Origin of the sequence: Buttiauxella gaviniae (assembly GCF_040786275.1) — a bacterium.
GTDB classification, from domain to species: Bacteria; Pseudomonadota; Gammaproteobacteria; order Enterobacterales; family Enterobacteriaceae; genus Buttiauxella; species Buttiauxella gaviniae_A.
Genome location: NZ_JBFMVT010000002.1, coordinates 2,762,429 through 2,820,099 on the forward strand (window position 1 = coordinate 2,762,429; position 57,671 = coordinate 2,820,099).

General features: G+C 49.8%; 51 protein-coding genes, 3 tRNA genes, 3 rRNA genes and 1 pseudogene (2 of these 58 running past the window's edge). 39 read left to right on the forward strand and 19 right to left on the reverse strand.

Translation table 11 applies throughout. From position 1 onward, the window contains the following. From AB1E22_RS13415 to map, 4 genes are all read right to left on the reverse strand, one after another. Positions 1 to 22, reverse strand: the 5' end (the start) of a protein-coding gene (locus AB1E22_RS13415) for a DUF3461 family protein (protein ID WP_120063826.1). It extends 368 nt beyond the left edge of the window; the window shows 22 of its 390 coding nt (coding positions 1–22); it begins with the start codon at positions 20 to 22; the stop codon falls past the left edge of the window. 109 nt (positions 23 to 131) lie between these two features. Continuing rightward, complete coding sequence (gene dapD, locus AB1E22_RS13420) at positions 132 to 956, reverse strand: 2,3,4,5-tetrahydropyridine-2,6-dicarboxylate N-succinyltransferase (RefSeq protein ID WP_367595751.1); 825 nt, start codon at positions 954 to 956, stop codon at positions 132 to 134. A gap of 37 nt (positions 957 to 993) precedes the next feature. Beyond that, entirely contained in the window at positions 994 to 3,666 is a 2,673-nt protein-coding gene (glnD, locus tag AB1E22_RS13425; RefSeq protein WP_367595752.1) for a bifunctional uridylyltransferase/uridylyl-removing protein GlnD, read from the reverse strand. A gap of 64 nt (positions 3,667 to 3,730) precedes the next feature. Next, positions 3,731 to 4,525, reverse strand: a complete 795-nt coding sequence (map, locus tag AB1E22_RS13430) for a type I methionyl aminopeptidase (RefSeq protein WP_367595753.1) — start codon at positions 4,523 to 4,525, stop codon at positions 3,731 to 3,733. A 310-nt stretch (positions 4,526 to 4,835) separates the two neighbouring features. Between map and rpsB the strand changes: the two genes are divergently transcribed. The 21 genes from rpsB (at position 4,836) to AB1E22_RS13535 (ending at position 28,985) form a co-directional block, all read left to right on the forward strand. Then, on the forward strand, positions 4,836 to 5,561 hold the full coding sequence (gene rpsB / locus AB1E22_RS13435) for a 30S ribosomal protein S2 (protein WP_367595754.1): 726 nt from the start codon (positions 4,836 to 4,838) through the stop codon (positions 5,559 to 5,561). Between the two features lie 158 nt (positions 5,562 to 5,719). Then, complete coding sequence (gene tsf, locus AB1E22_RS13440; RefSeq protein WP_367595755.1) at positions 5,720 to 6,571, forward strand: translation elongation factor Ts; 852 nt, start codon at positions 5,720 to 5,722, stop codon at positions 6,569 to 6,571. Positions 6,572 to 6,720: 149 nt separating this feature from the next. Next, the gene (gene pyrH / locus AB1E22_RS13445) at positions 6,721 to 7,446 is read left to right on the forward strand and encodes a UMP kinase (RefSeq protein ID WP_367595756.1); all 726 of its coding nucleotides are present in this window, start codon (positions 6,721 to 6,723) and stop codon (positions 7,444 to 7,446) included. Between the two features lie 172 nt (positions 7,447 to 7,618). Then, entirely contained in the window at positions 7,619 to 8,176 is a 558-nt protein-coding gene (gene frr, locus AB1E22_RS13450; protein ID WP_367595757.1) for a ribosome recycling factor, read from the forward strand. A gap of 186 nt (positions 8,177 to 8,362) precedes the next feature. Then, a complete protein-coding gene (gene ispC, locus AB1E22_RS13455; protein WP_367595758.1) occupies positions 8,363 to 9,562 on the forward strand; it encodes a 1-deoxy-D-xylulose-5-phosphate reductoisomerase in 1,200 nt (399 codons plus the stop codon). 186 nt (positions 9,563 to 9,748) lie between these two features. Beyond that, positions 9,749 to 10,501 carry a (2E,6E)-farnesyl-diphosphate-specific ditrans,polycis-undecaprenyl-diphosphate synthase gene (gene ispU, locus AB1E22_RS13460; RefSeq protein ID WP_367595759.1) on the forward strand — a complete coding sequence of 251 codons (753 nt, stop codon included), beginning with the start codon at positions 9,749 to 9,751 and terminating at the stop codon, positions 10,499 to 10,501. An 18-nt stretch (positions 10,502 to 10,519) separates the two neighbouring features. Further along, the gene (gene cdsA, locus AB1E22_RS13465) at positions 10,520 to 11,377 is read left to right on the forward strand and encodes a phosphatidate cytidylyltransferase (protein WP_367595760.1); all 858 of its coding nucleotides are present in this window, start codon (positions 10,520 to 10,522) and stop codon (positions 11,375 to 11,377) included. 11 nt (positions 11,378 to 11,388) lie between these two features. Continuing rightward, positions 11,389 to 12,741, forward strand: a complete 1,353-nt coding sequence (rseP, locus tag AB1E22_RS13470; protein WP_367595761.1) for a sigma E protease regulator RseP — start codon at positions 11,389 to 11,391, stop codon at positions 12,739 to 12,741. Positions 12,742 to 12,774: 33 nt separating this feature from the next. Next, complete coding sequence (bamA, locus tag AB1E22_RS13475; protein WP_367595762.1) at positions 12,775 to 15,186, forward strand: outer membrane protein assembly factor BamA; 2,412 nt, start codon at positions 12,775 to 12,777, stop codon at positions 15,184 to 15,186. Between the two features lie 119 nt (positions 15,187 to 15,305). Beyond that, on the forward strand, positions 15,306 to 15,806 hold the full coding sequence (gene skp, locus AB1E22_RS13480) for a molecular chaperone Skp (protein ID WP_367595763.1): 501 nt from the start codon (positions 15,306 to 15,308) through the stop codon (positions 15,804 to 15,806). A 3-nt stretch (positions 15,807 to 15,809) separates the two neighbouring features. Further along, complete coding sequence (gene lpxD, locus AB1E22_RS13485) at positions 15,810 to 16,835, forward strand: UDP-3-O-(3-hydroxymyristoyl)glucosamine N-acyltransferase (RefSeq protein WP_367595764.1); 1,026 nt, start codon at positions 15,810 to 15,812, stop codon at positions 16,833 to 16,835. A 116-nt stretch (positions 16,836 to 16,951) separates the two neighbouring features. Next, positions 16,952 to 17,407 carry a 3-hydroxyacyl-ACP dehydratase FabZ gene (gene fabZ, locus AB1E22_RS13490; protein ID WP_121264562.1) on the forward strand — a complete coding sequence of 152 codons (456 nt, stop codon included), beginning with the start codon at positions 16,952 to 16,954 and terminating at the stop codon, positions 17,405 to 17,407. A gap of 3 nt (positions 17,408 to 17,410) precedes the next feature. Further along, complete coding sequence (gene lpxA, locus AB1E22_RS13495; protein WP_367595765.1) at positions 17,411 to 18,199, forward strand: acyl-ACP--UDP-N-acetylglucosamine O-acyltransferase; 789 nt, start codon at positions 17,411 to 17,413, stop codon at positions 18,197 to 18,199. Further along, entirely contained in the window at positions 18,200 to 19,348 is a 1,149-nt protein-coding gene (lpxB, locus tag AB1E22_RS13500; protein WP_367595766.1) for a lipid-A-disaccharide synthase, read from the forward strand. Next, positions 19,345 to 19,941 carry a ribonuclease HII gene (gene rnhB, locus AB1E22_RS13505; protein ID WP_367595767.1) on the forward strand — a complete coding sequence of 199 codons (597 nt, stop codon included), beginning with the start codon at positions 19,345 to 19,347 and terminating at the stop codon, positions 19,939 to 19,941. The genes lpxB and rnhB overlap by 4 nt, the downstream gene beginning before the upstream one ends. 38 nt (positions 19,942 to 19,979) lie before the next feature. Beyond that, positions 19,980 to 23,462: a DNA polymerase III subunit alpha gene (gene dnaE, locus AB1E22_RS13510; protein WP_367595768.1), complete on the forward strand. Its 3,483-nt coding sequence runs from the start codon at positions 19,980 to 19,982 to the stop codon at positions 23,460 to 23,462. 12 nt (positions 23,463 to 23,474) lie between these two features. After that, a complete protein-coding gene (gene accA / locus AB1E22_RS13515; protein WP_367595769.1) occupies positions 23,475 to 24,434 on the forward strand; it encodes an acetyl-CoA carboxylase carboxyl transferase subunit alpha in 960 nt (319 codons plus the stop codon). Between the two features lie 266 nt (positions 24,435 to 24,700). Then, on the forward strand, positions 24,701 to 26,842 hold the full coding sequence (locus AB1E22_RS13520; RefSeq protein WP_367595770.1) for a lysine decarboxylase LdcC: 2,142 nt from the start codon (positions 24,701 to 24,703) through the stop codon (positions 26,840 to 26,842). A 56-nt stretch (positions 26,843 to 26,898) separates the two neighbouring features. Beyond that, the gene (locus AB1E22_RS13525; RefSeq protein ID WP_367595771.1) at positions 26,899 to 27,288 is read left to right on the forward strand and encodes a VOC family protein; all 390 of its coding nucleotides are present in this window, start codon (positions 26,899 to 26,901) and stop codon (positions 27,286 to 27,288) included. Between the two features lie 78 nt (positions 27,289 to 27,366). Then, on the forward strand, positions 27,367 to 28,677 hold the full coding sequence (gene tilS, locus AB1E22_RS13530) for a tRNA lysidine(34) synthetase TilS (RefSeq protein ID WP_367595772.1): 1,311 nt from the start codon (positions 27,367 to 27,369) through the stop codon (positions 28,675 to 28,677). Further along, the gene (locus tag AB1E22_RS13535; protein ID WP_367595773.1) at positions 28,674 to 28,985 is read left to right on the forward strand and encodes a c-type cytochrome; all 312 of its coding nucleotides are present in this window, start codon (positions 28,674 to 28,676) and stop codon (positions 28,983 to 28,985) included. Before tilS ends, AB1E22_RS13535 begins: the two co-directional genes overlap by 4 nt. 49 nt (positions 28,986 to 29,034) lie before the next feature. On the opposite strand, the gene rof is transcribed toward AB1E22_RS13535, so the two are convergent. Further along, positions 29,035 to 29,295, reverse strand: coding sequence for a Rho-binding antiterminator (gene rof, locus AB1E22_RS13540; RefSeq protein WP_121815684.1), 261 nt, complete (start codon positions 29,293 to 29,295; stop codon positions 29,035 to 29,037). After that, positions 29,282 to 29,482, reverse strand: coding sequence for a YaeP family protein (locus AB1E22_RS13545; protein WP_367595774.1), 201 nt, complete (start codon positions 29,480 to 29,482; stop codon positions 29,282 to 29,284). Before AB1E22_RS13545 ends, rof begins: the two co-directional genes overlap by 14 nt. Positions 29,483 to 29,687: 205 nt before the next feature. Here AB1E22_RS13545 and AB1E22_RS13550 point away from each other — a divergent pair, with 205 nt between their 5' ends. Genes AB1E22_RS13550 through nlpE form a run of 3 tightly spaced genes read left to right on the forward strand, consistent with a single transcriptional unit; the run spans position 29,688 to position 31,382 of the window. Then, positions 29,688 to 30,230 (forward strand): YaeQ family protein, encoded by a 543-nt coding sequence (locus tag AB1E22_RS13550; RefSeq protein ID WP_367595775.1) that lies wholly within the window; start codon positions 29,688 to 29,690, stop codon positions 30,228 to 30,230. Continuing rightward, positions 30,230 to 30,649 carry an alternative ribosome rescue aminoacyl-tRNA hydrolase ArfB gene (gene arfB, locus AB1E22_RS13555; protein ID WP_367595776.1) on the forward strand — a complete coding sequence of 140 codons (420 nt, stop codon included), beginning with the start codon at positions 30,230 to 30,232 and terminating at the stop codon, positions 30,647 to 30,649. The genes AB1E22_RS13550 and arfB overlap by 1 nt, the downstream gene beginning before the upstream one ends. A gap of 37 nt (positions 30,650 to 30,686) precedes the next feature. Then, complete coding sequence (gene nlpE / locus AB1E22_RS13560) at positions 30,687 to 31,382, forward strand: envelope stress response activation lipoprotein NlpE (RefSeq protein ID WP_367595777.1); 696 nt, start codon at positions 30,687 to 30,689, stop codon at positions 31,380 to 31,382. 64 nt (positions 31,383 to 31,446) lie between these two features. Here nlpE and proS read toward each other — a convergent pair whose 3' ends face one another. The 6 genes from proS to metN form a co-directional block, all read right to left on the reverse strand. Further along, a complete protein-coding gene (gene proS / locus AB1E22_RS13565; protein ID WP_367595778.1) occupies positions 31,447 to 33,165 on the reverse strand; it encodes a proline--tRNA ligase in 1,719 nt (572 codons plus the stop codon). A 113-nt stretch (positions 33,166 to 33,278) separates the two neighbouring features. Beyond that, the gene (gene tsaA, locus AB1E22_RS13570) at positions 33,279 to 33,986 is read right to left on the reverse strand and encodes a tRNA (N6-threonylcarbamoyladenosine(37)-N6)-methyltransferase TrmO (RefSeq protein ID WP_367595779.1); all 708 of its coding nucleotides are present in this window, start codon (positions 33,984 to 33,986) and stop codon (positions 33,279 to 33,281) included. Next, positions 33,983 to 34,387, reverse strand: coding sequence for an Rcs stress response system protein RcsF (rcsF, locus tag AB1E22_RS13575; protein WP_367595780.1), 405 nt, complete (start codon positions 34,385 to 34,387; stop codon positions 33,983 to 33,985). The genes tsaA and rcsF overlap by 4 nt, the downstream gene beginning before the upstream one ends. A 114-nt stretch (positions 34,388 to 34,501) precedes the next feature. Next, positions 34,502 to 35,317, reverse strand: coding sequence for a methionine ABC transporter substrate-binding lipoprotein MetQ (metQ, locus tag AB1E22_RS13580; protein ID WP_367595781.1), 816 nt, complete (start codon positions 35,315 to 35,317; stop codon positions 34,502 to 34,504). 44 nt (positions 35,318 to 35,361) lie between these two features. Further along, entirely contained in the window at positions 35,362 to 36,015 is a 654-nt protein-coding gene (locus AB1E22_RS13585) for a methionine ABC transporter permease MetI (RefSeq protein ID WP_367595782.1), read from the reverse strand. Next, positions 36,008 to 37,039 (reverse strand): methionine ABC transporter ATP-binding protein MetN, encoded by a 1,032-nt coding sequence (gene metN / locus AB1E22_RS13590; RefSeq protein ID WP_367595783.1) that lies wholly within the window; start codon positions 37,037 to 37,039, stop codon positions 36,008 to 36,010. Before metN ends, AB1E22_RS13585 begins: the two co-directional genes overlap by 8 nt. A 188-nt stretch (positions 37,040 to 37,227) precedes the next feature. Here metN and gmhB point away from each other — a divergent pair, with 188 nt between their 5' ends. The 7 genes from gmhB to dkgB all read left to right on the forward strand — a co-directional run bounded on the left by gmhB (position 37,228) and on the right by dkgB (position 44,360). After that, complete coding sequence (gene gmhB / locus AB1E22_RS13595) at positions 37,228 to 37,794, forward strand: D-glycero-beta-D-manno-heptose 1,7-bisphosphate 7-phosphatase (RefSeq protein ID WP_367595784.1); 567 nt, start codon at positions 37,228 to 37,230, stop codon at positions 37,792 to 37,794. Positions 37,795 to 38,191: 397 nt separating this feature from the next. Further along, positions 38,192 to 39,733: ribosomal RNA gene (locus AB1E22_RS13600) — 16S ribosomal RNA — on the forward strand. Between the two features lie 86 nt (positions 39,734 to 39,819). After that, positions 39,820 to 39,895: transfer RNA gene (locus AB1E22_RS13605), tRNA-Glu, on the forward strand. Positions 39,896 to 40,113: 218 nt separating this feature from the next. Then, a 23S ribosomal RNA gene (locus AB1E22_RS13610) occupies positions 40,114 to 43,021 on the forward strand. Between the two features lie 109 nt (positions 43,022 to 43,130). Next, positions 43,131 to 43,246, forward strand: a 5S ribosomal RNA gene (gene rrf, locus AB1E22_RS13615). The 16S, 23S and 5S rRNA genes sit together here with 2 tRNA genes alongside, the layout of an rRNA operon. Before the next feature lie 57 nt (positions 43,247 to 43,303). Beyond that, positions 43,304 to 43,380 (forward strand) — tRNA-Asp (locus AB1E22_RS13620). Positions 43,381 to 43,556: 176 nt separating this feature from the next. Continuing rightward, positions 43,557 to 44,360 carry a 2,5-didehydrogluconate reductase DkgB gene (dkgB, locus tag AB1E22_RS13625; RefSeq protein ID WP_367595785.1) on the forward strand — a complete coding sequence of 268 codons (804 nt, stop codon included), beginning with the start codon at positions 43,557 to 43,559 and terminating at the stop codon, positions 44,358 to 44,360. On the opposite strand, the pseudogene yafC reads toward dkgB, so the two are convergent. Further along, a pseudogene (gene yafC, locus AB1E22_RS13630) lies at positions 44,357 to 45,270 on the reverse strand (DNA-binding transcriptional regulator YafC). The gene dkgB and the pseudogene yafC overlap by 4 nt on opposite strands. 104 nt (positions 45,271 to 45,374) lie before the next feature. On the opposite strand from yafC, the gene AB1E22_RS13635 reads away from it, so the two are divergent. From AB1E22_RS13635 to AB1E22_RS13645, 3 genes are all read left to right on the forward strand, one after another. Continuing rightward, the gene (locus AB1E22_RS13635; protein WP_367595787.1) at positions 45,375 to 46,550 is read left to right on the forward strand and encodes an MFS transporter; all 1,176 of its coding nucleotides are present in this window, start codon (positions 45,375 to 45,377) and stop codon (positions 46,548 to 46,550) included. A gap of 150 nt (positions 46,551 to 46,700) precedes the next feature. Beyond that, positions 46,701 to 47,504, forward strand: a complete 804-nt coding sequence (locus tag AB1E22_RS13640; RefSeq protein ID WP_367597375.1) for an endonuclease/exonuclease/phosphatase family protein — start codon at positions 46,701 to 46,703, stop codon at positions 47,502 to 47,504. A gap of 71 nt (positions 47,505 to 47,575) precedes the next feature. Continuing rightward, positions 47,576 to 48,343, forward strand: coding sequence for a class I SAM-dependent methyltransferase (locus tag AB1E22_RS13645; protein WP_367595788.1), 768 nt, complete (start codon positions 47,576 to 47,578; stop codon positions 48,341 to 48,343). Positions 48,344 to 48,387: 44 nt separating this feature from the next. Here the strand turns inward: AB1E22_RS13645 and mltD are convergent, their stop codons facing one another. Both mltD and gloB read right to left on the reverse strand, forming a co-directional pair. After that, positions 48,388 to 49,746 carry a murein transglycosylase D gene (mltD, locus tag AB1E22_RS13650; protein WP_367595789.1) on the reverse strand — a complete coding sequence of 453 codons (1,359 nt, stop codon included), beginning with the start codon at positions 49,744 to 49,746 and terminating at the stop codon, positions 48,388 to 48,390. A 70-nt stretch (positions 49,747 to 49,816) separates the two neighbouring features. Continuing rightward, entirely contained in the window at positions 49,817 to 50,572 is a 756-nt protein-coding gene (gene gloB, locus AB1E22_RS13655; protein WP_367595790.1) for a hydroxyacylglutathione hydrolase, read from the reverse strand. Between the two features lie 36 nt (positions 50,573 to 50,608). Between gloB and AB1E22_RS13660 the strand changes: the two genes are divergently transcribed. Beyond that, on the forward strand, positions 50,609 to 51,373 hold the full coding sequence (locus AB1E22_RS13660; RefSeq protein WP_367595791.1) for a class I SAM-dependent methyltransferase: 765 nt from the start codon (positions 50,609 to 50,611) through the stop codon (positions 51,371 to 51,373). Here the strand turns inward: AB1E22_RS13660 and rnhA are convergent. Beyond that, complete coding sequence (rnhA, locus tag AB1E22_RS13665; RefSeq protein WP_367595793.1) at positions 51,324 to 51,851, reverse strand: ribonuclease HI; 528 nt, start codon at positions 51,849 to 51,851, stop codon at positions 51,324 to 51,326. The two genes, AB1E22_RS13660 and rnhA, sit on opposite strands and share 50 nt — an antisense overlap. Here rnhA and dnaQ point away from each other — a divergent pair. Continuing rightward, on the forward strand, positions 51,850 to 52,581 hold the full coding sequence (dnaQ, locus tag AB1E22_RS13670) for a DNA polymerase III subunit epsilon (protein ID WP_367595794.1): 732 nt from the start codon (positions 51,850 to 51,852) through the stop codon (positions 52,579 to 52,581). The two genes, rnhA and dnaQ, sit on opposite strands and share 2 nt — an antisense overlap. A 133-nt stretch (positions 52,582 to 52,714) precedes the next feature. Next, positions 52,715 to 52,791 (forward strand) — tRNA-Asp (locus tag AB1E22_RS13675). A 44-nt stretch (positions 52,792 to 52,835) separates the two neighbouring features. Here AB1E22_RS13675 and AB1E22_RS13680 read toward each other — a convergent pair. Beyond that, a complete protein-coding gene (locus AB1E22_RS13680) occupies positions 52,836 to 54,332 on the reverse strand; it encodes an NCS1 family nucleobase:cation symporter-1 (protein ID WP_367595795.1) in 1,497 nt (498 codons plus the stop codon). A 224-nt stretch (positions 54,333 to 54,556) separates the two neighbouring features. Between AB1E22_RS13680 and AB1E22_RS13685 the strand changes: the two genes are divergently transcribed. Both AB1E22_RS13685 and puuE read left to right on the forward strand, forming a co-directional pair. Next, on the forward strand, positions 54,557 to 55,294 hold the full coding sequence (locus AB1E22_RS13685) for an aspartate/glutamate racemase family protein (protein WP_367595796.1): 738 nt from the start codon (positions 54,557 to 54,559) through the stop codon (positions 55,292 to 55,294). 32 nt (positions 55,295 to 55,326) lie between these two features. Next, positions 55,327 to 56,298 (forward strand): allantoinase PuuE, encoded by a 972-nt coding sequence (gene puuE, locus AB1E22_RS13690; RefSeq protein ID WP_367595797.1) that lies wholly within the window; start codon positions 55,327 to 55,329, stop codon positions 56,296 to 56,298. Positions 56,299 to 56,306: 8 nt separating this feature from the next. On the opposite strand, the gene hpxZ is transcribed toward puuE, so the two are convergent. Further along, positions 56,307 to 56,690 (reverse strand): oxalurate catabolism protein HpxZ, encoded by a 384-nt coding sequence (gene hpxZ, locus AB1E22_RS13695; RefSeq protein ID WP_367595798.1) that lies wholly within the window; start codon positions 56,688 to 56,690, stop codon positions 56,307 to 56,309. Between the two features lie 5 nt (positions 56,691 to 56,695). After that, positions 56,696 to 57,671: the 3' portion of an AtzE family amidohydrolase gene (locus tag AB1E22_RS13700; RefSeq protein ID WP_367595799.1), read on the reverse strand. Its footprint extends 410 nt past the window's final position; the window shows 976 of its 1,386 coding nt (coding positions 411–1,386); its start codon lies beyond the right edge, outside the window — the gene reads right to left on this strand; its stop codon occupies positions 56,696 to 56,698.

Here is a 57,671-nt window from a genome sequence, read left to right on the forward strand (position 1 = left end):
GACTTTTCAAGTTATCGTACATAGTGTTACCTTTTGCGATATCATTAACCTATAGATAATTAACGGAAAAATCCTTTTCCGCTAGCCCTAAATGCTAAAAAGGCGGGTTAACCCGCCTTTTACACATTTTATTAGTCGATAGTGCGAAGCAGCTCGTTGATGCCCACTTTGCCACGCGTTTTCGCGTCGACTTTTTTAACGATAACGGCGCAGTACAGGCTGTATTTACCGTCTTTCGATGGCAGGTTGCCGGAAACGACAACGGAGCCTGCTGGAACGCGGCCATAGTGAACTTCGCCGGTTTCACGGTCATAAATACGTGTGCTTTGGCCGATGTAAACGCCCATGGAAATCACAGAGCCTTCTTCAACAATAACGCCTTCCACAACTTCTGAACGCGCACCGATGAAGCAATTATCTTCGATGATAGTTGGGTTAGCCTGTAATGGCTCCAGAACACCACCGATACCTACGCCGCCGGACAGGTGAACGTTTTTACCAATCTGCGCGCATGAACCCACGGTCGCCCAGGTATCAACCATGGTACCTTCATCAACGTAGGCACCGATGTTGACATAAGAAGGCATCAGAACGGTGTTACGTGCGATGAATGCACCCTGGCGTACTGCCGCCGGTGGTACCACGCGGAAACCTTCTTTCTGGAAACGCGCTTCATCGTAGTTAGCGAATTTCATCGGTACTTTATCGAAGTAGCGGCTTTCTGCGCCATCAATAACTTGGTTGTCATTGATACGGAAAGAGAGCAGAACGGCTTTTTTCAGCCACTGGTGAGTAACCCACTGACCATCAATTTTTTCAGCAACGCGCAGCGCACCGCTGTCGAGCAGGGCGATAACCTGATTTACCGCTTCACGGGTCACGGTATCTGCATTTGCCGGAGTGATTTCGGCGCGGCGCTCGAAAGCGGTTTCAATGACGTTTTGTAGCTGCTGCATTATAAAGCTTCCTGATTGTGACGAATTTAACAGACTGTTATTTATCGTTTGGATTAAGGGCCGCTGTCAACCGTTGCTGTACTTCCTGTTGCAACTCATCATTAAGAGCACGCCGGTCGGCGGTGGCGATTATAAATAAATCTTCTACTCGCTCACCAATTGTCGTAATTCTTGCGCCATAAAGCGAGATCCCAAGGTCAGCAAACACTTCACCTACGCGCGCCAGTAAGCCCGGCTGATCTAACGCAATCAGCTCCAGGAAGGTGCGCCTGTCGGTATGCGTCGGCAGGAAATTCACTTCGGTATCGACGGTAAAGTGGCGCAGCTTGGCTGACTGACGGCGCGGCTGAGGCGGCTGCCAGCTAGCCTGAGTGATAGCTTGCTCGAGGCTGTGGCGAATTAATTCATGGCGGTCGGCAGAAAGCGGGCTGCCGTCCGGCTCAAGCACAATAAAGGTGTCCATGGCCATGCCGTCACGCGTGGTAAAGATTTGCGCGTCGTGTACGCTCAGATTACGCCGATCCAATTCGGCGCAAACGGCGGCGAACAGATGTGGGCGGTCCGGGCTCCAGATGAAGATTTCTGTTCCCCCACGCGTTGCCTGTGGGCTGAGCAAAATCATCGGTTTGCTGAGATCGTGTTTGAGCAGATGACGCGCATGCCAGGCGATTTGGTTCGGCGTATGGCGAACAAAATAATTTGCCCGGCAACGACGCCAAATATTGTGCAACGCTTCTTCATTAATGTTATCCATGCGCAGTAGCGCCAGCGCCTGGAGTTGATGGTGACGCACACGTTCACGCATATCCGGGCTGTTTTGCATCCCGCGGCGTAACTGCTTTTCAGTGGCGAAGTAAAGTTCGCGCAGCAGGCTCTGTTTCCAGCTATTCCACAAGGTTTCATTGGTTGCGCAAATATCAGCTACCGTCAGGCAAACCAGATAGCGCAGACGGTTTTCAGTCTGCACTTCTTCGGCAAACTGCTTAATGACTTCTGGGTCCTGAATATCGCGGCGCTGCGCGGTAACGGACATCAGTAAATGCTGGCGCACCAGCCAGGCGACAAGCTGCGCTTCGCGTGAATTTAGCCCATGCAGTTCGGCAAACTTTAAAACGTCCTGCTCGCCGAGCACGGAGTGGTCGCCACCGCGCCCTTTGGCGATGTCATGGAATAAGGCGGCAATCAGAATCAGTTCCGGGTGAGATAAACGCGGCCAAAGATCGACACATAAAGGGTGTTTCGGACGAGTCTCTTCTTTCGAGAAGCTTTCCAGTTTTTGCAGCACACGAATGGTGTGCTCATCGACGGTATAGGCATGGAAAAGGTCAAACTGCATCTGGCCGACGATGTGCGACCACTGCGGCATATATGCCCATAACACGCTATGGCGGTGCATGGGAACTAATGCACGGCTCACCGCACCTGGGTGGCGCAAGATAACCAGAAACAGTTCGCGTGCTTCGGGAATGTAGCAGAGCGGTTGTGCAAGGTGGCGACGTGCATGGCGCAAATGGCGCAGAGTGGTGGAGTAAATCCCGGTAATATCCCGGTTACGCACCATCATATAAAACATACGCAAAATAGCCTGCGGCTCGCGCATGAACAGCGTCTCGTCGCGCAGATCAATTAGCGTACCGCGCAGTTGGAAATCATCGTCCAGTGGGCGGGGTTTTTCACTGGCATCCAGTGCCAGAATCGCTTCGTCAAAAAGCTGCAAGAGCATCTGGTTAAGCTCACCGACGCGGCGTGTCACACGATAGAAATCTTTCATCATGTGCTCAACCGGCTGATTGCCTTCACCGCTGTAATTCAGGCGCTGGGCGACGCTAAGCTGTCTGTCGAATAATAAACGGTTGTCGTAGCGATTCACTTCCAGGTGCAGCGCGAAGCGAATGCGCCACAGCAGGTGCTGGCACTCATCGAGTTCATTTCTTTCAGCTTCGGTTAAAAAGCCAAAGCCGACCATTTCGCTCATTGACGTCGCGCCAAAGTGGCGGCGCGCGACCCACTGCAAAGTATGGATATCACGTAAGCCGCCGGGGCTGCTTTTAATATCCGGTTCGAGATTATAACTGGTACCGTGGTAGCGTTGATGACGCTCATTTTGCTCATCAATTTTCGCGGCAAAGAATTTGGCCGAAGGCCAGAATCCCTCGCTAAAAATGTGTTTTTGCAGCTCAAGGAACAGGGCGACATCACCGATCAGTAAGCGCGATTCAATCAGGTTGGTGGCGACCGTTAAATCTGACAGGCCTTCAAGCAGGCACTCTTCAAGCGTACGCACGCTGTGACCGACTTCCAGTTTCACGTCCCACAGCAGCGTGAGCAGTTCACCGATCTTCTGCGCCTGCGGCTCGGTCAGACGTTTACGGCTCAGAACCAGTAAATCGATATCGGAAAGAGGGTGAAGTTCACCGCGGCCATAGCCGCCTACCGCAACCAGCGCAGTTTCGGCGACATCACCAAAGCCGTAGTTAAGCCACAGCCGATGGAGCAATTGGTCGATGAATTCGGTACGCGCGTCAATTAACTGTTCGGCAGATACACCGTTATCGAAAGCGGTACCGAGCCATTGTTGGAAGAGATCGATACGGGTTTTTATCTGGCTGCAATTCAGCTCTGAATCTGACCAACTGACGGGGTATTCAGGTTGCCCGGAAATCTCAGGAAGCACCGTGTTTGCGTACTGCTCGGGTAAACTCTGGGTCATGTTCCGCCATCCATAAAAAAAGCCGGCATTTGCCGGCTTTGATTTCTGACTTTCGCCAGGGGAATCACTCGTTATGCGAAATCACATTCGGGATGGTGTCATCTTTACGCAATGTGAGAATTTCGCAGCCGTTTTCTGTCACCACAATAGTATGCTCGTATTGAGCAGACAAGCTGCGATCTTTGGTTTTCACCGTCCAGCCGTCTTTCATGGTACGAATGCGGTAATCGCCGGAGTTTACCATTGGCTCAATGGTGAACGTCATGCCTGGTTGTAACACCACGCCGCCGTCGTCTGCGTCATAGTGCAGAACTTGTGGTTCTTCGTGGAAGACACGGCCAATACCGTGGCCGCAGTATTCGCGCACTACAGAAAAACCTTCTGCTTCAACGAACTTCTGAATGGCCGCACCCAGAGTACGCAGGCGGATGCCCGGTTTGACCATGCGCAGGGACAAATAGAGGCTTTCTTGAGTCACGCGGCACAGGCGCTCACCCAGAATCGTCGGTTTGCCCACGATAAACATTTTTGAGGTGTCGCCGTGATATTCGTCTTTGATGACGGTAACGTCGATGTTGACGATGTCGCCATCTTTCAGAATTTTAGTGTCGTCCGGAATACCATGACAGACCACTTCGTTAATAGAGATACACACGGATTTTGGGAAGCCGTGGTAGCCCAGGCATGCGGAAATGGCCTGCTGCTGGTTAACGATGTAATCGTTACAAATACGATCCAGTTCGCCAGTGCTGACGCCTGGTTGTACGTGTGGTTCAATCATTTCCAGCACTTCAGCGGCAAGTTTGCCCGCGACGCGCATTTTTTCGATTTCTTCGGGTGTTTTAATTGATATAGCCATTAATTCTGTCCGCAGGTGTCGTCATTTTCGACAATAATTGAGCAGGTGTAAGGCAATGTTATCAGGCTCTCCTGGCGGTGCCAAATTGAGAACCCTTATGCGTACTCTCTGCTAACAACTATTGGAGTCCGGGTCTGTTTTATGGTATAAAGCGCGCCGGACTTGTATTCCGATTTTTCGGATACAGCCAACACTCTCACTTTGTGTAAATAACACACACGTATCGGCACATATTCCGGGGTGCTCTTCGGAGTCGGTAATATGGGATACGTGGAGGCTTAACCCCAATCACTTTATAGAGGTTTTAAACATGGCAACTGTTTCCATGCGCGACATGCTCAAGGCTGGTGTTCACTTCGGTCACCAAACCCGTTACTGGAACCCGAAAATGAAGCCTTTCATCTTCGGCGCACGTAACAAAGTTCACATCATCAACCTTGAAAAAACTGTACCTATGTTCAACGAAGCTCTGGCTGAACTGAACAAGATCTCTTCTCGTAAAGGCAAAATCCTTTTCGTTGGTACTAAGCGTGCTGCAAGCGAACCAGTAAAAGAAGCTGCTCTGAGCTGCGATCAGTTCTTCGTGAACCATCGCTGGTTGGGCGGTATGCTGACTAACTGGAAAACTGTTCGTCAGTCCATCAAACGTCTGAAAGATCTGGAAATCCAGTCCCAAGACGGTACCTTCGACAAACTGACCAAGAAAGAAGCACTGATGCGTACCCGTGAGCTGGAGAAGTTAGAAAACAGCCTGGGCGGTATCAAGGATATGGGCGGTCTGCCGGATGCTCTGTTTGTAATCGACGCCGATCACGAACACATTGCAATCAAAGAAGCGAACAACCTGGGTATCCCAGTATTCTCTATCGTTGATACTAACTCCGATCCAGATGGCGTTGATTTCGTTATCCCTGGTAACGACGATGCAATCCGTGCTGTAACCCTGTACCTGGGTGCTGTAGCTGCTACCGTTCGCGAAGGCCGTTCTCAGGATCTGGCTTCTCAGGCAGAAGAAAGCTTCGTAGAAGCTGAATAATAAGGTTCGCTCTTATTTGAGCCCTTATTAACCAGGTATTGAACAAAATAGTTTGGTTAGGGGGCCTGTCTCAGGCCCCCTTTTTATTTTGAGCCAGGGTTCGTCTGTTCCGTGGACCAGGGCTTATCTCTCTCTACGAGATAACCGAGGATTTTAGAATGGCTGATATTACTGCTGCTCTGGTAAAAGAACTGCGTGAACGTACTGGCGCAGGCATGATGGATTGCAAAAAAGCACTGACTGAAGCTAATGGCGACATCGAGCTGGCAATCGAAAACATGCGTAAGTCTGGTGCGATCAAAGCAGCTAAGAAAGCAGGCAACGTAGCTGCTGACGGCGTGATCAAAACTAAGATTGCAGACGGCTATGCTGTCATTCTGGAAGTTAACTGCCAGACTGACTTCGTTGCTAAAGATGGTGGTTTCCAGGCATTTGCTGACAAAGTGCTGGAAGCTGCAACTGCAGGCAAAGTTACTGACATCGAAGTGCTGAAAGCACAGTTCGAAGAAGAGCGTGTTGCGCTGGTTGCTAAAATCGGTGAGAACATCAACATCCGTCGTGTTTCTATCCTGGAAGGTGATGTTCTGGGTAGCTACCTGCACGGTGCACGTATCGGTGTTGTTGTTGCAGCTAAAGGCGCTGATGAAGAGCTGGTTAAGCAAATCGCTATGCACATTGCTGCAAGCAAACCAGAGTTCGTTAAGCCAGAAGACGTGTCTGCTGAAGTTGTTGAGAAAGAGTACCAGGTTCAACTGGACATCGCGATGCAATCTGGCAAGCCGAAAGAAATCGCAGAGAAAATGGTTGAAGGCCGCATGAAGAAATTCACCGGCGAAGTTTCTCTGACTGGTCAGCCTTTCGTAATCGACCCAAGCAAAACCGTTGGTCAACTGCTGAAAGAGCACAATGCTGACGTAACTGGCTTCATCCGCTTTGAAGTGGGCGAAGGCATCCAGAAAGTTGAGACTGACTTCGCAGCAGAAGTTGCTGCAATGTCCAAGCAGTCTTAATTTTCTTATCAGAGCCGCCAATTAGGCGGCTCTGATATATCTGGCTTTAAAAATCAGCCTGCTCTGATACAGATCTTGCTGATATGCGACACTATGTCGCCTGAATTAACCATCCCCATTCGTTGACTGCTCCCAGGAAAGAATCAATCATGGCTACCAATGCAAAACCTGTCTACAAACGCATTCTGCTCAAGCTAAGCGGCGAAGCGCTGCAAGGTACCGAAGGCTTCGGTATTGATGCAAGCATCCTTGATCGTATGGCTCAGGAAATTAAAGAGCTGGTTGAATTGGGTATTCAGGTCGGGGTGGTGATTGGTGGTGGCAACTTATTCCGCGGTGCTGGCCTTGCGAAAGCAGGCATGAATCGTGTAGTGGGCGACCACATGGGCATGCTGGCAACCGTAATGAATGGCCTGGCCATGCGTGATGCTCTTCACCGCGCCTATGTGAACGCTCGTCTGATGTCCGCTATTCCATTGAATGGCGTATGCGATAACTACAGCTGGGCAGAAGCTATCAGCTTGCTGCGAAATAACCGCGTTGTTATCCTGGCTGCCGGTACAGGTAACCCATTCTTTACAACCGATTCTGCTGCGTGTTTGCGTGGTATTGAAATCGAAGCCGACGTAGTATTAAAAGCCACGAAAGTAGATGGCGTGTTTACTGCCGATCCGGTGAAAGATCCTACTGCAACTCTGTACGAACAGCTGACTTATACCGAAGTATTAGATAAAGAACTGAAAGTGATGGATCTGGCGGCATTTACCCTTGCCCGCGATCACAAATTACCTATTCGTGTTTTCAACATGAATAAACCAGGTGCGCTTCGCCGTGTAGTTATGGGCGAAAACGAAGGCACTTTGATCACTGAATAATTTCAGTCGATGCTGAATCAGGGTAAGATTCGGTTTCACCTACTCTGATTAATTTGAGTAACAGGCGACCCGGCCGGGCGCCATGAATAAACAGGGCTATACTTAGCTCGCAGCGTCTGCATCGCGGCGTGAAGTGTGGTCTGCCCTAAACCAGTTTTCAAGGATTCGTAACGTGATTAGCGATATCAGAAAAGATGCCGAAGTGCGTATGGAAAAATGCGTAGAAGCATTCAAAAACCAAATTAGTAAAATCCGTACTGGCCGTGCTTCTCCGTCCCTGCTGGACGGGATCATTGTAGAATATTACGGAACCCCAACTCCGCTGCGTCAACTGGCAAGCGTAACCGTTGAAGACTCACGCACTCTGAAAATCAACGTGTTTGACCGCTCTTTGAGCCAGGCCGTTGAGAAAGCGATCATGTCTTCTGACCTCGGTCTGAACCCAAGCTCTGCTGGTAGCGACATTCGTGTGCCACTTCCTGCGCTGACTGAAGAACGTCGTAAAGATCTTATCAAGATTGTGCGCGGCGAAGCTGAAGGCGCACGCGTTGCCGTTCGTAACGTTCGTCGTGATGCTAACGATAAAGTTAAAAATCTGCTGAAAGATAAAGAAATCAGTGAAGATGACGATCGTCGTTCCCAGGATGACGTTCAGAAAATGACTGATGCAGCGATCAAAAAAGTAGACGCAGCTCTGGCTGAGAAAGAAGCTGAGCTAATGCAGTTCTAATCCGTTGAGATGACGGATCAAACGCCGTATGCAGGCCGTGACTCACGTTGCGGTTATTGTTTACGGCGTTTTGTTTTTATACTCATCAAACGTTAAGTTGGGTATAGCGCATAAAAGTGTCGGCAATTTATCACTCTCATGGCCCACTTTTATCTGATTGTTAAAACTAAAATTCCAGAGCACCTCATGAAGCTACTAACCATTCTTGGCTCTACCGGATCTATCGGTACCAGTACCCTTAGCGTTGTTCGTCATAATCCTGATAAGTTTTCCGTCACGGCGCTGGTTGCCGGGAAAAATGTCGTGCGAATGGCTGAACAGTGCCTGGAGTTCAAGCCACGATGGGCTGTGATGGATGATGAAGCCTCTGCCGGTGAATTACGCCGTCTGCTAAAAGAGCAGGGCTGCGCAACCGAAGTTCTGGCAGGGCAGCAGGCCGCGTGTGAAATGGCTGCGCTGGATGACGTTAATCAGGTTATGGCTGCGATTGTTGGGGCTGCGGGTTTGCTGCCAACGCTTGCGGCCATTGCTGCTGGCAAGCAGGTGCTACTGGCGAACAAAGAATCGTTAGTGACTTGTGGACGTCTGTTTATGGATGCTGTGCAGCGAAGCCACGCTCAATTGTTGCCCATCGACAGCGAACACAACGCGATTTTTCAGAGTTTGCCGGAAACAATCCAACAAAACCTCGGGTACGCTGAACTTGAGAGTAATGGCGTTTCGTCAATTATTCTTACCGGATCAGGTGGCCCATTTCGAGAGACACCATTAGGTGAACTGGCAGCGATGACGCCGGATCAGGCCTGTAGCCATCCGAACTGGTCGATGGGACGTAAAATCTCTGTCGATTCAGCCACCATGATGAACAAAGGTCTCGAATATATTGAAGCTCGCTGGCTATTCAACGCTTCAGCTAAGCAAATGGAAGTCCTGATACATCCGCAGTCGGTTATCCACTCGATGGTTCGCTATCGTGATGGTAGCGTGCTGGCGCAGCTAGGCGCGCCTGATATGCGAACACCGATCGCACATGCCATGGCGTTCCCGGAGCGTGTTCAATCCGGAGTCGAGCCGCTAGATTTTTGTAAAATTGGCACTTTCACGTTTATGGAACCGGATTATCACCGCTATCCTTGTTTGAAACTTGCGATGGACGCATTTGAGCAAGGACAGGCCGCAACGACCGTGTTGAATGCAGCTAATGAAATCGTGGTTGAAGCATTCTTGCGTGAGCAATTGCGCTTTACAGAGATTGCCTCCCTGAATCGTGCGGTACTGGAAAGTGTTGATTTAACGGAACCTAAGAGCGTGGAAGATGTGCTTGTTGTGGATGCAAAAGCACGTGAGGTTGCCCGAAAACTGGTGACGCGCATCGCGTCCCGATGATTATTTATTCGGCCGATGTACCTCCATTTGTTAGCTCTGTGCTTCAGTGATATAGTCTGCGCCATCTTTTGGTCGGAAATAACTGACTGAAAGAGTGGTAAGCCGTGTTATAGCACGGCTTTTTTATGTAAAAGCTGAAATCATTCTGAGTACCGCTTAATCCTTATCTGGGAATAATTACGCGTTATGTTGTCTGTAAACGAACAATTAAGCGAATCACATTCTGACCATGGCGCTCGTCATGTTGCCATTATTATGGATGGCAACGGTCGTTGGGCTAAACGGCAAGGGAAGATGAGGGTTTCAGGACATAAAGCAGGAGCGAAATCGGTACGCCGTGCTGTAAGTTTTGCAGCCAATAACGGTATTGATGCGCTAACGCTTTATGCATTCAGTAGTGAAAACTGGAATCGTCCGGCTCAGGAAGTCAGTGCATTGATGGAGTTGTTTGTGTGGGCTTTAGACAGCGAAGTCAAAAGCTTGCATCGTCACAACGTCCGTTTGCGTATTATCGGTGATATCAGTCGATTCAATGCTCGCCTGCAAGAACGTATTCATAAAGCAGAAGCTTTAACCAGCACCAATACCGGTTTAACGCTCAACATTGCCGCGAATTATGGTGGCCGTTGGGATATTATTCAGGGAGTGCGGCATCTCGCCGAACAGGTGCAGGAAGGCTTATTGCGCCCAGACCAGATTGATGAAGAGTTGCTGAGCAAGCAAATCTGCATGAATGAACTGGCTCCCGTAGATTTGGTAATTAGGACAGGGGGAGAGCATCGTATCAGTAACTTTCTGATTTGGCAGATTGCCTACGCAGAACTTTATTTCACTGATGTTCTTTGGCCTGATTTCGATGAACAAGACTTTGAAGGTGCACTACATGCTTTTGCAAATCGAGAGCGTCGTTTTGGCGGCACGGCACCTGGTGGTGAGTAAACCTGTTGGGGGTCACTTTTGCTGAAGTATCGCCTGCTTTCTGCGTTTATTTTAATCCCGGTGGTGATAGCCGCGCTGTTTTGGCTTCCACCTGTAGGATTTGCTATTACGACCCTCGTGGTATGTATGTTAGCGGCCTGGGAATGGGGACAACTGGCTGGTTTTAAAGCACGTTCACAACGTGTCTGGCTTGCCGTACTGTGTGGATTGTTATTGGCGTTAATGCTTTATGCATTGCCCGAGTACCAGCGCACGGTGCATATTCCGCTGGTTGAGGCCTCGTTATGGGCATCGCTTGCATGGTGGTTTGCCGCGCTATTACTGGTGTTGTTCTATCCGGGCTCTGCAACCCTCTGGCGTAACTCTAAAACGCTGCGTCTGATATTTGGCGTATTGACGATTGTGCCGTTTTTCTGGGGCATGATTGCGCTGCGCAACTGGCACTATGATATCAACCATTACACGGGCTCAATCTGGCTTCTGTATGTGATGGTGCTTGTCTGGGGCGCGGACTCCGGTGCTTATATGTTTGGCAAAATGTTTGGTAAACATAAGCTCGCTCCGAAAGTATCCCCTGGTAAAACATGGCAGGGCTTCTTTGGTGGCTTGTTCACTTCTGCGATTATCTCCTTGCTGTTTGGCATGTGGGCGAATCTGGACGTCGCACCGGTTATCCTTTTGACTTGTTCGATTATTGCTGCCCTGGCGTCTGTTTTGGGTGATTTAACCGAAAGCATGTTTAAACGTGAAGCAGGGATTAAAGATAGCGGTCACCTGATCCCCGGTCATGGTGGTATCCTTGACCGCATTGATAGCCTCACAGCAGCAGTACCGGTATTTGCCTGTCTGTTATTGCTGGTATTCAGGACGATTTAACGGAAGGTTATATGCTGAGCTTACTCTGGAATTTGGCTGCATTTATCGTTGCACTGGGTATTTTAATTACCGTGCATGAGTTCGGCCATTTCTGGGTAGCTCGCCGCTGTGGTGTGAAGGTTGAGCGCTTTTCCATCGGTTTTGGTAAAGCGCTCTGGCGTCGTTCCGATCGCCACGGCACTGAATTTGTTATCGCTCTGATTCCGCTGGGCGGTTATGTCAAAATGCTTGATGAACGTGTTGAGCCGGTTAGCCCGGAACTGCGCCATCAAGCTTTTAATAACAAAACCGTTTCTCAACGCGCAGCAATTATCGCTGCCGGTCCGATTGCCAACTTTATCTTCGCTGTGTTTGCCTACTGGCTGGTATTTATTATCGGTGTCCCTGGTGTTCGTCCGGTTGTTGGTGAAGTAATGCCCAACTCGATAGCAGCCCAGGCACAAATTGTTCCAGGCATGGAACTTAAAGCGATAGATGGTATCGAAACGCCTGATTGGGAATCAGTTCAGCTTGCGCTGATGGCAAAAATTGGCGATGACAGCGTCAATATGACGATGGCGCCGCTGGGTTCTAATCTGCGCAGTGAAAAAACGCTCGATTTACGCCACTGGCAGTTTGAGCCAGAAAAGCAGAATCCGATTACATCATTGGGTATCGGGCCGCGCGGTCCGCAGATTGAAACGGTTTTACAAGAAGTGCAGCCAAACTCCGCAGCGAATAAAGCGGGTTTGCAAGCCGGTGACAGGATCGTTAAAGTCAACGGTGCGGCGCTGACTCAGTGGACAGAATTTGTTAGTCAGGTGCGTGACAATCCAGGTCACCCACTGAAGTTGGAAATAGAAAGGCAAGGGGCGCTCTTGTCTTTGACGCTGATACCGGATACAAAACCGGGTAACGCGAAGGCTGAAGGGTTTGCGGGTGTGGTTCCAAAGGTTATCCCGTTGCCTGATGAGTATAAAACAGTGCGCCAGTATGGGCCGTTTGCTGCCGTTGCAGAAGCCACGGATAAAACCTGGCAACTGATGAAGCTTACGGTCAACATGCTGGGAAAATTAATAACCGGCGACATCAAGCTGAATAACCTCAGTGGGCCAATCTCCATAGCTCAAGGAGCAGGTATGTCAGCGGACTCTGGGTTGATTTACTATCTGATGTTCCTGGCGCTGATTAGCGTCAATCTGGGGATTATCAACCTGTTTCCGTTACCCGTCCTGGACGGGGGGCATCTGCTCTTTTTGGCGATTGAAAAACTGAAAGGTGGGCCGGTTTCCGAGCGAGTTCAAGACTTTAGTTACCGCATTGGCTCTATATTGCTGGTGCTGTTGATGGGGCTTGCACTTTTCAATGATTTCTCTCGGTTTTAGAGAGAATTAGGTTAGGAAGAACGCATAACAACGATGGCGATGAAAAAGTTGCTCATAGCGTCGCTGCTGTTTAGCAGCGCCACCGTATACGGTGCAGACGGGTTCGTAGTGAAGGATATTCATTTCGAAGGCCTGCAGCGAGTCGCCGTCGGTGCGGCCCTCCTCAGCATGCCGGTTCGCGTAGGCGATACCGTCTCTGACGAGGATATCAGTAATACCATTCGTTCACTGTTTGCTACCGGGAACTTCGAAGATGTCCGGGTACTACGTGATGGCGAAACGTTGGTTGTTCAGGTAAAAGAACGCCCGACAATCGCGAGTATTACATTCTCTGGTAACAAGTCCGTGAAGGACGACATGCTGAAACAGAACCTTGAGGCTTCTGGTGTGCGTGTTGGTGAATCACTGGACCGTACAACTCTGGCCGATATTGAAAAAGGGCTGGAAGATTTCTACTACAGCGTTGGTAAGTATAGTGCCAGCGTGAAAGCCGTTGTTACGCCACTGCCGCGTAACCGTGTTGACCTGAAACTGGTATTCCAGGAAGGCGTTTCTGCCAAAATTCAGCAAATCAACATTGTTGGTAACCATGCGTTCACGACCGATGAACTCATCTCACATTTCCAACTGCGTGATGAAGTGCCATGGTGGAACGTCGTAGGCGATCGTAAATATCAGAAACAGAAGCTTGCTGGTGACCTCGAAACACTGCGTAGCTACTATCTGGATCGGGGTTATGCACGCTTTAACATCGATTCTACCCAGGTCAGTCTGACGCCTGATAAGAAAAGCATTTACGTTACTATCAACATCACCGAAGGCGATCAGTACAAGATTGCTGGGGTGACGGTGAACGGTAATCTGGCTGGGCATTCGGCAGAAATTGAAACGCTGACTAAACTCAAACCCGGCGAGCTTTATAACGGCACGAAAGTGACCAAGATGGAAGACGACATCAAAAAGTTGTTGGGTCGTTATGGTTACGCCTACCCACGTGTGCAAACGCAGCCTGAAATCAACGATGCAGACAAGACTGTAAAACTGCATGTGAACGTCGATTCTGGTAACCGTTACTACGTGCGTAAAATTCGTTTTGAAGGCAACGACACCAGTAAAGACTCCGTCCTGCGTCGCGAAATGCGTCAGATGGAAGGGGCATGGCTGGGAAGTGACCTGGTTGACTCAGGCAAAGAGCGTCTGAATCGTCTTGGTTACTTCGAAACGGTCGATGTTGATACGCAGCGTGTGTCAGGTAGCCCTGATCAGGTTGACGTCGTATACAAAGTGAAAGAGCGTAACACCGGTAGCTTCAACTTCGGTGTGGGTTACGGTACTGAAAGTGGGGTTAGCTTCCAGGTTGGTGTCCAGCAGGATAACTGGTTAGGAACGGGCTACTCAGTCGGTATTAGCGGTACGAAAAACGATTATCAGACTTATGCTGAATTGTCGTTAACCGACCCATACTTTACGGTTGATGGCGTGAGTCTCGGCGGCCGTGTCTTCTACAACGACTTTAAAGCTGACGATGCGGATCTGTCTGACTATACCAACACCAGTTATGGTGTTGACGGTACGCTCGGCTTCCCGGTCAACGAAAACAACACATTACGCCTGGGTTTAGGTTATGTGCACAACGACCTGTCCAATATGCAGCCGCAGGTTGCGATGTGGCGTTATCTGGACTCAGTCGGTCAATCGGCTGATAAAACGTCGGATAACAATGGTTTTGCTGCAGATGACTTCACGCTGAACTACGGTTGGACCTATAACAAACTTGACCGTGGTTACTTCCCAACCGATGGTTCTCGCGTCAACCTGAACGGTAAAGTTACTGTCCCAGGCTCTGATAACGAGTTCTATAAAGTGACGTTGGATACGGCGAGCTACTTCCCGATTAACGAAGATCATACCTGGGTTATGTTAGGTCGTACGCGTTGGGGCTATGGCGATGGTCTTGGCGGCAAAGAAATGCCGTTCTATGAGAACTTCTATGCCGGTGGTTCCAGCACTGTTCGTGGCTTCCAGTCCAATAACATTGGTCCGAAAGCGGTCTACATCGGTGGCCCAGGAAATGATAATTGTGACCAGGCTAACGGGTATTGCTCATCCGACGATGCAGTCGGTGGTAACGCTATGGCAGTGGCAAGTTTCGAACTTATCACGCCAACGCCATTCCTGAGCGAGAAGTATGCGAACTCGGTTCGTACCTCTCTGTTCGTGGATGCCGGTACCGTATGGGATACTAACTGGCAGAATACTCAGCAAATGAAAGATGCCGGTGTTCCTGATTACAGTGACCCAAGCAACATTCGTATGTCCGCAGGTTTAGCATTGCAATGGATGTCACCATTAGGGCCGTTGGTCTTCTCGTATGCACAGCCATTCAAGAAATACGACGGCGACAAAGCAGAGCAGTTCCAGTTTAACATTGGTAAAACCTGGTAATTGTTCTGCGCGAAGGAATGCGTAAAGCAGTGTAACGTTGACGCCAGTTCGCTACATGCAGAACTGGCGCGCGTAAAAAGAGTGTCTCAGGACACATACGGGATGGTAAGGAGTTTATTGTGAAAAAGTGGTTATTTGCCGCAGGTCTTGGCATCGCTATGGCTGCATCAGCCAGTGTTCAGGCAGCTGACAGCATTGCTGTAGTTAACATGGGTAACCTGTTCCAACAGGTTGCACAAAGCACCGGTGTGTCTAAAACTCTGGAAAACGAGTTTAAAGGTCGCGCAAGTGAATTGCAGAATATGGAAGGCGATCTGCAATCCAAAATGCAAAAGCTGCAACGTGATGGTTCTACCATGAAAGCTGCTGACCGTAGCAAAATGGAAAAAGATCTGATGGCTCAACGTCAACAGTTCCAGACGAAAGCACAGTCTTTTGAGCAGGATCGTCAACGTCGTTCTAACGAAGAACGTGGCAAACTGGTTACTCGTATCCAGAGCGCAGTGAAGAAAGTTGCTGATGACAAAGGCTACGACGTAGTTCTGGATGCTAATACCGTTGCTTATGCAGGCAGCAGTGTTAAAGACATCACTTCAGATGTACTGAAACAGGTTAAATAAGTAATGTCTTCAATTCGACTGGCTGATTTAGCCCAGCAGTTGGATGCAGAATTGCACGGTGATGGCGATATCGTCATCACCGGCGTTGCATCTATGCAAACGGCCCAGGCTGGCCAAATCACGTTCATGGTTAACCCTCGCTACCGTGAGCAATTGGCTGTTTGCCAGGCTTCTGCCGTCGTTATGACTGAAGCCGATCTTCCTTTCGCCCATAGCGCAGCGCTGGTAGTGAAGAATCCCTACCTCACTTACGCACGTATGGCGCAAATTCTTGATTCCACGCCGCAACCTGCGCAAAACATTGCCCCAAGTGCAGTGATTGACGCGACAGCGACGCTGGGTAATAACGTAGCCATTGGTGCTAACGCGGTTATCGAATCTGGTGTAGTACTGGGTGATAACGTTGTGATTGGTCCAGGCTGTTTTGTGGGTAAGAACACCAAAATTGGTGCAGGCACACGCCTTTGGGCGAACGTGTCGATTTACCATGAAATTCAGATGGGTGAGCAGTGCCTGGTTCAGTCCGGCACGGTCATTGGCTCTGATGGTTTTGGCTATGCTAACGATCGCGGTAACTGGGTGAAGATCCCTCAGATTGGCCGGGTGATCATTGGCGATCGCGTTGAGATCGGCGCGTGTACCACAATTGACCGTGGTGCACTGGACGACACGATTATTGGCAATGGTGTTATCATTGATAATCAATGCCAGATTGCACATAACGTTGTGATTGGCGACAATACTGCCGTTGCTGGTGGTGTGATCATGGCGGGCAGCCTGAAAATAGGCCGTTACTGCATGATTGGCGGTGCCAGTGTTATCAATGGCCATATGGAAATCTGCGATAAAGTCACGGTAACGGGGATGGGCATGGTAATGCGTCCTATCACAGAGCCGGGAGTTTATTCCTCAGGGATTCCGTTACAGCCGAACAAAGTGTGGCGTAAAACAGCTGCGTTGGTGATGAATATTGACGAGATAAGCAAACGCTTGAAATCCGTTGAGAAAAAAATCAATCAACAAGACTAAAAGTCACCCGCCCAAGACGCGTTAGTGCTTACTGATTTGCGGCCTGCTAGCTATCCCGAGATAGACGCAGGCCGTGTTATTATTGTCATTTGGTACATTTAGACAGGAAGAGTATCTTGACTACCGACACTCATACTCTGCACATCGAAGAGATTTTAGAACTTCTGCCGCACCGTTACCCGTTCTTGCTGGTAGACCGCGTGCTGGATTTTGAAGAAGGCCGTTTTTTACGTGCAGTAAAAAATGTCTCAGTAAATGAGCCGTTTTTCCAGGGCCACTTCCCTGGTAAACCGATTTTCCCAGGCGTGCTGATTCTTGAAGCGATGGCGCAAGCCACCGGTATTCTTGCGTTTAAAAGCGTAGGTAAACTGGAACCTGGTGAGCTTTATTACTTTGCTGGTATTGATGAAGCGCGTTTCAAACGTCCTGTCGTGCCAGGTGACCAAATGGTCATGGAAGTTACTTTCGAAAAAACCCGCCGTGGTCTGACTCGCTTTAAAGGCGTGGCAACTGTTGACGGTAAAATTGTCTGCGAAGCAACCATGATGTGTGCCCGCAGCCGGGAGAGCTAATACGTGATTGATAAATCCGCCTTTATTCATCCATCTGCCATTGTGGAAGAGGGCGCCGTTATCGGTGCTAATGTTCATATTGGTCCGTTTTGTATTGTTGGTCCGCATGTTGAGATAGGCGAAGGCACCGTGCTGAAGTCTCATGTTGTGGTAAATGGTCATACGACCATTGGCCGCGATAACGAGATTTATCAGTTCGCCTCCATTGGGGAAGTTAACCAGGATCTTAAATATGCTGGTGAACCGACTCGTCTGGAAATTGGCGATCGCAACCGCATTCGCGAAAGCGTCACTATCCATCGCGGAACAGAACAGGGCGGTGGCTTGACGAAGGTGGGCAGTGATAACTTGCTGATGGTCAACGCTCACGTAGCGCATGACTGTACGGTAGGAAATCGCTGTATTCTTGCGAATAACGCAACGCTTGCCGGTCACGTTTCTGTTGATGATTTTGCCATCATCGGCGGTATGACTGCGGTGCACCAGTTCTGCATTATTGGTGCACACGTTATGGTGGGTGGCTGTTCTGGTGTAGCGCAAGACGTTCCGCCGTATGTTATCGCGCAGGGCAACCACGCGACGCCGTTTGGCGTCAATATCGAAGGGCTTAAACGCCGCGGTTTCAGTAGAGAAGCCATCCACGCGGTTCGTAACGCGTATAAAATTCTCTACCGCAGTGGGAAAACCTTCGAAGAAGCGAAGCCTGAGATTGCTCAGATTGCCGAGCAGCATCCAGAAGTGAACGCATTTATTGAATTCTTTGCACGCTCAACGCGTGGTCTGATTCGTTAAATGAAACCTGGTCGTCCGCTTACGATTGCCCTGGTCGCCGGAGAAACTTCCGGCGATATTCTTGGTGCTGGCCTGATTCGAGCTCTGAAAGCGCGCGTTCCTGACGCTCGCTTTGTGGGGGTTGCCGGCCCTTTAATGCAGGCCGAAGGCTGCGAAGCCTGGTATGAAATGGAAGAGCTGGCGGTGATGGGCATTGTTGAAGTGCTTGGTCGCCTGCGTCGTTTACTTCATATTCGCGCCGATCTGACCCGCCGCTTTACTGAATTACAGCCTGATGTTTTTGTCGGTATTGATGCGCCTGATTTTAATATCACGCTGGAAGGCAATCTCAAAAAGCAGGGTATTCGCACGATTCATTACGTTAGTCCTTCTGTTTGGGCATGGCGTCAAAAACGTGTTTTCAAAATTGGCAGAGCAACCGATCTGGTGCTCGCTTTCCTGCCTTTCGAAAAAGCGTTTTACGATAGATTTAATGTCCCGTGCCGTTTTATCGGTCATACCATGGCAGATGCCATGCCTCTTGATCCCGATAAAAACGCCGCGCGAGCGACGCTCGGAATTTCCCCTGATGCCAAATGTCTGGCGTTATTGCCGGGGAGTCGCGGTGCCGAAGTAGAAATGCTCAGTGCCGATTTCCTGAAAACGGCACTGTTACTACGCGAGCGTTTCCCGGGCCTGGAAATAGTTGTTCCGTTGGTTAACGCCAAACGCCGTGAACAATTTGAACGCATTAAGGCTGAAGTTGCCCCCGATCTGACGATGCATTTACTCAATGGGCAGGGGCGCGAAGCCATGGTAGCCAGCGATGCTGCGTTATTGGCATCCGGTACGGCAGCACTTGAGTGCATGCTGGCAAAATGCCCAATGGTTGTCGGTTATCGTATGAAGCCCTTTACCTTCTGGCTGGCTAAGCGTTTGGTAAAAACCGATTACGTTTCACTGCCAAACCTGTTGGCGGGCCGAGAGCTGGTCAAAGAATTGTTGCAGGAAGAGTGTGAGCCCACTGCACTTGCTCAGGCTCTGCAACCGTTGCTTGAAGACGGTGCACAAAGCCATCAAATGCACGATACCTTCCGTGACCTGCATCAGCAGATTCGTTGTAATGCCGATGAACAAGCGGCAGATGCGGTGTTGGAGCTCGCGCAATGATTGAATTTATTTATCCGCATACGCATCTGGTTGCCGGTGTTGATGAAGTGGGGCGCGGCCCGCTGGTAGGGGCGGTCGTCACTGCTGCGGTGATTCTTGATCCCGCAAAACCTATTGTTGGCCTGGCTGACTCGAAGAAACTCTCTGAAAAACGCCGGAATGCGCTATACGATGAAATTATCGAAAAAGCACTCTCCTGGAGCCTTGGGCGTGCGGAACCAGAAGAGATCGACCAACTCAATATTTTACATGCCACCATGTTAGCGATGCAGCGTGCCGTTGCGGGTCTTTCCGTCGAGCCTGAATATGTTTTGATTGATGGCAACCGCTGCCCTGCATTACCGATGCCTTCGCTTGCCGTTGTTAAAGGTGACAGCCGGGTTGCAGAAATTAGCGCCGCATCAATAATTGCCAAAGTGACGCGCGATCGTGAAATGGCGGAGCTCGATCTCTGTTTTCCGCAATACGGTTTCGCTCAACATAAAGGCTACCCAACCGCTTTCCATCTGGAAAAGCTGGCAGAGCATGGTGCGACAGAGCACCATCGCCGTAGTTTTGCTCCGGTCAAACGCGCTCTCGGACTGGCGTCCTGATTTGCGGACGTACGTTACACATCTAAACGGAATGAGAAATGGCTGAACCACGTTTCGTACACCTGCGGGTGCACAGCGACTACTCCATGGTTGATGGCCTGGCAAAAACCGCTCCGCTGGTAAAAAAAGCCGCGGCGATGGGAATGCCGGCGATCGCGATTACCGATTTCACCAACCTTTGCGGGCTGGTGAAGTTCTATGGTGCTGCACATGGCGTAGGGCTCAAACCAATCATCGGGGCTGATTTTAACGTCGCGAATGAATTGTTGGGTGATGAACTTAGCCATCTAACCGTGCTCGCCGCAAACAATGTCGGATATCAGAACCTTACGCTACTCATTTCCAGAGCGTACCAGCGCGGTTATGGTGCTGCGGGGCCGATAATTGACCGGGCATGGCTTGCCGAACTAAACGAGGGGCTTATTCTGCTCTCCGGCGGGCGCATGGGGGATATTGGCAAAAACTTGTTGCGTGGAAACGCGGCGCAGCTTGATCTGTGTCTGGAGTTCTACCAGCAGTATTTTGCCGATCGCTTCTACCTGGAACTGATCCGTACCGGTCGTCCTGACGAAGAAAGTTATTTGCATGCCGCTGTTGCTCTGGCGGATGAGCGTGGTTTGCCGGTCGTGGCAACCAATGACGTGCGGTTTATAGAAGCGACAGACTTTGACGCTCACGAAATTCGCGTCGCTATCCACGACGGCTTTACGCTTGACGACCCAAAACGTCCGCGAAACTACTCTTCACAGCAATTTTTGCGTACTGAAGAGGAAATGTGCGAGCTGTTTTCTGACATTCCAGAAGCGCTGGAAAACAGCGTAGAAATCGCCAAACGTTGTAACGTAACGGTGCGCCTCGGCGAATACTTCCTGCCGCAATTCCCAACAGGCGAAATGTCTACCGAAGACTTCCTGGTAATGAAATCCAGGGAAGGGCTCGAAGATCGTCTGGAATTCTTGTTCAAAGATCCTGAAGAGCGAGCTGCGAAAAGAGCGCCGTATGACGAACGTCTGGAAATCGAACTTAAAGTTATTAACCAGATGGGCTTCCCTGGCTACTTCCTGATCGTTATGGAATTTATCCAGTGGTCGAAAGATAACGGTGTGCCGGTAGGCCCGGGGCGTGGTTCTGGTGCGGGTTCGCTGGTGGCGTATGCCCTAAAAATTACCGACCTCGACCCGCTGGAGTTTGACCTGCTGTTCGAACGTTTCCTTAACCCGGAACGTGTTTCGATGCCTGACTTCGACATCGACTTCTGTATGGAAAAACGCGATCGGGTTATCGACCACGTAGCAGAAATGTACGGGCGCGAGGCGGTATCGCAAATTATTACCTTCGGTACTATGGCTGCTAAAGCGGTTATCCGCGACGTAGGCCGTGTACTGGGGCACCCGTACGGATTCGTCGATCGTATCTCGAAATTGATCCCACCCGATCCGGGGATGACGCTTGCCAAAGCGTTTGAAGCTGAACCGCAACTGCCAGAAATTTATGAGGCTGACGAAGAGGTTAAAGCGCTGATCGATATGGCGCGTAAACTTGAAGGTGTGACGCGTAACGCCGGTAAACATGCCGGTGGCGTGGTGATTGCACCTACAAAAATCACAGATTTTGCGCCACTTTATTGTGACGATCAGGGGCAAAACCCCGTTACCCAATTCGATAAAAACGATGTGGAATATGCAGGCCTGGTGAAGTTCGACTTCCTCGGTTTGCGCACCCTGACGATTATCGACTGGGCGCTGAAGATGATTAATCCTCGTCGGGCAAAGCAGGGTTTAGAGCCGATTGATATCGCCGCTATTCCGCTCGACGACAAGAAAAGTTTCGACATGCTGCAACGCTCGGAAACCACAGCGGTATTCCAGCTTGAATCCCGCGGCATGAAAGATTTGATCAAGCGCCTTCAGCCTGACTGCTTCGAAGATATGATCGCACTGGTAGCGCTGTTCCGCCCGGGCCCGCTGCAATCAGGCATGGTAGATAACTTTATCGACCGTAAGCACGGGCGAGAAGCTATCTCTTATCCGGATATTCAATGGCAGCATGAAAGCCTGAAACCGGTGCTGGAACCGACCTACGGCATTATCTTGTATCAAGAACAGGTGATGCAGATTGCGCAGGTGCTGGCGGGTTACTCGCTGGGCGGCGCGGATATGTTGCGTCGTGCGATGGGTAAAAAGAACCCCGTCGAGATGGCAAAACAGCGTGGCGGCTTTGAAGATGGTGCGAAGTCACGCGGCGTTGATGGCGAATTGGCGATTAAAATCTTCGACCTGGTAGAGAAATTCGCCGGTTATGGGTTTAACAAATCTCACTCTGCAGCTTATGCGCTGGTTTCTTACCAGACGCTGTGGTTGAAGGCACACTACCCGGCAGAGTTTATGGCCGCGGTAATGACCGCGGATATGGACAACACCGAGAAAATCGTTGGCCTGGTCGATGAGTGCTGGCGCATGGGTCTGAAAATTCTGCCGCCGGATATTAACTCCGGGCTGTACCATTTCCACGTGAACGATGACGGTGAAATTGTTTACGGCATCGGTGCGATTAAAGGTGTCGGTGAAGGGCCAATTGAAGCGATAATTGAGGCGCGTAACGAAGGCGGTTATTTCCGCGAGTTGTTCGACCTCTGTGCGCGTACCGATACGAAAAAGCTTAACAAGCGAGTGCTTGAAAAGTTGATTATGTCCGGGGCATTTGACCGCCTCGGGCCGCATCGTGCCGCGCTGATGAATGCTTTAGGTGACGCGCTTAAAGCTGCTGACCAACACGCAAAAGCAGAAGCGATTGGCCAGGTGGATATGTTCGGTGTTTTGGCTGATGAGCCGGAACAAGTTGAGCAGTCCTACGCGAGTGTCATTCCGTGGCCTGAACAAGTGGTGCTGGATGGTGAGCGTGAAACGTTGGGCTTGTACCTGACGGGCCACCCCATTACCCAGTATCTGAAAGAAATTGAGCGCTATGTCGGTGGCATGCGCCTCAAAGAGATGCACCCGACAGAACGTGGTAAAATGACCACGGCTGCGGGTCTGGTGATTGCTTCGCGGGTGATGGTTACCAAGCGCGGCAATCGCATTGGCATCTGCACTCTGGACGATCGTTCTGGTCGTCTGGAAGTGATGCTATTCACAGATGCGTTAGAAAAGTACCAGCATCTGCTGGAAAAAGACCGTATCCTGATCGTCAGCGGACAGGTCAGCTTTGATGACTTCAGCGGTGGCCTTAAAATGACCGCTCGCGAAGTAATGGACATTGACGAGGCCCGCGAAAAGTACGCGCGTGGGCTTGCTATCTCGCTGACGGACAGGCAAATTGATGACCAGCTTTTGAACCGTCTCCGTCAGTCCCTGGAACCCCATCGTTCGGGGACCATTCCAGTACATCTCTACTATCAGAGAGCGGATGCACGAGCGCGTTTGCGTTTTGGCGCAGCATGGCGTGTCTCCCCAAACGATCGTTTGCTCAATGAGCTACGTACGTTGATAGGTGCGGAGCAGGTGGAACTGGAGTTTGACTAATACAGGAATATTATGAGTCTGAATTTCCTCGATTTTGAACAGCCGATTGCAGAGCTGGAAGCGAAAATTGATTCTCTGACCGCGGTTAGCCGTCAGGACGAAAAATTAGATATTAATCTGGATGAAGAAGTGCAGCGTCTGCGTGAAAAAAGCGTAGAACTCACACGTAAAATCTTCGCCGATTTAGGAGCATGGCAGATTGCTCAACTGGCGCGTCACCCACAGCGCCCGTATACGCTTGATTACCTGCGTCTGGCTTTTGATGAGTTTGACGAACTGGCGGGTGACCGTGCGTATGCTGACGATAAAGCGATTGTTGGCGGGATTGCGCGTCTTGATGGACGTCCAGTTATGGTCATTGGCCATCAGAAAGGCCGTGAAACCAAAGAGAAAATTCGTCGTAACTTCGGGATGCCAGCCCCAGAAGGCTACCGTAAAGCATTGCGTTTGATGGAGATGGCTGAGCGTTTCAATATGCCAATCATCACTTTCATCGACACCCCAGGGGCTTACCCTGGTGTCGGCGCTGAAGAACGCGGCCAGTCAGAAGCTATCGCGCGCAACCTGCGTGAAATGTCAGGCATGAAAGTGCCGGTCATCTGTACTGTAATCGGTGAAGGTGGTTCTGGTGGTGCGTTGGCGATTGGTGTGGGTGATAAAGTGAATATGCTGCAATACAGCACCTATTCCGTTATCTCTCCGGAAGGTTGTGCGTCAATTCTGTGGAAAAGTGCTGATAAAGCACCTATCGCCGCAGAAGCGATGGGCATCATTGCTCCGCGCCTGAAAGAGTTGAAACTGATTGATACGGTTATCCCTGAGCCATTGGGTGGTGCACACCGTAACATTGAAGCGATGGCTGCTTCACTGAAAGCGCAACTGCTGGCTGACTTAGCCGATCTGGATGTGCTGAATACCGAAGAGCTGTTGGCTCGTCGTTATCATCGTCTGATGAGCTACGGCTACGCGTGATAATACCCGTCATACTTCAAGTTGTGGTGGGGGGCTGCACTCACAAACCCCAGTCAGTTACTTTAGTAAGTGAGTGGGGATGTGTTCCCTTGCTGCCTACCCAAAACTTGAATTAGTGAGGGTATGAGAATGAGAGGTCAGAAGAGATTCTGGCCTTTTTTATTATCTGAACTCCATACTTTAAGAAGCTTTACACCCCTGCGCTTGTCCTCGCTCTTGTTTCAATAAACTATGCTTACCTGAAGGTTTTTGCCAGGAGGTGAGCATTGAATATTATTGCAATTATGGGAGCGCACGGCGTTTTCTACAAAGATGAGCCAATCAAAGAGCTGCATCAGGCGCTGGAAGTTCAAGGTTTTCGTCTGATATACCCCACCAACAGTACCGACCTGCTTAAACTCATCGAACATAATCCGCGCATTTGTGGCGTCATTTTTGACTGGGACGAGTACAGCCTGGATTTATGCAGTGAAATTAATGCGCTAAATGAATATCTGCCGCTGTACGCATTTATTAATACGCATTCTTCGTTGGATGTCAGCGTCAACGAAATGCGCATGGCACTGTGGTTTTTTGAATATGCGCTTAGCGCCGCCGACGATATCGCCCTGCGCATCCGTCAGTACACCAATGAGTACCTGGATAACATTACCCCGCCGTTGACTAAAGCGTTATTCAATTACGTGAACGAAGGGAAATACACTTTCTGTACGCCGGGACATATGGCGGGGACGGCGTATCTTAAAAGTCCGGTCGGTTGCCTGTTCTATGACTTCTTCGGGGCGAATACGCTGAAAGCGGATGTTTCCATCTCGGTGACTGAACTGGGATCGCTGCTTGATCACACCGGACCACATCTGGAGGCCGAAGAATATATTGCCCGCACTTTTGGCGCAGAGCAGAGCTACATGGTGACCAATGGGACATCGACATCGAACAAAATCGTCGGCATGTACGCGGCTCCTTCCGGCAGCACGGTGCTGATTGACCGTAATTGCCATAAATCACTGACTCATTTATTGATGATGACGGATTTGGTTCCCATCTGGTTAAAACCAACGCGCAATGCTTTAGGTATTCTGGGGGGAATTCCGAAGCGTGAATTTATGCGTGAGAGTATCGACGCGAAAGTTGCTGCTACGGAAAATGCGCAGTGGCCGGTGCATGCGGTGATCACCAACTCCACATACGATGGCCTGCTCTACAACACTGAATTTATCAAGCAAACGCTGGATGTCCCTTCGATCCACTTCGATTCTGCATGGGTGCCGTACACCAACTTCCACCCGATTTATCAGGGGAAAAGTGGCATGAGTGGTGAGCGCGTGCCGGGGAAAGTCATCTATGAAACTCAATCCACGCACAAATTGTTAGCCGCACTGTCGCAGGCGTCGCTTATTCATATCAAAGGGGATTACGATGAAGAGACGTTCAACGAAGCCTACATGATGCATACCACCACTTCGCCAAGCTATCCGCTGGTGGCATCGATTGAAACGGCAGCGGCGATGCTGCGCGGCAACCCTGGTAAGCGTTTGATCAACCGTTCTGTTGAGCGAGCGCTGCATTTTCGCCGTGAAGTTCAGCGTCTGCGTGAAGAGTCTGAAGACTGGTTCTTTGATATCTGGCAGCCGGAATACATCGATGAAGCTGCCTGCTGGCCAATTTCACCTGGAGAAGAAGGCTGGCACGGTTTTAAAGATGCCGACGCCGACCATATGTATCTTGACCCGATTAAAGTCACAATTCTGACCCCCGGCATGGACGAGTTGGGAGAGATGGCGCAAGAGGGAATTCCCGCCGCGCTGGTGGCAAAATTCCTTGATGAGCGTGGCGTGGTGGTCGAAAAAACAGGGCCGTATAACTTATTGTTCTTGTTCAGCATTGGTATCGACAAAACCAAAGCGTTAAGTCTCTTGCGCGGATTGACAGAGTTTAAACGTTCCTACGATCTCAATTTGCGTGTCAAAAACATGCTGCCAGATTTGTACGCGCAAGACCCTGATTTCTACCGCAACATGCGAATCCAGGAGTTGGCGCAGGGCATCCATAAACTGATTAAGCAACACAATTTATCTGATCTAATGCTACGCGCTTTCGATGTGCTGCCTGAAATGAAAATGACGCCGCACCAGGCGTATCAACAACAGGTAAAAGGCAACGTTGAAACTGTTGAAATTGAGCAACTGCTAAATCGCGTTTCTGCCAACATGATCCTGCCGTATCCACCGGGTGTGCCGGTAGTCATGCCGGGAGAGATGATCACCAATGAAAGCCGTGCGGTACTTGATTTCTTACTGATGCTTTGTTCAGTGGGCGAGCATTATCCTGGCTTTGAAACCGATATCCACGGAGCCAAACTTTGCGAAGATGGTATCTATAGGGTACGAGTCCTAAAATCGGTATAGCGTATTGATTTACCGATGCATGATAGTTACCGTGCGAAAAAGACAAAGGAGTATTTATGCTGGGTTTAAAGCAAGTTCACCACATCGCTATCATTGCGTCGGATTACCCCACCAGTAAGCATTTTTACTGCGATATTCTTGGCTTTACGCTGCAAGCGGAAGCTTATCGTGAAGAGCGTGACTCGTGGAAAGGGGATTTGGCGCTGAATGGGCAATATGTGATTGAGCTGTTTTCTTTCCCGTTTCCTCCGGCAAGACCAAGCCGCCCGGAAGCGTGCGGGCTGCGTCATCTGGCTTTTAGCGTCGATGATATCGACAGCGCAATTGCACATCTGGAAAAAAACGGCGTGAAGTGCGAACCGGTTCGTATCGACCCCTTCACCGATAAGCGCTTTACCTTCTTTAACGATCCAGATGGTTTGCCCCTCGAACTTTATCAACAGTAGTTTAACCGGCGGTAATACTTGCCTCTCTTCCCTTTGCCCAGTAACGTGCTGGGCAAATCCTTACTTAAATTGCTGACTATGCCACTCCGCTCTCTCATTCGCTCACTTAATTCGCACCAACATTTTTTGGTGGCGTTTAGTGGCGGCCTGGATTCCACGGTTTTACTCCACCAATTGGTAATGCTGCGCGACACTCAGGCGATGGATATTCATCTTCGTGCGGTGCACATCCATCACGGGTTAAGCCCCTACGCAGATGAATGGGCGGCGCATTGCCAACAAATTTGTAGCCAGTGGAACGTGGCCGGGGAAGTGAAACGTGTGCAACTGGCTGACGAGGGGTTAGGTATTGAAGCCCATGCGCGAGCGGCTCGTTATAAGGCGCTGGCGCTAGCCCTGCGGCCCGGAGAGGTGTTGCTCACCGCGCAACACCTTGATGATCAATGCGAAACATTTTTGCTTGCCCTGAAGCGGGGAAGTGGCCCGGCGGGGTTAGCCGCAATGCCGGAGTGCCTGCGTTTTGGTGCAACAGAATTGATTCGCCCGCTGCTCGGACAAACGCGTAAACAGCTTGAAGCGTGGGCGAGTGAACATCAGTTAACATGGATAGAAGACGAAAGTAATCAGGATGATAGCTTTGATCGCAACTTCTTGCGGCTGCGCGTGCTTCCTGAAATAGAGAAACGGTGGCCGCATTTCCCCCAAAGCGTTGCCCGCAGTGCAGAATTATGTGGTGAGCAAGAACAGCTGCTTGATGAATTACTGGCCGAACAACTGAATACGCTCATTCAGGCTGATGGCTCATTGCTTATTGAGCCTTTGCTGCCGCTCAGTGCGATTCGTCGCGGGGCATTGCTACGCCGTTGGTTTGCAAGCCAAAATGCGTCCATGCCTTCACGGGCTTTGCTTGCACGGTTATGGGATGAAGTCGCGACCAGCCGTGAGGATGCGAATCCGCGCCTGAAATTTGGCGATTACGAAGTTCGTCGTTATCAGGGAGCGCTGTATTGGCTGCCTGTTACTCATGGATTAGGCGATAAAGTTGTTTCCTGGTGTGCGCCTTTTGCGCCCTTAAATCTTCCAGATGGATTGGGTACTCTGCAATGTGCGACTAATGGGCTGGAAATTCGCGCCCCTCTCGAGAGCGAACCCGTTACAGTGCGCTTTAAGGCATCCGGGCAATTCCATATTGTTGGACGTGAACGCGGGCGAAGTTTGAAAAAAATTTGGCAAGAGTTGGGTATTCCGCCGTGGCAACGAGAAAGAACCCCGCTGTTGTATTATGGCGAACAATTGATTGCCGCTCTGGGTGTTTTTGTTACCCGGGATGGACAAGCAACGGAACAATCATGCTGGCGTATAGACTGGCAAAAGGAGAATCAGCAATGAAGAGGATGATAATTTTAGCTGGCGTTCTGTTATGCGCTCAGCCGGTACTGGCAAAAGGCGACCCTGCGGCAGGTGAGCAAAAAGCCATGATGTGTGTGGCGTGCCACGGTGCAACGGGGAAAGTCTCTGTGCCAATGTACCCAAACCTGGCAGGCCAAAATGAGGCTTATCTTGAGCACTCATTGAAGGCGTATAAAAAAGGGGAGCGCAGCGGCGGGCAAGCGGAAGTGATGAAGGCTTACGTTAGCGGTTTATCTGATGAAGATATTAGCAACCTGGCGGCTTATTACGCCTCAATGAAACCGTAAAAAAACGGGCAGCCCTCAGAGCTGCCCGCGCATGCGGATACTTTGCGTATCAGGACTCGCTAACTACGACGGTACCAATTTCAGGATGGCTGAAGCTGGTAATTTTATCGAGGCGAACTTCGCGTGTGGCACCGGCATCATCGACAATCAAATATTCGATGTTTTTACGAGATACCAGGTCACTGGCTTTCGCCTTGAAAACTTCTCCGCTCTTTAACTCCAGCGTCAATAATAGGTGATGCTGGCAGGCGAGCTCGAGATTGTCATAGTCATCACAATTGATGGGTTGATAGGCATCATTCATTGACATGATCGCTCACCAGTAAGTTCGCGGCAGCATACGCCGCCTGTTCCCTAATAGATTCTGGTTGTGTCTCGTTGGAAGCCACTTCGTTCAGTACCTTCAAGACGCAGCCCAGTGCATCCGGAATGTAACCCAAATCTCCGCTGGCAATTTCCGCATAGCGCCGCCGTACTAATTCACAATACTTTTCCACACGCCCTCCTTTCAGAGTCCCAACCTCAGACTTAATCGTGGGATGACAGTTAAGCCTACGAAGATAAACTCTGTTTAGCAAGGTGACTATACCACAGGCATGAAACCGATATCAGCAGCATGACTCTCCATGTAGGTGAATACATAACAGCGTTTTAGCGAGGTTTTCGTTACAATGAGCGCCTAATTGTGTTCGGAGAAGTGTGATGGCGTTAAAAGCGACAATTTATAAAGCGATGGTGAATGTTGCGGATCTCGATCGCAACCAATTCCTGGATAGCAACCTGACGCTTGCGCGCCATCCTTCGGAAACGCAAGAGCGCATGATGCTGCGTCTGCTTGCGTGGATTAAATATGCCAACGAGCGCTTACAGTTTACTCGTGGATTAAGCGCTGAAGACGAGCCAGAAATCTGGCAGCGCAACGATCATATGGGGATCGACCTGTGGATTGATTTGGGGTTGCCGGAAGAAAAACGCCTGAAAAAAGCCTGCAGCCAGTCTGCTGAAGTGGCCCTGTTTACCTACAACAGCCGTGCGGCTGAAATTTGGTGGCAGCAGAATCAAAACAAACTCAGGCAGTATCCAAACTTGTCTATCTGGTATTTAGACGACGAACAACTGGCGAAACTCTGTGAGTTTGGCACGCGTTCGATGAACTTGCAGGCGACCATTCAGGACGGTGCTATCTGGTTGTCTGACGCTGAGAATAATCTAGAAATTCACTTCACGGCCTGGCAGCATCATTGATGATTGTGGTTTCCCGATCGGTCGCCATACCTGACAACGAAGTCACGATTACGGCTATCCGCGCTCAGGGAGCGGGCGGTCAGCATGTGAATAAAACCTCTACGGCTATCCATTTGCGTTTTGACATTCGCGCCTCCAGCTTGCCAGAATCTTATAAAGAACGTCTGCTGGCGGCCAGCCATCACCTCATTACGCCAGAGGGTGTGGTGATTATCAAAGCGCAGGAATACCGTAGCCAGGAGATGAATCGTGAAGCGGCAGTGGCAAGGCTGGTTTCACTGATTCAGGAATTGACCGTTGAGCAGAAAAGTCGGCGGGCGACGCGGCCTACGCGCGCGTCAAAAGAGCGCCGCCTGGCTTCAAAATCGCAGAAATCAACGACTAAATCGTTACGTGGAAAAGTCCGTCGTCCTGAATGACGAACGGCAAGATATTAACCAGCAGAAGGAAGAGATGGTGAAAAAGATTCTATTGTCAGCACTTGCTGCGTGCAGCTTGTTTGCGCTTTTTGGCTGTAATAACCGGGCAGAAGTTCAGACATTACAGCCGACGCAGGCCGCAGAACTGCAACCGATGCAGCAAAGCTATCGCGGGGTTTTACCTTGCGCGGATTGTTCCGGGATTGAAACCTCATTATTTTTAGAAAAAGACGGTACCTGGGTAATGAATCAGCGTTATCAGGGGGCGAAAGAGCCATCCGTTTTTGCTTCTTACGGTAGCTGGGCGCGTACGGCTGATAAATTAGTTCTGATCGATCGGGACGGTGAAAAGCTCTATTTCCGCCCAAAAGGTGACAGCCTGGAAATGCTCGATCGCGCAGGAAACACCATTGAGACTCAGTTCAATTACACCCTGAAGCCCATTAAAGAAGCGCTGCCTGCTACGCCTATGGCGATGAAAGGCATGTATAAATACATGGCCGATGCGGCGATTTTCCAGGATTGTGCCACCGGGAAAACCTTCGCGGTAGCCAGCAACGCTGAGCTTGAGAGAGGCTATGCGGCAGCACGAGGCGAAGATTTCCAGCCCGTCTTGCTGGTGGTTGATGCGCACTTTACGTTGCAAGCATCTCCAGACAGCGGTGAACTGAAGAAAACAGTGGTTGCTGACCGGGCCGCTAAGTTTGAACCGAAGAAAACCTGCCACGATTAATCAAATGAATAAAAAAAAGCCCTGCTAATGACTTAGCGGGGCTTTTTACTGAACACGATTGTACTTAGCGTTTAATCTGCGCCAGCAAGAAATCAATGATTTCGTTGGTTTTGATCATCTGCTTTTCGCTTTCACGACGATTTTTGTATTCAACTTCTTCGTTATCAAGGTTACGATCCCCAATAACGATAGTATGTGGAATACCGATCAGTTCCATATCAGCAAACATTACGCCTGGACGCTCTTTACGGTCATCCATCAACACTTCAATACCTTTCGCACGCAGGGAAGAGTACAGCTCTTCAGCCAGCTCTTTCACGCGGAAGGACTTGTGCATGTTCATTGGCAGGATGGCAACCTGGAACGGAGCAATCGCATCCGGCCACAAAATGCCGCGCTCGTCGTTGTTCTGCTCAATGGCTGCAGCAACAACACGCGTTACACCGATACCGTAGCAACCCATGGTCAGAGTCTGGTTACGGCCATCTTCGCCCTGAACGGCAGCTTTCAATGCTTCTGAATATTTAGTACCGAGCTGGAAGATATGACCCACTTCGATACCGCGTTTAATCAGCAGTGTACCTTTACCGTCCGGGCTTGGATCGCCTTCAACTACGTTACGGATGTCAGCCACCTCTGGCAGCGCAACATCGCGTTCCCAGTTAATACCAACGAAGTGTTTACCGTCAATATTGGCACCTGCTGCGAAATCACTCATTGCAGCAACGGTACGGTCAATCACAACCGGGATTGGCAAGTTAATCGGGCCAAGTGAACCTGGACCTGCTTTAACTACAGCACGAATTTCTTCTTCACTCGCAAAGGTCAGCGGGCTGGCAACTTGCGGAAGTTTTTCAGCTTTAACTTCATTGAGCTCATGATCGCCACGGATTAGCAGGGCAACCAGCGGATAAGCGCTGCCTTCGGTGGCTTTAACCATCAACGTTTTAACTGTTTTTTCGACTGGCAGGTTAAATTGCTCGACCAGCTCGGCGATGGTTTTTGCGTTCGGGGTGTCAATCTGCGTCATTTCAACAGTCGGAGCAGCACGACCGCCAGCCGGAGCAACCGCTTCAGCAAATTCGATGTTAGCTGCGTAATCAGAATCGGTTGAGAAGATAACATCATCCTCACCGCTCTGTGCCAGCACCTGGAATTCGTGAGAGGCGCTACCGCCGATGGAGCCGGTATCAGCTTCTACTGCACGGAAATCCAGACCCATACGGGTGAAGATTTTGCTGTAAGCCTGATACATCGCATCATACGTTTCCTGCAAAGATTCCTGAGAAGTATGGAAAGAGTAAGCATCTTTCATCAGGAATTCGCGGGAGCGCATAACGCCGAAGCGTGGGCGAACTTCGTCACGGAACTTAGTCTGGATCTGGAAGAAGTTTAGCGGCAGTTGTTTGTAAGAGCTCAACTCGTTACGAATCAGGTCAGTGATGACCTCTTCGTGAGTTGGACCGAGCACAAATGGGCGATCGCCACGATCGACAAAACGCAGCAGTTCTGGGCCATATTGTTCCCAACGGCCACTTTCTTGCCATAAGTCAGCGGGCTGAACCACAGGCATACATACCTCGATTGCACCGGCGTTGTTCATCTCTTCACGCACGATGTTTTCGACTTTTTTCAGAACGCGCAAACCGGTCGGCAACCAGGTATATAAACCGGAAGCAAGTTTGCGGATCATCCCGGCACGGAGCATCAGTTGATGACTGATGACCTCGGCGTCGGCTGGTGTCTCCTTCAGTGTGGAGAGCAGATATTGGCTAGTACGCATGTTGTTACGGTTCCATTTGAACGGCAGATAACTGGCTACCAAAGTAGCCTGATGCAAAATAAGTGTTTTAGTTTACCAGTGTGACAGGGATGTCAAAAGAGAAGGGCGATAAATTAACGGCTTTCAACGGCAAACACTTCTGAACCCTGTTCGGTTACACGCCAGCGCACGTTAAAATCCAGCAATAAAACGGCGTAGATTTTACCGACATCCTCACCTTTACGATAAGCCGGACGCGGGTCCTGCGCCAATACCTGGCAGATAAAGCGTTCAATATGCGGATAACGTTTATCAAGCTGCGATAACTGTTGCAATACTTCTGGTGTGAAGTAAACCGGCATATCGGCTGCAGGAGCGTTTTGCGCGTAACCCGCAACGGCTTCTGGCACCGCTTCGGCAAACGGCAGATAAGGTTTGATATCAACGACAGGTGTGCCATCGACCAAATCCAGGCTACCCAGTTGCAAAATAACCTGATCTTTCTGGCAGCGAATCCCTTTTAGCTCAACGAGAGACATGCCGATGGGGTTGGGGCGAAACGTCGATCGCGTAGCGAACACACCCATTCGCGCATTCCCGCCCAGACGGGGCGGGCGCACCGTTGGCCGCCAGCCGCCTTCCATCGTTTGATGAAAGACAAATAGCACCCAGAGATGACTAAAACCTTCGAGACCACGAACCGCATCGGCCACATTATAAGGCGGCAGAAAATGCAATTCACCGCCACCATCAGTGACTAAACCGGGCTGACGGGGAACGGCAAACTTCTCTTTATAAGGGGAGCGGATAACGCCAATTTGCTCGAAACTAAAGGCTGTCATTTTGCAGAAACGTTTAATGCCGAGCCGACACAAACGGCCTGACGGTAACAGCCTGGTGTACCGCTGGTGACATCACAGCTATGCAGTAGTACTGCGTTTGCTTTCATTTTTGATGCATTGATTTGCAGACGTTTACGCGCCGTAGGGATATTCGGGGGGGAATCCTGATTGCTCACCTGGCATGATTCTCCGCTCACTTCACCGAGATCGCGGAAGGGTTTACCCACTAAATCTTCAGCATTGGTGTAGATTCTTACAGGTGCAGGTTTAGCTGGTTTTGGTTTAGCAGGCTCGACTTTCGGCGGTGTTGCAGTGCTTTTGATAGGTTCAACGGGGGATCTGCTTAGCATAGTACAGCCGCTCAGCATGACTGCTAATAAACAGATCGGTAAAGCACGCATAATTTTTCCTCAATGAATGATAAAACGCGAATATTGAATCAAGCTCTTGCACAAATAACAAGACGGGCATTCGCCCGTCTTAGATTATTTACGCAAAAATAGAAGAATGGAAACTTACCAGCCTTTTACTGCGCCGCCGTTAAAGACTTTGTTTGCTGCTTCGTAAACTTCATCAGACTGGTAAGCCTGAACGAATTTCTTCACGTTTTCAGCGTCTTTATTATCTTCGCGGGAAACGATCAGGTTTACGTATGGAGAGTCTTTATCTTCAACGAAGATACCGTCTTTCGCTGGAGTCAGGCCAATCTGGCTTGCGTATGTGGTGTTAATGATAGCCAGAGCAATCTGCGCATCATCCAGAGAACGTGGCAGCTGTGGTGCTTCCAGTTCAACCAGTTTCAGATTTTTAGGGTTCTCAGTCACATCCAGTACGGTTGGCAGCAGACCAACGCCATCTTTCAGTTTGATCAGACCTTGTTTTTGCAGCAGCAGCAGGGAGCGGCCAAGGTTAGTTGGGTCGTTTGGCAGAGCAATTTGCGCACCTGTTTGCAGTTCATCCAGAGATTTGATTTTTTTGGAGTAGCCAGCAATTGGGTAAACGAAAGTGTTACCTACAGAAACCAGCTTGTAGCCGCGGTCTTTGATCTGCTGATCCAGGTATGGTTTGTGCTGGAAGGCGTTTGCGTCGATATCGCCTTTGCTCAGCGCTTCGTTAGGCAAAACGTAATCGTTAAAAGTTACCAGCTCAACATCCAGGCCGTATTTCTCTTTTGCGACTTTCTGCGCAACTTCAGCAACCTGCTGTTCTGCGCCAACAATCACGCCTACTTTAATATGGTTTGGATCTTTCTCGTCCTGGCCACAACCCACGAGTGCCAGAGAACCAATCAGAGCACCAACTGCTGCAAAGGTTTTAAATTTAAAAGACATATCCCTTCCTTACTATGTGTAAAAACGATGTTGTGTTGAACGTATTATTTGTGAGTAACAGCCCGGACGATACGATCGCCAGAGAATTGAATTAAATACACTAATACCACCAATAACACTAATACCGTATTCATCACGGTCGCGTTATATCCGATATAACCGTACTGATAACCAATCTGGCCTAAGCCACCGGCACCAACGGCACCGCCCATCGCAGAATAGCCTACGAGAGTAATCAGCGTAATAGTTGCTGCATTGACCAGACCTGGCAGCGCTTCTGGCAGCAGAACTTTGCGGATGATCTGCATTGGGGTTGCGCCCATTGCGCGTGAAGCTTCAATTAAGCCTGATGGGATCTCAAGCAGGGCGTTTTCAACCATACGGGCGATAAATGGCGCAGCACCCACGGTTAATGGAACGATGGCGGCTTGCAGGCCAATCGAGGTTCCGACAATCGCGCGAGTAAATGGAATCATCCATACCAGCAAGATAATGAACGGAATTGAACGGAAGATATTCACCAGCGCTGAAAGGCTGTTATAAAGCTTGCCGTTGGCACTGATTTGCCCTGGGCGGGTAATATAAAGCAACACCCCAACCGGCAGGCCCAGAACAAAACCAAAGAAGCCTGACACAAATGTCATCGCCAGCGTTTCATACACGCCTTTTAACAGTAACCACATCATTGGCTCAGACATAACCCAGCACCTCTACTTTTACATGTTGCTGCTGCAGGTATGCGATTGCAGCGTCCATATCCTGATGTTCACCATGCAATTCGCACAGCATAATGCCGAACTTAACACCACCGGCGTAATCCATCTGCGCGCTGATAATATTGCTGTTCACATTAAAGCGACGGGCGGTTTCGGAAAGTAGCGGGGCATCAACAGATTGACCGGTAAATTCAAGGCGCAACAACGGAACGGTAGTCGTGCTTTTATCTGTGCTTAAACGCTGGGCGTAGTCTTCTGGAATATCCAGATGCAGAGTCGACTGAATAAACTGTTGTGCGAGCGGTGTCTTAGGATGAGAGAACACTTCGCTCACCGTATCTTGTTCTATTAATTCACCGTCGCTTATCACCGCAACGCAATCACAGATGCGTTTTACGACATCCATTTCATGAGTAATTAACAGAATCGTCAGCCCGAGACGACGGTTAATATCTTTCAACAGCTCGAGAATAGAACGCGTTGTTGCCGGGTCGAGTGCGCTGGTGGCCTCATCGCACAGCAGGACTTTTGGATTGCTGGCCAAGGCACGAGCAATAGCGACACGCTGTTTTTGCCCACCGGAAAGGTTGGCTGGGTACGCATCATGCTTTTCACTCAGGCCAACCAAATCGAGTAATTCGGTCACGCGACGTTTAACTTCTTCACGCGGAGTGTTGTCCAGCTCCAATGGTAATGCGACGTTACCAAAAACCGTGCGAGAAGAGAGCAAATTAAAGTGCTGGAAAATCATGCCAATCTGACGGCGTGCTTTAGTGAGCTGGCTTTCAGAAAGCGTCGTCAGTTCCTGACCGTCGACGAGAACTGAGCCTTGTGTTGGGCGCTCAAGCAGGTTCACGCAGCGAATAAGTGTGCTTTTACCTGCGCCTGATGCGCCGATCACGCCATAAATTTGCCCTGCAGGAACATGCAAACTGACGTTATTCAACGCCTGTATGCTGCGGCTTCCTTGCTGGAACACTTTGGTGATATTCGAAAGTTTAATCATTAGGTTATTTATTATCGTATGAGTGTAAGCCGTGGCATTTTCTACTGCCGATAACGGGCGATGACCGTCATCAATATGGATGTTAAGGCATCCAGACGTCTAAATCAATCAGCGAATGATTGTCTGTTCTCGCCCAAATACCAATTCATGCGATACTACATCAAATCCCCAGTATCAGGAGTTTCCAAGTGGCACAGTCTGTTCCCGCTATTTTTCTCGATCGTGATGGCACCATTAATGTTGATCATGGTTATGTCCATGAAGTTGATCAGTTCGAGTTCATTGATGGTGTGATTGACGCAATGCGTGAGTTAAAAGCAATGGGCTATGCGTTAATTCTCGTTACCAACCAATCTGGCATTGCCCGTGGCATGTTTACTGAAGCAGATTTTGAAAATCTGACGGAATGGATGGACTGGTCTTTAGCTGACCGTGGCGTTGACCTGGATGGTATCTATTATTGCCCGCATCATCCTGATGCAATAGTAGAAGAGTTTCGTCAATGCTGTGATTGTCGTAAACCTCAACCAGGCATGTTGCTTTCTGCTCAGGAGTTTTTGAGTATCGATATGGCTTCTTCTTATATGGTTGGTGATAAATTAGAAGACATGCAGGCAGCAGCCGCTGCTCAAGTTGGGACAAAAGTTCTGGTTCGTACAGGGAAACCAGTCACTGAGCAAAGCGAAACGGCGGCAGATCTTGTCATTAATAGCCTCGCAGACCTTCCAAAAGCCATTAAAACGCGCCAAAAATAGCCATTGCGGTCAAAAAGTGTGCGGTTGGTAATTATTTTGAAAATAGGGGTTGTCAGCTTCCAGAAAATCCCTATACTGCGCCTCCACTGACACGGCACAACGGCTTACAAACCGGCCCGTCAGCCAGACGAAAAGCGAAAATAAACGCTTGACTCTGAAAGAGGAAAGCGTAATATACGCCACCTCGAGTTAGCAAGCGAAAGCGCGTAACTCACTGCTCTTTAACAATTTATCAGACAATCTGTGTGGGCACTCGCAGGATTGATATCTCAGATACCTCCGGGTATCAAAAAAATATCAAGTCTTGAAGAGTGACCAAGCAGTAATTCATTTAGTTGAATTATTACGAAAGTTAATTTTTGAGCACCGCTTACTCATTGTAAGCAAATCAAGCTTTTAATTGAAGAGTTTGATCATGGCTCAGATTGAACGCTGGCGGCAGGCCTAACACATGCAAGTCGAGCGGCAGCGGGAAGTAGCTTGCTACTTTGCCGGCGAGCGGCGGACGGGTGAGTAATGTCTGGGAAACTGCCTGATGGAGGGGGATAACTACTGGAAACGGTAGCTAATACCGCATAACGTCTTCGGACCAAAGAGGGGGACCTTCGGGCCTCTTGCCATCAGATGTGCCCAGATGGGATTAGCTAGTAGGTGAGGTAATGGCTCACCTAGGCGACGATCCCTAGCTGGTCTGAGAGGATGACCAGCCACACTGGAACTGAGACACGGTCCAGACTCCTACGGGAGGCAGCAGTGGGGAATATTGCACAATGGGCGCAAGCCTGATGCAGCCATGCCGCGTGTATGAAGAAGGCCTTCGGGTTGTAAAGTACTTTCAGCGAGGAGGAAGGCGTTAAGGTTAATAACCTTGGCGATTGACGTTACTCGCAGAAGAAGCACCGGCTAACTCCGTGCCAGCAGCCGCGGTAATACGGAGGGTGCAAGCGTTAATCGGAATTACTGGGCGTAAAGCGCACGCAGGCGGTTTGTTAAGTCAGATGTGAAATCCCCGGGCTCAACCTGGGAACTGCATTTGAAACTGGCAAGCTTGAGTCTTGTAGAGGGGGGTAGAATTCCAGGTGTAGCGGTGAAATGCGTAGAGATCTGGAGGAATACCGGTGGCGAAGGCGGCCCCCTGGACAAAGACTGACGCTCAGGTGCGAAAGCGTGGGGAGCAAACAGGATTAGATACCCTGGTAGTCCACGCCGTAAACGATGTCGACTTGGAGGTTGTTCCCTTGAGGAGTGGCTTCCGGAGCTAACGCGTTAAGTCGACCGCCTGGGGAGTACGGCCGCAAGGTTAAAACTCAAATGAATTGACGGGGGCCCGCACAAGCGGTGGAGCATGTGGTTTAATTCGATGCAACGCGAAGAACCTTACCTACTCTTGACATCCACAGAATTCGGCAGAGATGCCTTAGTGCCTTCGGGAACTGTGAGACAGGTGCTGCATGGCTGTCGTCAGCTCGTGTTGTGAAATGTTGGGTTAAGTCCCGCAACGAGCGCAACCCTTATCCTTTGTTGCCAGCGGTCCGGCCGGGAACTCAAAGGAGACTGCCAGTGATAAACTGGAGGAAGGTGGGGATGACGTCAAGTCATCATGGCCCTTACGAGTAGGGCTACACACGTGCTACAATGGCGCATACAAAGAGAAGCGACCTCGCGAGAGCAAGCGGACCTCATAAAGTGCGTCGTAGTCCGGATCGGAGTCTGCAACTCGACTCCGTGAAGTCGGAATCGCTAGTAATCGTAGATCAGAATGCTACGGTGAATACGTTCCCGGGCCTTGTACACACCGCCCGTCACACCATGGGAGTGGGTTGCAAAAGAAGTAGGTAGCTTAACCTTCGGGAGGGCGCTTACCACTTTGTGATTCATGACTGGGGTGAAGTCGTAACAAGGTAACCGTAGGGGAACCTGCGGTTGGATCACCTCCTTACCTGAAAGATACGAACTTGCGTAGTGCTCACACAGATTGTCTGATAGATGTAAAGAAGCAAGGCGTCTTGCGAGTGAGACTTCAGTGTCCCCTTCGTCTAGAGGCCCAGGACACCGCCCTTTCACGGCGGTAACAGGGGTTCGAATCCCCTAGGGGACGCCACTTGCTGGTTTGTGAGTGAAAGTCGCCGACCTCAATATCTCAAAACTGACTTAGCAGTCACGTTTGAGATATTTGCTCTTTAAAAATCCGGAACAAGCTGAAAATTGAAACGACACACTGTTTCCTTTCTCCGTAATAAGAAAGGAAGTGAAGTGTGTTCGAGTCTCTCAAATTTTCACGACACCGATTGTGTCTCACGAGACACCTTCGGGTTGTGAGGTTAAGCGACTAAGCGTACACGGTGGATGCCCTGGCAGTCAGAGGCGATGAAGGACGTGCTAATCTGCGATAAGCGTCGGTAAGGTGATATGAACCGTTATAACCGACGATTTCCGAATGGGGAAACCCAGTGCAATCCGTTGCACTATCGTTAAGTGAATACATAGCTTAACGAAGCGAACCGGGGGAACTGAAACATCTAAGTACCCCGAGGAAAAGAAATCAACCGAGATTCCCCCAGTAGCGGCGAGCGAACGGGGAGCAGCCCAGAGTCTGAATCAGTTTGTGTATTAGTGGAAGCGTCTGGAAAGTCGCAGGGTACAGGGTGATACTCCCGTACACAAAAATACACCTTCTGTGAACTCGAAGAGTAGGGCGGGACACGTGGTATCCTGTCTGAATATGGGGGGACCATCCTCCAAGGCTAAATACTCCTGACTGACCGATAGTGAACCAGTACCGTGAGGGAAAGGCGAAAAGAACCCCGGCGAGGGGAGTGAAACAGAACCTGAAACCGTGTACGTACAAGCAGTGGGAGCCTCTTTATGGGGTGACTGCGTACCTTTTGTATAATGGGTCAGCGACTTATATTCTGTAGCAAGGTTAACCGTATAGGGGAGCCGCAGGGAAACCGAGTCTTAACTGGGCGTTAAGTTGCAGGGTATAGACCCGAAACCCGGTGATCTAGCCATGGGCAGGTTGAAGGTTGGGTAACACTAACTGGAGGACCGAACCGACTAATGTTGAAAAATTAGCGGATGACTTGTGGCTGGGGGTGAAAGGCCAATCAAACCGGGAGATAGCTGGTTCTCCCCGAAAGCTATTTAGGTAGCGCCTCGTGAACTCATCTTCGGGGGTAGAGCACTGTTTCGGCTAGGGGGCCATCCCGGCTTACCAACCCGATGCAAACTACGAATACCGAAGAATGTTATCACGGGAGACACACGGCGGGTGCTAACGTCCGTCGTGAAGAGGGAAACAACCCAGACCGCCAGCTAAGGTCCCAAAGTCATGGTTAAGTGGGAAACGATGTGGGAAGGCACAGACAGCCAGGATGTTGGCTTAGAAGCAGCCATCATTTAAAGAAAGCGTAATAGCTCACTGGTCGAGTCGGCCTGCGCGGAAGATGTAACGGGGCTAAACCATGCACCGAAGCTGCGGCAGCGACACTTAGGTGTTGTTGGGTAGGGGAGCGTTCTGTAAGCCGTCGAAGGTGGCCTGTGAGGGCTGCTGGAGGTATCAGAAGTGCGAATGCTGACATAAGTAACGATAAAGCGGGTGAAAAGCCCGCTCGCCGGAAGACCAAGGGTTCCTGTCCAACGTTAATCGGGGCAGGGTGAGTCGACCCCTAAGGCGAGGCCGAAAGGCGTAGTCGATGGGAAACAGGTTAATATTCCTGTACTCGGTGTTACTGCGAAGGGGGGACGGAGAAGGCTATGTTGGCCGGGCGACGGTTGTCCCGGTTTAAGCATGTAGGCGGGAAGTTTAGGTAAATCCGGACTTCTGTATAACGCTGAGGTGTGACGACGAGGCACTACGGTGCTGAAGTGACAAATGCCCTGCTTCCAGGAAAAGCCTCTAAGCATCAGGTAACATCAAATCGTACCCCAAACCGACACAGGTGGTCAGGTAGAGAATACCAAGGCGCTTGAGAGAACTCGGGTGAAGGAACTAGGCAAAATGGTGCCGTAACTTCGGGAGAAGGCACGCTGTCGGTAAGTGAAACCCCTCGCGGGTGGAGCTGAAGGCAGTCGAAGATACCAGCTGGCTGCAACTGTTTATTAAAAACACAGCACTGTGCAAACACGAAAGTGGACGTATACGGTGTGACGCCTGCCCGGTGCCGGAAGGTTAATTGATGGGGTTAAGCGCAAGCTGAAGCTCTTGATCGAAGCCCCGGTAAACGGCGGCCGTAACTATAACGGTCCTAAGGTAGCGAAATTCCTTGTCGGGTAAGTTCCGACCTGCACGAATGGCGTAATGATGGCCAGGCTGTCTCCACCCGAGACTCAGTGAAATTGAAATCGCTGTGAAGATGCAGTGTACCCGCGGCAAGACGGAAAGACCCCGTGAACCTTTACTATAGCTTGACACTGAACACTGGTCCTTGATGTGTAGGATAGGTGGGAGGCTTTGAAGCGAGGACGCCAGTTCTTGTGGAGCCAACCTTGAAATACCACCCTTTAATGGCTGGTGTTCTAACGTAGACCCGTGATCCGGGTTGCGGACAGTGTCTGGTGGGTAGTTTGACTGGGGCGGTCTCCTCCTAAAGCGTAACGGAGGAGCACGAAGGTTAGCTAATCACGGTCGGACATCGTGAGGTTAGTGCAAAGGCATAAGCTAGCTTGACTGCGAGAGTGACGGCTCGAGCAGGTGCGAAAGCAGGTCTTAGTGATCCGGTGGTTCTGAATGGAAGGGCCATCGCTCAACGGATAAAAGGTACTCCGGGGATAACAGGCTGATACCGCCCAAGAGTTCATATCGACGGCGGTGTTTGGCACCTCGATGTCGGCTCATCACATCCTGGGGCTGAAGTAGGTCCCAAGGGTATGGCTGTTCGCCATTTAAAGTGGTACGCGAGCTGGGTTTAGAACGTCGTGAGACAGTTCGGTCCCTATCTGCCGTGGGCGCTGGAGAATTGAGGGGGGCTGCTCCTAGTACGAGAGGACCGGAGTGGACGCATCACTGGTGTTCGGGTTGTCATGCCAATGGCATTGCCCGGTAGCTAAATGCGGAAAAGATAAGCGCTGAAAGCATCTAAGCGCGAAACTTGCCCCGAGATGAGTTCTCCCTGAGCCTTTAAGGCTCCTGAAGGAACGTTGAAGACGACGACGTTGATAGGCTGGGTGTGTAAGCGTAGCGATACGTTGAGCTAACCAGTACTAATGATCCGTGAGGCTTAACCTTACAACACCGAAGGTGTTTTGGTGAGAGAGATTTGATTTTAATTTTCAGCTGAATTCCGGATTTAGGTTAACGGTCACCCGGGAGGTGACGGTTAATGAAACAGAATATGCCTGGCGGCACTAGCGCGGTGGTCCCACCTGACCCCATGCCGAACTCAGAAGTGAAACGCCGTAGCGCCGATGGTAGTGTGGGGTCTCCCCATGCGAGAGTAGGGAACTGCCAGGCTCCAAATTCAAAGCAGTAAGAGCCAGAGTGACATCTGGTGGTAGTAAGAAATTCGGTGGAGCGGTAGTTCAGTCGGTTAGAATACCTGCCTGTCACGCAGGGGGTCGCGGGTTCGAGTCCCGTCCGTTCCGCCACTTATTAAGCCCTGAGTCTTTTAGACTCAGGGCTTTTTTCTTGCCTGAAATTCAATAAAAAATCTCTTATTATTGTTTTTGATGCAAATATCTTCTGCATTTATCTACCTTTTTCAGCAAAGTTGTTCCCTCCATAATCCTCGTATAACAAACACATATCCCCCAACGAGGTAAAAATGACAATTCCTGCATTTGGTTTAGGTACTTTTCGTTTAAAAGACGATGTCGTTATCAAGTCCGTAAAAACAGCGCTTGAATTAGGTTATCGTGCCATTGATACCGCTCAAATCTATGACAATGAAGCGGCTGTTGGGCTGGCGATCAAAGAAAGTGGTGTTGCACGTGAAGATCTCTTTATCACGACCAAAATCTGGATTGAGAATTTGGACAAAAACAAACTCATTCCAGGTCTGAAGGAAAGTTTGCGTAAGTTGCATACTGATTACGTTGATTTAACCCTGATTCACTGGCCATCACCGAATGATGCTGTGCCAGTCGCTGAGTTCATGCAGGCATTATTGACTGCGAAAAATGAAGGACTGACGCGCCAGATTGGTATTTCTAATTTCACTATCGATCTGATGCAGCAAGCCATAGATGCCGTTGGTGCTGAGAATATTGCGACCAATCAAATTGAGCTTTCTCCATATTTGCAGAACCGCAAAGTGGTGGAGTGGGCAAACAAACATAACATCCATATCACCTCGTATATGACACTTGCCTATGGCAAAGCCCTGTCAGATGAAGTGATTGGGCAAATTGCTCTGAAACATAATGCGATCCCAGCGCAGGTCATTTTGGCATGGGCAATGAAGTTGGGTTATGCCGTTATTCCTTCATCCACAAAACGTGAAAACCTGCAAAGCAACTTACAGGCACAGATTCTCACGCTGGATGAGGACGATATGTCGGCTATTGCTGACCTTGACCGTAATGACCGACTGGTGAGTCCAGAAGGTTTGGCTCCAGCCTGGGATTAATTTTCCATTACAGCCCCTGCGGGGGCTGTTGCACATGCTCACTGAGAAAATCAATAAATGCTCGGATACGACTGCTGACTGCCCGGTCGCTGTAATACACCGCACTAAAAGGCATTTCGACTGGCAACAGTTTATCTGTCAGTAACTCGACAAACTTTCCCTCAGCAATCTCTTTATTAATCATATAGTCAGAAAGACAAGCAATACCATTTCCGCTCAGGCAAAGTTGCTTGAGTGTTTCACCGCTATTTGATGTTATTCCCCCTGTTATGTCATAACGCAGCCCATCAGCTTGAGCTACAGGCCATTTATTCAGACTTTCCGTCTCAGAAAACCCCAGGCAAATATGATCCTGAAGATCCTCTGCTGTCTGCGGTGTACCGTATTGGGCTAAATATTCTGGAGAGGCAATAATTTTACGTTGGCTGGTAAAAAGAGGCCTTGCCCGTAGAGTGGAGTCAGTCAAAGTGCCCGCGCGGATCGCCACATCAACCTTTCGCTCAATCAGGTTGATGAATGTTTCCGATGAAATAAGCGAGAGCGTTACCTCCGGATAGCGTTCACGGAAGGGCTTAATGAGTGGCATCAAAAGATGCAACATAACAGGTGTCGCGGCATCTATTCGCAATAAACCGCGAGGACTTTGCCGGGTTTCCATCAGTTCATTTTCCGCAGCTGCCATCTCCTGCAATATTTGTTGGACACGGCGGAAATAGCGCTCACCTTCCTCTGTCAGGCTTAACTGGCGCGTTGTGCGATTAAGTAGTGTCACACCCAACTTCATTTCCAGTTTCTTGACTGAGCGGCTTACCGCTGAGTTTGCTAACTCAAGTTGTATAGCCGCTCGACTAAAACTTCCACTTTCCACAACGGCGACAAAAATAGCCAGTTCTTCAGAGGTAGCCTTCATTGTTGCTCCTGAGGCAAAATTATATTGAGATTTTGCATATTTTTGTTATTTAACCATCTTGCCATACTGCGTGTCATCAAAAGACACCTGCTATGGAGTAAATCATGCCTCTGGCACTTTGGGCACTGACCATCAGTGCATTCGCAATCGGTACAACTGAGTTTGTTATTGTCGGTTTGGTACCAACCATTGCCGATCAGCTTTCAATTTCATTACCTTCCGCTGGCCTGCTAGTTTCTATATACGCATTGGGTGTTGCCGTTGGGGCTCCGGTGCTAACTGCACTCACTGGGAAATTACCGCGTAAACAATTATTGATTGGCCTGATGGCTCTCTTTACCGCAGGGAACGTGTTAGCGTGGCTTTCACCAAACTATGAAACATTGGTTATTGCCCGTTTATTGACTGGCCTCGCCCACGGTGTTTTCTTCTCGATTGGTTCCACAATTGCTACAAGCCTTGTGCCTAAAGAGAAAGCCGCGTCGGCTATTGCGATTATGTTTGGTGGCTTGACCGTTGCATTGGTCACTGGCGTGCCACTTGGCACGTTTATCGGTCAGCATTTTGGGTGGCGTGAAACCTTCCTTGCAGTTTCTGCAATCGGGGTGATTGCATTAATCAGCAGCACTATTCTGGTGCCAAAAGACATTCCAACCCGTGCAGTTGCCAGGCTGAAAGATCAATTAAAAGTCATGACACATCCACGTTTATTGATCATCTATGCAATAACCGCCCTGGGTTACGGTGGTGTGTTTACCGCATTTACCTTCCTGGCGCCGATGATGCAAAATCTTGCTGGATACTCACCGGCTGCAGTGAGCTGGATTTTACTGGGATATGGCGTAGCTGTGGCTATCGGTAATATCTGGGGAGGAAAATTGGCTGACCGTCATGGTGCAGTGCCTGCCCTGAAGTTTATTTTTGCAGCACTTGCCGCATTGCTGCTGGTTTTCCAGTTCACATCAAGTTCGCACCTTGGCGCGTTGGTGACTGTATTAATTATGGGGGTTTTTGCCTTCGGTAATGTACCTGGCTTGCAAGTATACGTCGTGCAGAAAGCGGAGCAATATACACCAAACGCGGTTGATGTCGCCTCAGGCCTGAATATCGCCGCTTTTAACGTCGGAATCGCGTTAGGATCGGTGATTGGCGGCCAGACTGTGCAACGCTTTGGTTTGGCACAAACACCATGGATTGGGGCTGTGATTGTCGTTGTGGCGTTGCTGTTAATTACTGTCAGCGGTCGGCTTGATACGCGTCGTGAAGTCGCAATCGACTAGCCCCTTTTGAGGAAGGCTGTTAGCAATTACTTACGGTCTTGTTCATCAATGGTTAAATTGGTCGTTGAAACTCTGCACCAAAGTCCCTATAACTGAAAGACAGCCTTCGATTTGGAGGCTTCTTTGGTTATAGAGGTCATCAGTAAAAACGTGCGCAAAAATACTTATGCCATGAGATATGTTGCCGGACAGCCAGCAGAACGTATTCTGCCTCCTGGCTCGTTTGCAACTATAGGCCAGGCATTGCCACCCGGAGAACCCTTACCCAGTGAGGCTTCTTTGAAAGTATTGGTCTGGAATATCTTTAAGCAGCAGCGCGCCGAATGGCTTTCAGTGCTGCAAAATTTTGGTAAAGATGCCCACCTGGTTTTATTGCAGGAGGCACAAACCACTCCTGAGCTGGTGAGATTTGCTACCAGCAATTATTTGGCTGCGGATCAGGTTCCAGCCTTTTTACTGCCTCAACACCCTTCAGGTGTCATGACATTATCCGCCGCGCACCCGGTTTATTGCTGCCCACTGCGTGAGCGTGAGCCGATTTTACGTTTATCTAAATCCGCTTTAGTCACCGTTTATCCGTTGCCAGATGGCCGCCTGTTGATGGTCGTTAATATTCATGCAGTGAATTTCAGTCTTGGCGTGGATGTCTACAGCAAGCAACTTGGGCCGATTGGCGATCAAATTGGTCACCACAATGGCCCAGTTATTATGGCGGGCGATTTTAATGCCTGGAGCCGTCCACGCATGAACGCGCTGTACCGTTTTGCTCGAGAGATGGCCCTACGAGAAGTTCGCTTTACTGATGATCATCGCCGCCGTGCTTTTGGTCGCCCCCTCGATTTTGTTTTTTATCGTGGTTTAAACGTCACAGAAGCTTCTGTTCTGGTTACTCGCGCGTCCGATCACAACCCTCTACTAGTCGAATTTCGTCCCGGCAAACCTGAGCTGAAGTAAGGTTCGTCAGGTCTGCCACTGGGCAGACTTGTACGCTGCCCTTACTTATAATCAACTGCAAGGACAACACAATGACAACACAGTCTCACCACGACAAAGTCGATCAACAATTTGGTTCTCAGGCTAGAGCTTATCTGACGAGCGCGGTACATGCTTCAGGGCGTGATCTGGAACGCCTGAGTGCTCGTCTGGCTGATTTCTCTGATGCGCGTTTGCTTGATATGGGATGCGGGGCAGGGCATGCCAGTTTTATTGCTGCGGCTCAGGTGAAAAACGTTGTTGCCTACGATCTCTCAGAGCAAATGCTGGCGGTAGTAAACGATGCAGCTAAAACTCGTGAGATCTCGAACATAACGACCCAGCAGGGTTATGCTGAAATACTGCCGTTTGAAAATGATGCATTTGATGTTGTCATCAGCCGCTATTCAGCTCACCACTGGCATGATGTGGGCAAAGCGCTGCGCGAAGTAAAACGCGTATTAAAGCCTGGCGGCGTGATTATCTTTATGGATGTGATGTCTCCGGGGCACCCGGTTCTCGATATTTGGCTGCAAACCGTCGAAGCGTTGCGGGACACTTCGCATGTTCGCAATTATTCCAGCGGAGAGTGGTTGAGTATGTTTAATGATGCGGGGTTAGTGACGCAAAATCTGCTTTGTGACCGCCTGAATCTGGAATATTCGAGCTGGATTGCACGAATGAGAACGCCAGCAGTGATGGCTGAGGCTATTCGAGCTTATCAGCGAAGTGCATCGGACGAAGTGCAACGCTATTTTGAATTGCAGGCAGATGGTTCGTTTACAAGCGATATTGTGATGCTGGAAGCGGTGAAATTTTGATATAAAAAAGGCACCTTTTAGGTGCCTTTTCTTCGAATCAACAATCACGTATCAGGTGTAGAGTTGTTGCTCACGAACAGCGTCAACTGATCGCCCGGTTTCAAATTGTCGGTATCATCGTTCCAGCGCAATACATCTTTGATGTTCACGCCGTGACGTTTCGCGATACTGGACAATGAATCACCCTTACGAACCTTATAGGTGATGCTATCGTTTTTAGCTAAACGCCCGTCGCCTTTTTTGACGTTAAGCGTTTGGCCCACTTTTAAGTGTGCGCTACGGATGCCATTCCAGCTTTGTAACTCTTTGGTGCTCACGCCTAAACGTGAAGCAATGCTCGATAAGGTATCACCTGAACGAACACGATAAGATTTACTGCCACCTGCGGTGCCGCTGTTATCAGCGATCATCCTTGGTTGCACAGCAGCTATCTCACCAGCAGCCAAAGAGGCTTTAAGCTGATCTGCATGCTTTTTAGGTACCATTACGTAACGTTGATTTTTGCCAATCGTCGACGTTTTCACCCCGGCATTGAACGTTTTCAACGTATTTAATGATATACCCGCCATTTCGGCGACCTGCGTAAGCTCAACCTGATCGCTAACTTCCACACGTGCTAACGCACGGCTTTCATCAGTCGTCGGTAAGCGTACACCGTACTTTTTGTTGTTTTTGAGAATATCACTCAAAGCCAACATTTTCGGCACGTAAATTTTGGTTTCCCGTGGCAGTGAAAGCGACCAAAAATCCGTAGGTAAGCCACGAGCTTTATTCGCTTTCATTGCCTTCAGTACACGACCTTCGCCGCTGTTGTACGCCGCCACGGTTAACAACCAGTCGCCGTCAAACATCTTATTCAGACGCTGCATCATATCGAGTGCGGCAGTGGTTGAAGCCACTACATCACGACGTGCATCGTATGCTTTGGTCTGTTTTAAACCATAATTGCGCCCCGTGCTCGGTACTATCTGCCAGATGCCAGCGGCATTTGCAGAAGAGGTAGCGTGGGGGTCAAAAGCGCTCTCCACTATGGGTAGCAGTACTAGTTCCATTGGCATGTTACGTTTCTTAACTTGCCCGGCAATCCAGTACATATACGGCTCTGCCCGTAATGTTACATCGTGGAGATAGCTCTTATTCTTCAGGTAATTCTGTTTCTGTTCGCGGATCCGGGTATTTTCCGGTATCCCCATCTTTAGCTCGTCGCCAATGAAGTTCCACAAGTTTTGGTTATCCGCGAGGAATGTCCCATCGTCCATCCATCGCGTACCTGTGTACTTTCCTGCTTCACCTTGACCAGCTGCAGACAGACTCTGTGCGTGCTGTTGGATGTTGCCGTCATGCCTTGACGCCTGGCACCCCACTAGCAGGACAGAGGCGAGTAATATCGCTTTTGCCTTCATGTGTGTGTCAATAGTTGCTTAAAAGACGAGCAAGGATACCTTCAGGTTTAAAACAACACAACCCTAAAATTTAGAATGCATCTTTCTTTGTTCGTAACCATGCGAATATCTGCTGTGGTTGTTGCAAGTTTGTTTCTTTTGATATTTTCTCTTTTAAATCAATATCATCTGTTCTCAGAAATAAATTTATCTTGCGCTCATTTTCTAACGAACTTGGCAATGTTGATTGGTTTTTTGCACGTAACTCCTTAACTTTTCGACAATAACGGTTTAAGTCATCATCGTTGGGTAAAATAGATAAGGAAAATTGTATGTTTGAAAGAGTGTATTCATGTGCACAACAAATTAACGTTTCAGCAGGAAGGTTATTAAGCTTTTGAAAAGAATCAAACATATTTTTGGCGGTGCCTTCAAAAAGCCTGCCGCAGCCACCAGAAAACATCGTGTCGCCGCAAAAAAGATAAGGTTTACTATAGAAACAGATATGTCCTAAAGTGTGACCAGGTGTGGCAAATACAGTAAATTCATACTCCAAAATATTGACCTTCTCGCCGTCTCTGACTACCCGGCTCGTTCCCTTATCTAGTGTCTCTTCGGGGCCGTATACCACAAGCCCTGGATACTTTTTGAGAAGTTCTTTTACGCCGCCAACATGGTCATTGTGGTGGTGAGTGAGCAAAATGGCTTCGGGTTGCCATTGGTTCTGCTCAAGAGCGGTAAGTACTGGTTGAGCATCACCGGGGTCTACGATGATGCATTTCCCCTGCTCATTAGTCAGAACCCAGATGTAGTTATCCTGGAATGCAGAAATACTGTTAAGATTCATAATTCAACCTCTTTGAATTGCGCTAAGAAGGTAGTGATGAAACCGGCAAGGATACCTGATAATTTCATTCCACCGCATCATTGGGGAGAACTGCCCTGGGGTGAGTACTACCGTGAGGCACTGGAAACCCAACTCCAGCCCTGGCTTGCAAAAATGTTTGGTTTCCATCTCCTGAAGATTGGCAATTTGAGCACGGAAATCAATACCGAAGGCTGCGCTATTTCACACCAGGTGAATGTCGCCTTACAGGGCGAGCGTCTTCAAGTCCATGCGGACCCGCTTCAACTCCCCTTTGCCGCTAAATCTATCGATGCATGTATGTTGGCCCATACATTACCCTGGTGCCAGGATCCTCACGGATTACTGCGAGAAGTTGACCGAGTTTTGATTGATGATGGCTGGTTAATTATGAGCACCTTTAACCCGATAAGTTTATTGGGTCTGGGGAAAGCGGTGCCTTTTATTCGTAAACGCACGCCATATCGTTGCCGCATGTTTACCCCAATGAGAATGTTCGATTGGCTGGCATTGCTGAATTTTGAAGTGATGCATCAGCGTAGTTTTCAGGTTTTACCCTGGAGTAAGCAAGGTGGGAAAATGCTCAGTACCCATCTTCCTGCGTTGGGGTGTATGCATGTAATTGTGGCACGCAAGCGGACGTTGCCGCTTACGCTTAATCCCATGAAAAGCCGCAAAACGAAAACGCAAATTCGCTCAGCGGTGGGGGCGACCAGGCAGTTTCGTGAAACGACTAAAGTTTCGCCTCTGGGACATAACCCACATCCTCATGAATTGGATTAGATGCCGCCTCACGAGCCAACACATCACAACGTTCGTTTTCAGGGTGACCGGCATGGCCTTTCACCCACTCCCAACTGATTTTATGCTCACTCAATGCCGCATCAAGCCTTTTCCATAGATCCACGTTCTTCACTGGTTTTTTATCTGCAGTTTTCCAACCACGTTTTTTCCAGTTATGGATCCACTGAGTAATGCCCTGGCGGACATATTGGCTATCGGTGCTTAATACCACATCGCAATGCTCAACCAATGCTTCGAGCGCCACGATTGCGGCCATCAATTCCATGCGATTATTCGTGGTTAAGCGGTAACCTTCGCTGAAAATTTTTTCGTGTTGTTTGTATCGTAAAATCGCACCATAACCACCCGGACCCGGGTTACCGAGGCAAGATCCATCGGTGAAAATTTCTACCTGTTTGCGCATCTCTGGTAGACTTCCTGTGATTAAAAAACTAAGTCTGACATAAACGAGCGCCATGAGCACACCAATTACACGACAGATCGTCCTCGATACTGAAACTACCGGTATGAACCAAATCGGTGCTCACTACGAAGGGCATCGCATTATTGAAATCGGTGCGGTTGAAGTGATCAACCGCCGCCTGACGGGTAATAACTTCCATGTCTATTTAAAACCGGATCGCTTAGTCGACCCGGAAGCCTTTGGCGTGCATGGTATTGCTGATGAGTTTCTGGCCGACAAACCAACCTTTGACCAGGTTGCTGATTCATTCATGGATTACATCCGTGGCGCAGAACTTGTCATCCATAATGCCTCGTTTGATATCGGGTTTATGGACTATGAGTTCGGTAAACTCAAACGTGATATCCCGAAAACCAACACCTTCTGCAAGGTCACCGATAGCCTGGCGCTGGCACGTAAGATGTTTCCCGGTAAGCGAAACAGCCTGGATGCACTCTGCTCTCGCTATGAAATAGACAACAGCAAACGAACGCTGCACGGCGCATTACTCGATGCCCAAATACTGGCTGACGTCTATTTAATGATGACCGGCGGGCAAACTTCCCTGAAGTTTGCCATGGAAGGGGATGTGCAGCAGCGCTCCGGAGACAACGGTATTCAGCGTATTGTCCGCCATAGCAGCGGTGTACGCATTATTCGCGCAAGTGATACAGAGCTAGAAGCGCATGAATCGCGACTTGATCTTGTTGAGAAGAAAGGCGGAAGCTGCCTATGGCGCATATAAAAACCGCGTAAATGGATTAAAAACCACCGTTCGGGTGAAAATTGCGGCAAACGATTATTTTGATAAGAAAAAGTGTTGACGCTCCAGACCACAATACGTAATATCTGCCTCGTTCCCGACGGGGAACAAACGCGGAGCGGTAGTTCAGTCGGTTAGAATACCTGCCTGTCACGCAGGGGGTCGCGGGTTCGAGTCCCGTCCGTTCCGCCACAATTAGAAAGCCTGAATCAGAAATGATTCAGGCTTTCGTCGTTTTACTCTTTCGAAACAGCGATCTCTCCGTTATAACCCGCCACATCACTCACCTTCTCAGCACGCGCCAGCCAGCGATAACAGCCAGCACTCAGGAAGGCTCCGATAAACCAGCTAAAGTTAGCCACGCTATGCAATGCTGGAATAAAACTGATCGTCAGGCAAACGGCAACTGAAGGCACCAGGGCAAGTATTGCTTTGGGATTGAAGCCGCGTTTGTACCAATAGCGGCCTTTTGGAGTGTCATCAAACAGATCGTCGACGTAAATTTTGCTGCGTTTGATGATGTAGAAATCCGTCAGCAGAATACCGAACAACGGTCCAATGAATGACCCGAGCACGTCCAGCGTGTAATGGATAAGCTCTGGCGACTGGAACAAGTTCCAGGGGGTTAACAACACGGAACCGACCGCCGCAATCATGCCGCCTGTACGGAAGCTGATTTTCTGCGGTGAGCAGTTAGAAAAGTCGAATGCGGGTGAGACGAAATTCGCGACAATATTAATCCCGATAGTGGCGGTAATCATGGTCAGCAAACCAATTGCCATCGCAAGGCTATTTCCTACGTGGCTTACCGTTTCGATGGGGTCGGTGATCATTTTGCCAAACAGCGATTGGGTACCGGAGACAATGATGACGGTGACGATGGAAAACAGCAGGAAGTTAAACGGAAGCCCCCAACGGTTACCCCGGCGAATTTCTTTCATACTTTTGCCGTAGCGGGAGAAGTCTCCAAAGTTCAGCAGCGGGCCCGAGAAGTAAGAAACGACCAGCGCGGTGGCGGTCAGCATCTCCCAGGCTTGTTCGCCGGAAGTGAGTTGCTTACTGGCAAGCGTAAACGAAATACCGTCGAATCCTGTTTGATATAAAATCCAGCCGGCCAGCGCCATCATCACGACATATACAGCAGGCCCTGCGATATCAATGAATCGCTTAATTGCGTTCATCCCATGCCAGAACACCATCGCTTGCAATACCCACATGATGCCAAAGCAAATCCATCCGAGATGGGAAAGCCCCAGGAAATGCCCGCTGGTCATTGGCGCAAGTGACGGCCAAAACTTCAGCATCACTAACATCAATGCATTTGCCGCCAGATAGGTTTGAATACCGTACCAGGCGAAGGCGATAAGCCCGCGAATCACTGCCGGAATGTTGGCACCGAATACACCAAATGCCTGGCGGCAAATCACTGCATAAGGCACACCCGCCATCTGGCTGGGTTTTGCGACCAGGTTTGCACAAATTTGCACGATGCAAATTCCAACCAACAAGCAAACTAACACCTGCCAGCTTGCTAATCCCAACGTGAAGAAACTGGCCGCCACCACATAGCCACCCATACTGTGCACATCGGACATCCAGAAAGAAAAAATGTTGTACCAAGACCACGTCTGGTTGCGCGTTGGCGCCAGATCATCATTACAAAGGCGCGGGCTGTACCCGGCGTTGGCGTTATCAATTGTGGTCGTTGCATTGTGTTCAATATTACCTGGCATGATATCTGCTCCTTTCAAAAACAGATGCTGACGGAATGTCTGCAACTTTCGTTGCATTAACCAGGCCAGGTTTCATTTTTAAAGAAACGATGGGCGTTTTAACGCCAAATGGCGCATTAATAAGGCTATGTTGAGAGCTTCCTTGCATTATCATAGTGCAACAAATCATCACTTTGCCCTGGCGTAGTGCTGCATGTCAGGGCGAAAAACCAACAGGAACCCGTATGACGCAACATTTGATTCAGGTTATTAATCCCAATACCAACGTAGCGATGACACACACAATCGCTGAAGCTGCCCGTAGTGTGGCCGCGCCATCAAGCAAAATTATGGCGGTCTGTCCGACCCAGGGCGTGGAATCGATAGAAGGGCATTTTGATGAAGCGGTTGCCGCAATCGGTGTGCTTGAGCAAATCAAACTGGGCAAGGAGCAGGGCGTCAGCGGCCATGTGATTGCCTGTTTTGGTGATCCTGGCTTGCTGGCCGCGCGTGAACTCGCCACTGGCCCGGTAATAGGTATCGCAGAAGCGGCGATGCATATGGCGACGCTTGTTGCGACACGATTTTCTATCGTCACCACACTTCCGCGGACGGTAATTATTGCCCGTCATTTATTGCGTCAGTATGGATTTGAACACCATTGTGCAGCGCTGCATGCGATCGACTTACCGGTACTCGCCCTGGAAGATGGCACGGGTCTTGCTCAGATGAAAGTACGCGAGCGTTGTATACAGGCGATAAAGGAAGATAACAGCGGGGCCATTGTGCTTGGCTGCGGCGGGATGGCAAATCTTGCCCGGGAGTTAACTTCAGAGCTGGGGATTCCGGTGATTGATGGCGTCACCGCTGCGGTGAAAATGGTGGAATCCCTGATTGCACTTGGCCTTGGCACCAGCAAAAACGGCGACCTCGCGTATCCCAATAAAAAGCCGCTATCTGGCTATTTTAACATGCTGAGTTGATGTTCAGGCTCGGCCAGACAAGGAACCGAACCATGCAAGCCGAGCCAAAAAAAATCTATAGCTTTACCGAAAACTACCCGCGTGACATGAAAGGTTATGCCGGTAAGCCGCCTCATGCGCAGTGGCCGAATAACGCTCGAATTGCCGTGCAGTTTGTCCTCAACTTTGAAGAGGGGGGCGAAAACCACGTACTGCATGGTGACGCTGGGTCGGAACAATTCCTCTCGGATATTATCGGCGCCGCCAGTTTCCCGGATCGCCATATGTCCATGGATTCTCTCTACGAATATGGCTCTCGCGCCGGATTCTGGCGCATCCATAATGAGTTTCAAAAGCGCGGCCTGACGATGAGTATTTTCGGTGTCGCAATGGCGCTGGCGCGGAATCCAGAAATTGTCGCGGCGATAAAAGCGGCGGATTATGACGTGGTGAGCCACGGCTGGCGCTGGATCCATTATCAAAACCTGGATGAAGCAACCGAACGCCAGCATATGCACCAGGCCATCGAAATTCTTGAAGATTTATTTGGCAGTAAACCGCTGGGCTGGTACACCGGCCGCGACAGCCCAAACACACGTCGGCTGGTGGCTGAAAAGGGTAACTTCCTTTATGACAGCGATTATTACGGTGACGATCTGCCGTTCTGGAACGAAGTGACCTGTAGCGACGGCTCCGTGAAACCGCATCTGATTGTGCCTTATACGCTTGATACTAACGACATGCGCTTTGCCACCGCGCAGGGGTTTAATACTGCCGAGCAATTTTATACCTATCTGAAAGACAGCTTTGATGTGTTGTACGAGGAAGGTGAAACGTCACCGAAAATGATGTCGATAGGTATGCACTGCCGTTTACTGGGGCGTCCGGGGCGCTTCAGGGCGCTACAGCGTTTTCTGGATTATGTGCAGCAGCACGATGATGTGTGGATCTGTCGCCGCCAGGATATTGCCGAGCATTGGGTGAAAACGCATCCATTTTCTTCACTCTCCCGACAGGGAGAGTGAGACTAGTATCAACCCATCAAACTCACATGTGCCGCAACGATACGCCAGCCATAAGGGAACTTGACCCAGGTTTGCATCTGGCGGCCAATTTTATCGCTGCCTTCGCGGGTGAACTCGGTACTGGCAACTGCCATATCATCGCCATATGTCGTGATAGTGGTGTTTTGCAAAAGGCGGTCTAACCCCTGAGATGAACGACTGTTTCTGAACGCTCTGATTTCTTCAATACCGTATAAATTTTCGTTGGCACCGTAGCGGACAGTACGCGGATCGGACCAAAACAGTTCGTCTAATACCGCAACATCGTTGCTGATTAACGCCTGCTCATAGCGGTAAAAAGCGGCACTCACCTCATTAACGATTGCCGGGCGATCAATATTGTCTCGCGTCATAATACTTACCTTACCTGGTGGGTTTTCCCCATCAGCATACCCTTTATTTCAAGCTGATGGGCGGCTTGCAGGCAGATATCTTCCCGCCATGGCGCGGCTATAAGCTGCACGCCAATAGGATGGCCACTTGCGGTAGCTAACGGCACTGTGATAACCGGCAAGCCAAGGAAAGAAATAGGCTGGGTTAGCATCCCCATACTGGCTTTGACAGGGAGCTCTATCCCGTTTATGTGCATGGTTTGCTGACCAATCAGTGTGGCGCTGCACGGTGTTGCAGGGGCGATAAGCAAATCGAAATTTTCGAAGAGCGGCAGGGTCTTATCACGAAACCACGCCCGGAAACGTTGTGCCTGCGTATACCAGGCTGAAGGGGTCATTGCGCCTGCTAACAGGCGTTCGCGGGAGTTAGGTTCAAAACGCTCTGCCTGCTCGCGGAGTGTGGGTAAGTAATGATTTCCCCCTTCCGCTGCGGTCAGCAAAAATGCCGCCGAACGTGCTAATTCCGCTTCCGGTAATGTTATGCATTCGATGGCTTCAAGGGCTCGAGCCACCTGAGCTACCGCCGCTTTAGCATCATCATCACACCCGCTATCAAAAAATCCACCCAATACAGCGCAGCGCATATTAACGGGCTGCTCAAGGATTTCAGAAACGAGTTCGATATTGCGATCTGCCTGGAAAAGATCGTGGGGATCGGATCCCTGGAGCGCGTCATAAACGCGAGCCAGATCATCCACACTGCGAGCTAAAGGCCCGATATGATCGAGGCTTGCAACAAATGGCTGGCTGCCGCTACGGGAAAGGCGTCCGAACGTTGGCTTTAATCCGAGTACACCGCACAGCGAAGCCGGAACCCGAATCGAGCCGTTGGTATCCGTGCCCAGAGTAAAATTCACTACTCCTGCGGCGACGGCTGCGGCTGAACCGCCGGATGAACCGCCCGCAATTCGGGTTATATCATGTGGATTTCGTGTCGCGCCA

Excerpts from the sequence above, each read along its gene's own strand:
- dapD (WP_367595751.1), bottom strand. The coding sequence starts at position 956 with ATGCAGCAGCTACAAAACGTCATTGAAACCGCTTTCGAGCGCCGCGCC.
- glnD (WP_367595752.1), bottom strand. The coding sequence starts at position 3,666 with ATGACCCAGAGTTTACCCGAGCAGTACGCAAACACGGTGCTTCCTGAG.
- map (WP_367595753.1), bottom strand. The coding sequence starts at position 4,525 with ATGGCTATATCAATTAAAACACCCGAAGAAATCGAAAAAATGCGCGTC.
- rpsB (WP_367595754.1), top strand. The coding sequence starts at position 4,836 with ATGGCAACTGTTTCCATGCGCGACATGCTCAAGGCTGGTGTTCACTTC.
- tsf (WP_367595755.1), top strand. The coding sequence starts at position 5,720 with ATGGCTGATATTACTGCTGCTCTGGTAAAAGAACTGCGTGAACGTACT.
- pyrH (WP_367595756.1), top strand. The coding sequence starts at position 6,721 with ATGGCTACCAATGCAAAACCTGTCTACAAACGCATTCTGCTCAAGCTA.
- ispC (WP_367595758.1), top strand. The coding sequence starts at position 8,363 with ATGAAGCTACTAACCATTCTTGGCTCTACCGGATCTATCGGTACCAGT.
- ispU (WP_367595759.1), top strand. The coding sequence starts at position 9,749 with ATGTTGTCTGTAAACGAACAATTAAGCGAATCACATTCTGACCATGGC.
- rseP (WP_367595761.1), top strand. The coding sequence starts at position 11,389 with ATGCTGAGCTTACTCTGGAATTTGGCTGCATTTATCGTTGCACTGGGT.
- bamA (WP_367595762.1), top strand. The coding sequence starts at position 12,775 with ATGGCGATGAAAAAGTTGCTCATAGCGTCGCTGCTGTTTAGCAGCGCC.
- lpxD (WP_367595764.1), top strand. The coding sequence starts at position 15,810 with ATGTCTTCAATTCGACTGGCTGATTTAGCCCAGCAGTTGGATGCAGAA.
- lpxB (WP_367595766.1), top strand. The coding sequence starts at position 18,200 with ATGAAACCTGGTCGTCCGCTTACGATTGCCCTGGTCGCCGGAGAAACT.
- rnhB (WP_367595767.1), top strand. The coding sequence starts at position 19,345 with ATGATTGAATTTATTTATCCGCATACGCATCTGGTTGCCGGTGTTGAT.
- dnaE (WP_367595768.1), top strand. The coding sequence starts at position 19,980 with ATGGCTGAACCACGTTTCGTACACCTGCGGGTGCACAGCGACTACTCC.
- accA (WP_367595769.1), top strand. The coding sequence starts at position 23,475 with ATGAGTCTGAATTTCCTCGATTTTGAACAGCCGATTGCAGAGCTGGAA.
- AB1E22_RS13525 (WP_367595771.1), top strand. The coding sequence starts at position 26,899 with ATGCTGGGTTTAAAGCAAGTTCACCACATCGCTATCATTGCGTCGGAT.
- tilS (WP_367595772.1), top strand. The coding sequence starts at position 27,367 with ATGCCACTCCGCTCTCTCATTCGCTCACTTAATTCGCACCAACATTTT.
- AB1E22_RS13535 (WP_367595773.1), top strand. The coding sequence starts at position 28,674 with ATGAAGAGGATGATAATTTTAGCTGGCGTTCTGTTATGCGCTCAGCCG.
- rof (WP_121815684.1), bottom strand. The coding sequence starts at position 29,295 with ATGTCAATGAATGATGCCTATCAACCCATCAATTGTGATGACTATGAC.
- AB1E22_RS13550 (WP_367595775.1), top strand. The coding sequence starts at position 29,688 with ATGGCGTTAAAAGCGACAATTTATAAAGCGATGGTGAATGTTGCGGAT.
- arfB (WP_367595776.1), top strand. The coding sequence starts at position 30,230 with ATGATTGTGGTTTCCCGATCGGTCGCCATACCTGACAACGAAGTCACG.
- proS (WP_367595778.1), bottom strand. The coding sequence starts at position 33,165 with ATGCGTACTAGCCAATATCTGCTCTCCACACTGAAGGAGACACCAGCC.
- tsaA (WP_367595779.1), bottom strand. The coding sequence starts at position 33,986 with ATGACAGCCTTTAGTTTCGAGCAAATTGGCGTTATCCGCTCCCCTTAT.
- rcsF (WP_367595780.1), bottom strand. The coding sequence starts at position 34,387 with ATGCGTGCTTTACCGATCTGTTTATTAGCAGTCATGCTGAGCGGCTGT.
- metQ (WP_367595781.1), bottom strand. The coding sequence starts at position 35,317 with ATGTCTTTTAAATTTAAAACCTTTGCAGCAGTTGGTGCTCTGATTGGT.
- AB1E22_RS13585 (WP_367595782.1), bottom strand. The coding sequence starts at position 36,015 with ATGTCTGAGCCAATGATGTGGTTACTGTTAAAAGGCGTGTATGAAACG.
- metN (WP_367595783.1), bottom strand. The coding sequence starts at position 37,039 with ATGATTAAACTTTCGAATATCACCAAAGTGTTCCAGCAAGGAAGCCGC.
- dkgB (WP_367595785.1), top strand. The coding sequence starts at position 43,557 with ATGACAATTCCTGCATTTGGTTTAGGTACTTTTCGTTTAAAAGACGAT.
- AB1E22_RS13635 (WP_367595787.1), top strand. The coding sequence starts at position 45,375 with ATGCCTCTGGCACTTTGGGCACTGACCATCAGTGCATTCGCAATCGGT.
- AB1E22_RS13645 (WP_367595788.1), top strand. The coding sequence starts at position 47,576 with ATGACAACACAGTCTCACCACGACAAAGTCGATCAACAATTTGGTTCT.
- mltD (WP_367595789.1), bottom strand. The coding sequence starts at position 49,746 with ATGAAGGCAAAAGCGATATTACTCGCCTCTGTCCTGCTAGTGGGGTGC.
- gloB (WP_367595790.1), bottom strand. The coding sequence starts at position 50,572 with ATGAATCTTAACAGTATTTCTGCATTCCAGGATAACTACATCTGGGTT.
- AB1E22_RS13660 (WP_367595791.1), top strand. The coding sequence starts at position 50,609 with ATGAAACCGGCAAGGATACCTGATAATTTCATTCCACCGCATCATTGG.
- dnaQ (WP_367595794.1), top strand. The coding sequence starts at position 51,850 with ATGAGCACACCAATTACACGACAGATCGTCCTCGATACTGAAACTACC.
- rnhA (WP_367595793.1), bottom strand. The coding sequence starts at position 51,851 with ATGGCGCTCGTTTATGTCAGACTTAGTTTTTTAATCACAGGAAGTCTA.
- AB1E22_RS13680 (WP_367595795.1), bottom strand. The coding sequence starts at position 54,332 with ATGCCAGGTAATATTGAACACAATGCAACGACCACAATTGATAACGCC.
- AB1E22_RS13685 (WP_367595796.1), top strand. The coding sequence starts at position 54,557 with ATGACGCAACATTTGATTCAGGTTATTAATCCCAATACCAACGTAGCG.
- puuE (WP_367595797.1), top strand. The coding sequence starts at position 55,327 with ATGCAAGCCGAGCCAAAAAAAATCTATAGCTTTACCGAAAACTACCCG.
- hpxZ (WP_367595798.1), bottom strand. The coding sequence starts at position 56,690 with ATGACGCGAGACAATATTGATCGCCCGGCAATCGTTAATGAGGTGAGT.